Origin of the sequence: Wolbachia endosymbiont (group A) of Melieria omissa (assembly GCF_964031125.1) — a bacterium.
GTDB classification, from domain to species: domain Bacteria; phylum Pseudomonadota; class Alphaproteobacteria; order Rickettsiales; family Anaplasmataceae; genus Wolbachia; species Wolbachia pipientis.
On sequence record NZ_OZ035007.1, the window covers coordinates 692,056 to 749,726 of the forward strand.

Genomic DNA, 57,671 nt, shown 5'->3' on the forward strand with positions numbered 1-57,671 from the left:
ACTTCATAACATTTACTTGAATATCATCTTTACTGGTTTGATCTTTCTCACTTAGCTTCTGCTGAATTATCATGGTGGCACCGAAAATTATAGGTAAAATGCCTATAGAAATAGGAAAGTTATAATTAAACAACCCAAATAATGTAAAGATGTTCGTTGGGTCAGGAGCTGAAAGATCCTTAATCCATAAAAAAAAAGGAGCATGCCTCATCTCTATAGTAACAAATAATACTTTATATAGAGCAAAAAATACCGGTATTTGTATTAGCATGGGAAAAATGCTCGACATTGGATTTACGTTGTTTCTCTTAAACAATGCAATTGTCTCTTTATGCTGCTTTAAGCTGTCATTTTTATACAACTCTTTTATACGAGTTAATTCAGGCTGCAGGCTTTTTACCTTAAACATCGAAATATATGATCTATTAGATAAGGAAAGCATCAAAAGTTTGATTACTAAAGTCAGCAATAATATTGCTAAGCCAAAATTTTTTAAAACGAAGTTAAAATATTCAAGCAGTAAAAACACTGGTTTAGTTATAAAGTAAAGAACACCAAAATCTACAGCTTTATCAAACAGGGGTATATTGAGAGTGTCCTTATAAGAATCCAGTAAATTCAACTTTTTTGCTCCAGCAAAAAAATAATTCACATTAGAAACGCTTGCACCAGGAAGTATGCTCTTGTAAGGTTTGACAAAATCTACTTGGAATTTATCAGTATTATTAACGTTTGTGTGTTTAATGCTTACATTTATTTTATCAGATTTTTCAGGTATGATGGCTGTGAGCCAGTATTTATCAGCAAAACCAAACCAATTTTTTTCACTCGTGCTTGCTTTTATTAAATGTTTTTTGGAAATATCCTTATATGTCCACTCCTCTAGTTTATTATCAAATGCACCCAGTACTCCTTCATGGGATATCCAATAAGATTCGTTGATATTGTCACGTTTACGGTTAATTTTACCATAAGGAACCAAAACTACATTATCCTTTGTATTATTTTCAACAACTTGCTCAACTTTAAACATGTAATTATCGTCGAGGTTAATTTTCATTCTAAATAAAATGCCATTCTCATTGTCCCAAGATAAATTGACCTCTTTTTGATTAAGTTTATCTGCTCGCCAGACTGCTTTAGAATCTGGAACTTTAATCTTGTTACTCGGATCGAGCCACCCAAATTCTGCAAAATATACATCTTTTGATTCTGCAGGTGACAGTAACACCACTTGTGGAGAAGAAGAACTCGGTTCTAAGTGGTAATTAGTTAAAATTAAGTCATCAAACCTTGCACCTTTCAGAGAAATTGATCCTTTAATCATGTTATTGGTTAAACTAACCCTCTGTTCTCGAGTAGAATTAATAATTTCAGAACGATTTTGGTGTATTATAGGAGCAAGGTCGTTAAAAGATTCGATATGTTCAATATTTTCAATCAATGGCTGATTTTGGTTTGTACTAAAAAAATTATCATAAATAATACGCCAAGACACCATGATTAACATGGAAAGGATAGCTGCCAAAATTAAACTTTTTGCTTCTGACATGAAATTAAATCAAACATATCTTCTTAAAGTGTATACTAAATATTGTACTAAAACAATGAAATTTACTTATTTTTAATAATAACTTTTAACGCTGATCTTTAAAATTTATTTTAATAGCTTCAAATTTTAACAATATGAACGCGGTGAAAAATCTAGTTATTTGGTTGCTAATAATAGCCACTACTGCAATGCTTATTGATTCACAAAGGGACAAACTAAGCGACAGATTTCTCAGTACTTTTTTACCATATAAAGGAAGAATTCAAAATAGCGGTCAGAATAGTGGAAGTATTGAATTTACGAAGTCATATGATGGACACTTTTATATTCAGGCTCAAGTCAATGATCGCAATATAACGTTTTTGCTTGATACTGGAGCAACCGATATTGTTCTATCACAAAAAGACACATTACATGTTGGTATTAACTTACAAAATGTTCAGGATTTTAAAATATATGAAACTGCGAAAGGTCAAATAAAAGCTGGAGTGGTTCAAATACCTCAAGTTAAAATAGGAAATTTTTTGATTAATGATGTACAGGCAAGCGTTAACACTCATTCTATGTCTCATTCACTACTTGGAATGAGCTTTTTAAGGTATTTTCATTTCACTATAAGAGATAATAAGTTGATATTATACCGCGACTAAACACTTCTACAATCTACTTATCAAAGCTCTGTAGGTCAATATAGGAGCAGAAATAAATATTGCAGAACAAGTGCCAATCAAAATACCAAAAAAAATGATCAAGCTGAAGTCTCTCACTGCATCTGTGCAGATTAATACCAAAGGAAGAGCAGCAAGAAGGGTTGTACCAGAAGTTAATATAGTGCGAAATAATGTAGCGTTGATACTTGCATCTACTACCTCACTCATCCGCCCACTTTTACCACTCCTGCGATACTCTCGAATCCGATCATATATAATTACTGAGTTATTGATTGAATAACCAATGACAGTGAGGAGAGCTGCAACTGATGAAATATTAAACTCAATGCCAGTTAGGCTAATAAAACCAACAGTTAAAATCACGTCATGAATCAGTGCTGTTATTCCACTGAATCCACATTGCCAATTAAATCTAAACCAAACGTAAAAAAATATTCCAACAATCGCGATCAACATGGATAACATTCCTTCAAATATTTGTGTTGAGCTTATTTGTGGGCCAACATAGTCTATTTTACGATAGCTTATTGAGCTACCTAGCTTTTCTTCTAGTATGCTTTTTATCTTTTTGATTTTATCTTCATCTCCTTCATCTTTAAAACGCATGACTAAATTATCACCCGCTTTTGAACTCTGCACTGTAAAACCATTTTCTTTTAATGCATCGAGAATAGAGTGATTCTCATCTGAAGATTTTATCTCTATCAAAATTCCGCCTGCAAAGTCTATGCCTAAGTTCACTCCACGCAGTACAACAATGAGCATTGAAAAGATGATAAGAATAATGCTAACGAGTGCTGTCAAATTTCTATATTTACTAAACTTGATATTGAGGTTATCTGGAATGAGTCTAAGTGCCATGCTATTTACTTAAACTTGAATTTTATATACTTTTCAAAAAATTCACTAGTTTATTCTGTGATTGTTTGATTATGTCAATTTTTCCATCAGTTAATTCTTGTCTGTCAATTAAGTTCTATCTAGCTTGCATACTAACATTTTGAAGTACATTACAAAAGCGAAATACTGCCAATTTGGCCCATCATTTTATCTCTGCAAGCTTATCCCCCCCTTGCTATGTTAGCAACGCAACCTAAGCTAGGTTCCTTCATAGCAGTGTTAGGTACACCATACGCGTCAAGTTAAGGAAATAAAGGTATGAAAGAGATAGAATAATAAGGTATAAGTTCTCCCAGATATACTTTTAGTGAGAGAACCAATGAATAAAATAACTTGCTTATCAAAAAAGCTCAAAGAATTTTTTAATGAAAAAGCAGAGAAAATCTCAATTACAACAAGGTTTATAAAAAGAAAGAGAAAGCTAAAAGGTTCATCATTCGTAAAAGCCATGGTCTTGGGTAATATAGGAGTTGATAATTGTAGCGTAGAAACAATGTGTCAATTACTAAACGAGGACTCGATAGATATAACAAAACAAGGTTTGGATTTTAGATTTACTGAAGAAGCAGTGGAATTTATGAAAAGGATGTATAATGAATCTGTGATTCTCTTTAAAAATATCTTGCAAGTTGATTGCAAAATCTTACAGCAATTTAATAGTGTTAAATTATTGGACAGTAGCTATATTACTCTACCTAACAGTATGGAAGAGATGTATAAAGGTTATGGTACTAGCTACAGTGGCTATGAAAGCAATACTAAGTCTGGAATAAAGTTACAATTAGTTTTCGACTACATGAATCAGATAATAGACCAACTTAATTTAACGGAGGGGGTAAGATCAGACCAGGGATATAGGAAACATTTAAGTAATATATTAAGCAATGATTTGCTAATATCTGATCTCGGTTATTTTGTGCCAAGTTCTTTTAAACAAATCAATGAAATAGGAGCTTATTTCATAAGTCGTTATAAATCCGATACCAACATATATGATGTAGAAACAAATCAAAAAATGGAGTTATTAGAATGTTTAGAGGATAAGTTATTTTTAGAAAACGAGGTATTGTTAGGAAAAGAAGCAAAAATTAGAGTAAGAATTATATGTCAGAAACTAACTGAAGAACAGTCTATGGCCAGAAGAAGGAAAGCTAATAGATTAGCAAGATCGCAGGGATATACATCCTCTAAAAGAAATCAAAAATTGTTGAACTGGTCAATATTTATAACTAATGTTCCAGAAAATAAAATTAGTGCTGAGCAAGTATTAACGATTTACAGAGTAAGGTGGCAAATTGAGTTATTATTTAAATTGTATAAAAGCCATATCAGGCTTGATAAGCTAAAAGGAAAGCCATGCAGAGTATTATGTGAACTATATGCTAAATTGTGCGCAATTCTTATATTTCACGGCATAGTTGGTTGCACAGAAGTGAAAAAGAATACAGAACTTAGCTTAACAAAGGCATTTATTGAGCTAAAAAGGCGGGTTAGAGAGTTATTTTTAGTATTAACCAAAATTAATAGTTTAAAAGCATTTCTTAAAAAACTCACTATAACTTGGTCGCGATTTTCATTAAAAGACAAACGTAGAAGGGCTAGAGTATCCACTTTAACCTCTCTAAATTTGCTCACAATCTCTTAACTTGACGCGTATGATTATGTGAACTATATGCTAAATTGTGCGCAATTCTTATATTTCACGGCATAGTTGGTTGCACAGAAGTGAAAAAGAATACAGAACTTAGCTTAACAAAGGCATTTATTGAGCTAAAAAGGCGGGTTAGAGAGTTATTTTTAGTATTAACCAAAATTAATAGTTTAAAAGCATTTCTTAAAAAACTCACTATAACTTGGTCGCGATTTTCATTAAAAGACAAACGTAGAAGGGCTAGAGTATCCACTTTAACCTCTCTAAATTTGCTCACAATCTCTTAACTTGACGCGTATGGTTCACATAATACTCTGCATGGCTTTCCTTTTAGCTTATCAAGCCTGATATGGCTTTTATACAATTTAAATAATAACTCAATTTGCCACCTTACTCTGTAAATCGTTAATACTTGCTCAGCACTAATTTTATTTTCTGGAACATTAGTTATAAATATTGACCAGTTCAACAATTTTTGATTTCTTTTAGAGGATGTATATCCCTGCGATCTTGCTAATCTATTAGCTTTCCTTCTTCTGGCCATAGACTGTTCTTCAGTTAGTTTCTGACATATAATTCTTACTCTAATTTTTGCTTCTTTTCCTAACAATACCTCGTTTTCTAAAAATAACTTATCCTCTAAACATTCTAATAACTCCATTTTTTGATTTGTTTCTACATCATATATGTTGGTATCGGATTTATAACGACTTATGAAATAAGCTCCTATTTCATTGATTTGTTTAAAAGAACTTGGCACAAAATAACCGAGATCAGATATTAGCAAATCATTGCTTAATATATTACTTAAATGTTTCCTATATCCCTGGTCTGATCTTACCCCCTCCGTTAAATTAAGTTGGTCTATTATCTGATTCATGTAGTCGAAAACTAATTGTAACTTTATTCCAGACTTAGTATTGCTTTCATAGCCACTGTAGCTAGTACCATAACCTTTATACATCTCTTCCATACTGTTAGGTAGAGTAATATAGCTACTGTCCAATAATTTAACACTATTAAATTGCTGTAAGATTTTGCAATCAACTTGCAAGATATTTTTAAAGAGAATCACAGATTCATTATACATCCTTTTCATAAATTCCACTGCTTCTTCAGTAAATCTAAAATCCAAACCTTGTTTTGTTATATCTATCGAGTCCTCGTTTAGTAATTGACACATTGTTTCTACGCTACAATTATCAACTCCTATATTACCCAAGACCATGGCTTTTACGAATGATGAACCTTTTAGCTTTCTCTTTCTTTTTATAAACCTTGTTGTAATTGAGATTTTCTCTGCTTTTTCATTAAAAAATTCTTTGAGCTTTTTTGATAAGCAAGTTATTTTATTCATTGGTTCTCTCACTAAAAGTATATCTGGGAGAACTTATACCTTATTATTCTATCTCTTTCATACCTTTATTTCCTTAACTTGACGCGTATGATCATCACCACAGTCCGAACTGTCTTCTGAGTTCCCATCACTATCTGACCAATTGTTAACTTTCGGAAATTCTGAGCTTTTCTGTTCACCTTCAAAAGTCTGATTACTACCACCAGCGCCCTTTGTCAAATTTTCTTTACTTTCACAAGAACCATCTGAACCATAGCCCTCATTCCCTTTTGGATCTGAATCATCTGGATTACAATCAGAAGTTATTTCTGTATCTTCAGAAATCTGTTGATTATCACTTTCATCTAACAAACCACCATTTGTTGGATTACATACATTTTCTGTATATTTTTGATTATTTTGTGCTTCTATTTTCCTCTTCTTGTACAACGGTTCAAACTGATCAATTTCAATCGATCGTACTCGTTTCCTTGAAGGAAAGTCCTCTGGAATCTGATCCTCATCGTCAGAATTGTGACCTGAATCACAAATTACATGATCATTGCAGGTAGAATTATGCTCTACTGAATCAGTACTTTCAAAAATTTGTGGATTATTACTCACGTCTGGCAAATCACCTGATAAACCAGTCTGATGATTATTTTCACCTGCCCAACCATCAGTTGGTGTTGGAATGCATATTCCTGTATATCTTTGGCTATCAAGAGAATCATTAGTTAATTGTACTGCTGTATAAGTTGTCCGGTCATCCTCATCATCGGAACTAATACCTGAATCATGGCCATCACCTTCTTCAATCTTTTGAGTTTCTATATCGTGTTCATTTATTTCGCTCGACGAATCATAGTTGGAAGGGTTATACTGTTGATTAGGACGTTTAAAAATTTGATGCCAATCGCTGTAAGGCTCCTTAAAATCGAAAGCAGTGCGTATAGCTTTTTCCTTGTCTGATACCCCACCATTCATATTGTATAACCATTACTCACTAATCCCTTAGTGAATATCGTAATATATAGGTCTGTCAATAAAAAAATATAACTTTCTTTGGTTCTAACCTTTGCAAATCAGTATCTATAGCCCGGTAATTTCTCATATATTGCACTCTGGACCTAGGAGCGTTGTTAATAAATCCACGACAGCTAGACAACCTTCGCCCGTTTACTAAAAGGAAAAGCAGCAAAGAGCGAACCAAAAGCGATAAGAAAGGATCCAAGCCAGATTATAGACATTCCAGGTTTATAGTGCACTTTGGCTGCGATTTTGCTCTTACTCTTATCAATCTCTCCAATTACAACATAAATATCAGAAAATAAATTGTGGTAGATACTGCTTTCAACATTTTTCTGACCTTCCACAAGGTAAAATCTATATTCAGGGGTCATCTCACCTAATATCTTATTATTCAGCAAATTCCTGATATCCATTGTACCCCTCACTGCATGGAAATTTTTTTCTTTTATTAGCTCAATATTTCGTAAAGTAACTTTAAATTTATTGACTGTTATGCTATCCCCTATTTTTAAGTAATTTTCTTTTTTCTCCTGCCAACCAACCGAATATGCTATACCAAGCACTAGAATTGCCACTCCAGCATGAGCTGCCATCATTGCATAGTAGGATTTAGAAACTTTTCTTGCTAATAAAATTGATTCACCAAATGCTACCTTAAATAAACAAATTCTTTTACTGTATGCTTCTAAAACAAAGATTAATAATGCTATGGAGATAGTAATTGATAGCACAATTATTAGCTCCATGTGAAAAATAAACGGCAAAATAGCTGCAGCACTACAAAATGAAAATCTATATTCACGGAATATTGGCAATAGACTATTTCCCTGCCAACTGCAGTATTGCCCAATTATCGTGAGGGCTAGAATAGCCAGTGCAATAGGGTTAAATAAGGAATTATAGTATGGTGCTCCAACTGAAATTAATTCACCGGTTAAATATTCGAGCACTGTAGGGTATAAAGTGCCAACGAACACAATGAAAAAGGCAGTGATGAATAATAAATTGTTCATCAGCATCATCGTAAGGCGTGAAAAGAATCTTCTACCCTCTGTCACTTGAGTAGCAGGTTTCTTTTCAGATTCCAGTGTCAAGCATTGGAATGACATCGCAGACGTGTGATTTTTTCTCGTAAATACTACAAATATTACTAAGCTACTGACTGTAATTACACCAAGTAGAGCTAATATATATAGTCCATATCTTGGATCATCTGCAAACGTGTGCACTGAGGTAAGTATTCCTGAGCGGACTAGAAATGTTCCAGTCACACTCAATATAAAAGTTGTAAGCGTAAGTAAAATAGCAAAGTTCCTTAAAACATTGAAATTTCGCACCACGAGCAACAAATGTGTCAGCGCTACTGCAATTAGCCACGGCATCAAAGAAACGTTTTCCACTGGATCCCAAAACCAAAATCCACCCCACCCAAGTTCGCGATATGCCCACCAGCTACCTAAGCTGATGCCCAAAGTGAGCAGCGACCAAGAAATAAGTACCCAAGGCCTGACAATTTTAGCCCAAACATTTCCTTCAGTATTTAAAATTAATCCAGCTATAGAGAGCGAAAAAGGAACGCTAAATCCAAGGTACCCCAAATATAATATCGGTGGATGAATAGCAAGGCCTATATCCTGCAATATCGGATTAAAACCCAATCCATCTGTTTCAATGCCTGGCATTTTAGTGAAGGGGCTGGATTCAATTAAAGTGAACAGCAAAAAACAAAAGCAAATCAGCCCATGAGTGATAAGAGATATTTTTTTTAATTTACTACCATTAGTTCGTTCTGGTGTCATTCCAGTGCTTGACACTGGAATCCAGTTTTTATTACACTGCCATTTGATGTACTCATTTGCAATTAAATTGTCTGGATCCCAGTGTCTGGGCACTGGGATGACAGAAGAAGAGACTGGGATGACAGAAGAAGAGACTGGGATGACAGAGGGGGAAACTGGGATGACAGAAGGTATATAAATATCCATTAGTAATAAATACATGACAAGCACTAAGGTCCAAAGCAACATGGACCCTTCTTTGTTTCCCCAAACACCACAAATCTTGTAGATCAAAGGTTTTGTTGTGTGTGAGTGGTAGTATACGTTTTCAAGTGAAAAATCATTTGTAATGTGGCAGTAGATCAAAATAGCCATTGACACTGATACACAAAAAAATATGGCAGTGGTAATAAACCGACAAGAACTAAGCGGTAAAAACAAATATGTCAAAGACAATAAGCAGGCTAGCAATAGCAATATATTCCCAAGTTCAGGCATAAAAAATTATAGTTTTTATATAAACAATATTACTGATGACAAGTTAGAAGTTAAAGTGTTAATTGATGCTAGCATAATGCTCCCGTAGTTAGCTGTGCTAGTATTAATTAAAAATTAAATACTAAATCTTTATACTTTTATAGATAGCGTTAATATTGAGGTAACATTGTGGGTACAACTAAGATTAGTAAATTTCCATTCAATATAAAAGGTAAAGTGGCAAAACAACATGCCGAACCAATAATCGAAAAAAATCTCTATACTATTTTAGGATTCAAAGATATAGAAGATTTTGAAAATAAGACAAGTAAGCTTGTTAATAAAAAAGTTTGGCAATCATTTGTTGACTGCTTTGCAAAAGAAATAGATTATGCAGCAACCGAAAAAGTTGTAAAAAGCATCGTTTGTAACATTGCAAAGAGTGATCGCGGTGATGCTTTTACCAAAACTGAACATCTCATATTAAATGAAAAACAAGATAATAAAAAGAGAGAAAAAGCGATTAGAAAAGCTATTAGTATTTTGAGAAAAATCAATCCAGAAAAAGCCTTTAATGAACTTTCAGTAATAAAAAAACAAGCTGAAGATTTTTTACAAACCGATTTTTGTAAAGCACAGAGTAAATCACTTCAAGGATTTGCTCCCTCTGGTGGACAGCTCTTTGCGGAAACTCTGAAATATATAGAAACACTAGAAAGATTATCCGAAGTAAAAAAAGAAGGGCTAGTTAAAGATTTCTTGTTAAATCATGTTAGTTCATTGAATAAAAAGTATCCTAAATCACAAGGTAAAAGGGAAGATGCTATAACAATACTATCAAGTGATGAGTTGAAGAATTTTTACAATAAAGGTGTAGAAGAAGGAATATTACAACCAATGGCATCTTACAAAGAATGTAGAAACCTGTATGACAAAATGAACCAGATAAAAAATGAATCCAAAAGTATAATTAAAAGAGAAGAACGGGAAGAAAATTCGAAGAAAATAGATAAGTCGATAGTCAGCGCGATTAATGACATAAAAAAACATAGAGAAGCAATCCTTAACTGTAAAGACTTTCAAAGTTCTTACATAAAAGAGAAAAAAGAACATCCATTTAGAGGCAACGCATGTCAAAAAATGATTGATATATATCAAGAGAGAATTGTTGGATATCAGGAGAAAATTCGTCAAAACTTAAACCAAATAAAAGCGATATTAAAAAGTGCGCCGCAAGAAATGGATGAAGAATTAGAGGAAATAATCGATGGTATACATGAAGCAAAACAGTTCGATGAAGATTTTGATTCAGCTTTAATTTGTTTATCGAACATGCAGAATGAGCCAGATATTCAACTGGAAAATCCTCCAACAGAGCTAAGAGTTTCACACATTAACGTTAAAACTAAGCTAATTAGGTTATAAGGGCGGGATTTTTGGGATAATTTTAATTCAAGACAGCTCTTAGTCTGTGTTTTAATTTGGTTGTGTTTTATTAAAAAAACTTTAGATTTATTGCATAATTGATACTCAAATATAATGACTCAAACTTGGAATTTGTTGCAAACAGGGCAAAAGGAAGGCTATAAAATTGCGTATACTAATGCTCGTATTATCGACCCAGAAACTAAACTTGATATAAAAGGTTCGCTATTGACTGAAGGGGATAAAATTGTTGATTTTGGCGAATCATTATTTTCAACAAGTGGAGTTGATGAAACAATAGACTGTAAAGGGCTTGTTCTAATGCCAGGCCTTATTGACATTCACGTACATTTTCGTGAACCAGGCCAGGAACATAAAGAAACTATATATACAGGCAGCAAATCTGCAGCTGCGGGGGGAGTTACAACTGTAGTTTGTCAGCCAAACACTGTTCCAGCAATTGATAGCGTTATTTTGGCTAAATATTTGAAATATAGAGCACTTGAAACTTCACATGTAAACGTTGAATTTTACGCTAAAATCACCACTTCGGAAGAACACCTGACTGAAATGGCACTTTTAAAGGAAGCAGGTGCGGTTGGGTTCACCGATGATGGCATGCCAGTTATGAACCCAATGATTATGAGACAGGCGCTGCTTTATTCAAGTATGCTGAATGTTCCTATTGCTCAACATGCAGAAGATTTAAATTTATCAGCAGGTGGTGCAATCAACGAAGGTAAAATTTCTGAAGAATTGGGAGTAAAGGGGATCTTAAGTGCGTCAGAATCGGTTATGGTAAGTCGCGATATACTGCTCATGAAAGATATGGAGAATGTGCACTACCATATTCTACATGTCTCTTCAAAAGATTCACTTGATGCTATTAAACGTGCAAAAGATTTGGGATTAAATGTTACGTGCGAAGTAACCCCTCATCACTTCACTTTGACTGAAGATATAGTAAAACAACATGGGGCAATTGCAAAAATGAACCCGCCACTTCGCACTGAAGAAGATCGTTTAGCTATGGTTGAAGGTTTAAAGACAGGTGTGATTGATTGCATTGCAACCGATCATGCTCCGCATGATCGTAGTTCTAAAGATCTGCCACTTGAAAATGCTGCATTTGGTATTGTTGGTCTTGAAACAATGCTGCCCCTTTCACTTGAACTCTATCACAGTGGGCAAATGGGTCTACTTGATGTGCTCGCAAAATTGACATATAAGCCTGCAGATATAATACACATACCACGTGGTCGTATACAAAAAAACCTTGCTGCAGACTTAATTTTAGTTGACCTCAATCATGAATGGGAAATTAAAACTGACAACTTTGCTAGTAAATCAAAGAATTCTCCTTTCGATGGTCGCAAAGTAAAAGGACACGTAGTACGTACTGTTGTGTCCGGCAAAACTATATACTCGCAGAAGAGTTAGTTATCATATCTTATCTATTCCAATTTGTTATCACCAGAATGGGCTAAGTGCACCTAAATTTAAATTAAGAAATCTTACACTGTCTCCGAATAAACACATCCTCTTATCTTTCCCTAATCTGTAAAGTTATTTTGTCTATCAATCTGATTCCAAAACAGCAAAATTATTGTATAATGTTACTTTGAAGTTTTATTTTCAATGCACAAGTTTGCAATACTTTTTTCTATACTGCTTGCAATAGTTGCTTACTACCTAAACAATGAAATCATATTTGAAATAGCAAAGCTATTTAGTGATATCTTTATCAGCTTGCTCAAATTAATAAGCTTACCTCTGGTTTTTTTATCCATAGTTTCCACAATTTCCGGGCTCAAAGACTCAATTGAAATCAAAGTCTTAGTTAAGAAAACACTATTTTATACTCTGCTTACAACTATTATAGCTGCGTTTGTTGCATTATCGTTTTATTTGTTAATAGATCCAGCAAGAAAAAATTTCATAAGTAATACAATAGGGAGTATTAACAGCAATAACCACAGTTATTTTTCATATTTAAAATCACTCATTCCTTCTAATTTTGTGCAAGTTTTTCTTGAAAATAATATGATTGGTAGCATATTAATCGCTTTTTTGATGGGTGGAGCTATTGTTTCACTTTCAAAAGAAAAGCAGGATATATTACATCAAATATTCTCTGCACTTTTTGATACGCTACTTAAAATTGCTCAGGGGTTACTAAAATTCATTCCGCTTGCTGTGTGGTCCTTTATCACATGTTTTTTGCATGAATTAAAAGGCGGTAGTGAGTTCTACAATCTTTTATGGTATTTTGTTTGCATAATGTCTGCAAATTTTGTGCAGGCATTTCTGATTTTACCGCTATTTATGTGGTATAAAGGCATATCACCAATTCAAACGCTGAAAGGGGTTATGCCAGCACTCACACTTGCGTTTTTTTCTAAATCATCCAGTGCAACATTGCCAACAACTATAGAATGTGTGCAGAACAAGCTAAAGGTGCCAAAGAAATTATCGTCTTTTATTTTACCAATATGCACAACAATTAACATGAATGCATGTGCTGCATTTATACTAATCACTGTAATGTTTGTTGCAGAAATGAACGGATACGTATTTTCCTTAAGCGAAATGTTGATATGGATTTTTTTAGCTACAGGGGCTGCAATTGGTAACGCTGGAGTGCCGATGGGGTGCTATTTTATGGCAACCAGTTATCTCATGTCGATGAATGTTCCTCTGCATATTATGGGACTGATTTTGCCTATTTATACAATCATCGATATGTTTGAAACTGCAATAAATGTGTGGTCTGATGTTTGTATCACTCAGATAATTAATAAAGAATGTAATAGTGAAACTTAAAAAATGATATTAGACGAAAATAACCTAATAATAAAAGAATTTAAAGAAGCAGAAGCAATTTTGCATGGGCATTTTGTTTTATCATCCGGGCTGCATAGTGACACATACATACAGTGTGCGAAGATTTTTGAAAATCCAAGCAGAGCCATGAAAGTTTGCGCATTATTAGCAGATAAAATAAAAAAAGAATTAAATAGCTCCATAGATTTAATATTATCTCCTGCAATTGGTGGAATAATTGTGGGTTATGAGATTGGCAGGCAGCTTGGAATAAAGACAATGTTTTGCGAGCGCGTTAATGGTAAGTTTGAATTACGCCGTGGATTTAAGATCAAAAAGGGTGAGAAAATATTGCTCATTGAAGATGTAATAACCACAGGTAAATCTTCACTTGAAGCAGTGGAATGTGCAGAAGGAGAAGGAGGTAAAGTTGTTGCTGAAGCTTCTTTGATAAAGAGAAATAGTGAAACGAAACTGCCTTTTCCTGTCATATCTTTGATTGAACTGAACATCAAAAACTACAGCGAGGAAGAACTTCCAAGTGAATTAAAACAACTACCCATAACAAAACCTGGGAGTAGGGAATATTTAACAAAGTAATCCTATAATATCTTGGAAACACAGCATTTATACACAGCTTTAGTTATTTACTCCAAGTGTATTTTATGTATACTTATTACTAAATTAATTTTGAAATGATAGAAAATGAACGAATTTAAATCGATCCGAAATATAGCAATAATCGCACACGTTGACCACGGTAAAACTACTTTACTTGATAACATGTTAAAACAAAGTGGCACATTCCGCGAGAATCAAGAAGTTCAAGAACGAGTGATGGATAGTGGTGATCAAGAGCGTGAACGCGGAATTACAATACTTGCAAAATGTACATCAATAATGTGGGGCGATGAAAAGATCAATATTATTGACACGCCAGGGCACGCGGACTTTGGTGGGGAAGTGGAAAGGGTATTGTGCATGGCAGATGGTGTGTTGCTGCTGGTTGACGCTGCAGAAGGTCCCATGCCACAAACAAAATTTGTGCTCTCAAAAGCACTAAAAGCAAATTTGAAGCCAATTGTGATAATCAATAAGGTCGACCGACCAGACAGCAGAATTGATGAAGTATTAAATGAAATATATGAGTTATTTTTTAACCTTGATGCAACCAACGAGCAGCTAGATTTTCCAGTGTTGTATGCTTCAGGTAGAAATGGCTGGTGTGCTAAGGAGCTTTCTGATGAAAGAAAAGATTTAAGCCCATTATTTTCAACGGTTATAGATTATATAAAACCTCCTGTTTATAATCAAAATGCACCTTTTGCTATGTTGGTCACTCTACTTGAGTCTGATAAGTTTCTTGGCAGAATATTGACAGGAAAGGTTTATCAGGGCATTGCAAAAGTCAATTCAGATCTTAAGGTGCTTGACCTCGATGGCAAAGTAATTGAACGAGGAAGATTAACTAAGTTGCTCTCATTTTCTGGCTTGAAACGCATTCCAGTAGAACAAGCTGTGGCGGGAGACATAATTGCAATTGCAGGACTTGAGGAAGCTTCGGTTTCAGATACTATAGCAGCACCAGAAGTTACAACTGCAGTAAGCTCAACTCCAGTTGATCCGCCAACAATGGCGATTACTCTGAGCGTTAATGATTCACCTTTTGCTGGGCAAGAAGGTACAAAGCTTACTTCAACTGCTATAAAGGATCGTTTATATGCGGAAGCAGAAACAAATGTTGCAATTACTGTGACTTTGGCACCAAGCGGTGAAGCATTTGAAGTAGGTGGGCGTGGTGAGTTACAGCTTGGAGTGTTAATTGAAAATATGAGGAGAGAAGGTTTTGAGCTTTCGGTATCACGCCCTCGCGTGTTATTTAAAGAAGAAGGCGGTAAAAAACTTGAACCTATAGAGGAAGTAGTAATTGATGTAGATGATGAATATAGTGGAATCATCATGGAAAAACTCAGCTTCCGTAAAGGTGAAGTAACTGACATGAGACCTTCTGGTAATGGCAGGACAAGATTAACGTTTTTAGTGCCATCAAGAGGATTAATCGGTTATCAAGGAGAGTTTTTAACTGATTCTCGTGGCACAGGCATAATTAACCGTTTATTTCACAGTTATGCTCCACATAGAGGTCCAATTTCTGGAAGGCGCAATGGAGTTTTAATTTCTACAGATAAGGGTGAGGCTGTGGCATATGCAATTTTCAATTTGCAAGACAGGGGAATTATGTTTATTAAGCCACAGGATAAGGTATATTGTGGCATGGTTGTCGGCCAGCATAGCCGTGACAATGATTTGGAGATAAATGTGTTAAAGGGTAAGCAATTAACAAACGTAAGAGCTTCAGGTAGTGATGAAGCTATAAAGCTCACTCCACCAAAGATAATGACACTGGAGGATATGATAGCGTATATAGATGATGATGAATTGGTGGAAGTAACTCCAAAATCTATACGTTTACGCAAGAAATTCCTTGATCCAAATGAACGTAAGCGTGCAGGAAGGGCAAAGAATAAGGAGTAATCAGAGGTTGAACATTTGCGAAAAATAGTGTATAATTATTCGTCTCCTAATTGTATTTAATTATGGCCTTTTCGAAATTTCTCGATCCAAAAAACAATTTCGCGTTCAAGAGAATATTTGGCACTGAGAAAAATAAAGATATTCTCATTCACTTTCTCAATGATATATTGGGCTTCGCTGGCAAAGATGAAATAGAAGAAATAGAATTTCTCAGCACTATCATGGATGCTGAGATTGCCTCTAAAAAACAAAGTATTGTTGATGTTTTCTGTACTGATTCTGCTGGAACCCAGCTAATTATTGAAATGGTGCGACCTGAAAGTCTTCGGTCATATTGTTTAAAAGGAGAGGAATTCCTTCAGAAAGAAACTAAAAGAGTTCTAAAACTTATTAAACCAGATGTTTTGCCATCTGAGTCTACGCATCAGTGCGAATCGGGTAACCGGTTGGTGCCAAGCGATGCGGACAATGAACCTCCTCTTGAAAAAGAAGATGCTCAATCGTGAAAGGAGCATAAACTACAAGCATCATGTGGTTGGAGAGCTAGGCTTAGTGGTATGGTGAACGTAAGTGAAGCTTCATAAGTATCGTAACGATTAAAGAGCTAAAGATGCTGATAAGCTCCGACCAAAAGGTGATGTGACATTTTTCATTTCTGGATGTACGCAAATCACCGGTATAGAGAAGTCACCTAACCCACTGTTGTATGACAGAAGGAACAGGGTAAGCCTGTATTTCCGCCTATATGGCAAGCAAACCGCAAGGAACGCTGATGAAAATGCAGGTAAAGGATAATGGAGAAAGCGAATGCCATTTTGTAACGAAATGTATAGAATTTGTAACATTAATTCGCGTGAAAACGAGCAGATTTCCATTTGGTCCCTCGTGACAAGAAACTTTGTTAACCACTTGAGGTAGAGAAGCAGATGACCTTACCCACAGAAATGATGAAGAAATTAGGAATATTTTTTACAAAAAGGACAATACTAACAAAAGAACTTTATTCTATTTAAAATATAAAGTTACAATAAATTTTCCTGTCATCTCCAAATAAATTACATTAACTTAGTATTGTATATTGTTAATAACTTAAATAATACAACCATTTTCAGCAACAAAAACCAAAGGTCTTGAGATACAAGATATTTGTATGGTTACTATGATAGTTCCTTTTTTAAGAAAGTTTTAAATTTCATACTTAACAATAAGCAACTTTAGGTTTAAATTTATGAAATCAGTTGTTATATACATCAGCAGATACGAATTTAACTGGTGTTATGGACTTAAATAAATTTACCGAAAAAGCAAAAAGTCTAATTCAAAGTGCTCAGATGAAAGCGTTGGGAGCTGGGCATCAGATTTTTATGCCTGAGCATTTACTAAAAGTGATGCTTGAAGATGAATCAGGTTTAGTTCAGGATTTGATAAACGCTTGTGGTGGAAATGTGCAGAGTATTTCCGATGCTGTGGATAGTGCAATAAAAAAGTTGCCAGTAATTGAAGGTCCAGGAAGTGGTGGCCTTCAACTTTCAAGAGAAATAGCAAAAGTTTTTGAAGATTCAATTGGTATTGCAAAGAGAAATAAAGATTCATTTGTTGCTGTCGAGCGTTTACTGCAGGGCCTCACTGCACAAAAAGATGATACTGTAGGCAAAATTCTGGCAGAGAATGGTGTGACTCCACAAAAACTGAACTCAGTTGTTGCAGAAATGAGAAAGGGCAGCAGTGCGGACTCGCCAAACAGTGAGGAAAAATTAAATGCGGCAAAGAAATATACAAAAGATGTTACAGAGCTTGCTATGCAAGGAAAGCTTGATCCTGTAATTGGTCGTGATGAAGAGATTAGAAGAACTATGCAGGTATCACTGAGGCGGACAAAAAATAATCCAGTGCTGATCGGTGAACCTGGTGTTGGAAAAACTGCAATAGTTGAGGGGCTTGCAAATAGAATTGTTGCAAACGATGTACCACTTGGTTTGCATGATGCAAAGGTCTTAGCTTTGGATCTTGGAGCACTAATTGCTGGCACTAAGTTTAGAGGAGAATTTGAAGAAAGGTTAAAAGCAGTTATTAATGAGCTTTCGAGAGCGGAGGGAAAAGTTATCTTGTTTATAGATGAGCTTCATACTTTAGTTGAAGCAGGAGCAACAAGTGGTGCAATGGATGCCTCGAATCTGCTAAAGCCTGCTCTTGCGCGTGGAGAAATTCGCTGTATAGGAGCGACAACTTTAGATGAATATCGTCAGCATATAGAAAAAGATCCTGCACTTGCAAGGCGTTTCCAGCCCGTGTTTATTTCTCAACCAACTGAAACTGATACCATTTCAATACTCAGGGGTTTGAAGGAAAGATATGAGGTGCATCATGGTATAAGAATTACAGACGGTGCAATAATTGCTGCTGCAACGTTGTCCAATAGATATATAACAGATAGGTTTTTACCTGATAAAGCAATTGATTTGATTGATGAAGCAGCAAGTAGGGTGAGAATTGAAATGGATAGCAAGCCTGAAGTTATTGATGAACTTGAGAGAAAGGTTATACAGCTAAAGATTGAAGCAGAGGCTTTAAAAAAAGAAAGTGATGAAAATTCTAAACAGCGTTTAAAAAAGATAAATGAAGAGATCGAAAATCTAAACAGTAAATTTGCTGACTTGAACAGCAAATGGCAGATGGAAAAGAATAAAATAGCTAGAATACAAGAAACAGCCGAAAAATTAGATAACGCTAGAAAAGAGCTGGAATTGGCTCAGCGGAGTGGAAATTTAGGAAAAGCAGGAGAGCTGATGTATGGTGTGATCCCTCAGCTTGAGAATGAATTAAAAAATCAGGAAAAGGTTACTGATAGTTTCTTAAAGAAAGAAGTGACTGGAGATGATATTGCAAACATTGTTTCAAAGTGGACAGGAATTCCAGTTGATAATATGATGCATAGTGAAAAGGAAAAACTCCTTAACATGGAGAATGAAATAGGAAGAAGAGTAATAGGGCAGAAAGATGCAATAGAAGCGATAAGTAATGCAGTTAGGCGCTCCCGCTCTGGGGTGCAAGATACTAATCGACCTTTTGGTTCATTCTTATTCTTAGGCTCAACCGGGGTTGGTAAAACCGAACTTGCGAAAGCCTTAGCTGAATTTCTGTTTGACGATCAATCAGCGCTTCTGCGTTTTGATATGTCAGAATATATGGAAAAACATTCTGTTTCAAAGCTAATTGGCGCGCCTCCAGGGTATGTTGGCTATGAACAAGGTGGCAGATTAACTGAAGCGGTAAGAAGAAGGCCATATCAGGTTATTCTGTTTGATGAAATCGAGAAAGCAAATCCAGATATATTTAATCTATTGCTACAGATCTTGGATGAGGGGAGACTCACTGATAGTCATGGTAAATTAATTGATTTTCGCAACACCATACTGATTTTAACTTCTAACCTTGGCGCTGAGATAATGCTAAAAGGGAATGTTGATTCTGTAAGAAATGAAGTGATGCAAATAGTTAAATCAACATTTCGTCCAGAATTTTTAAACAGGCTGGATGAAATTATTATATTTCACAGTTTAACCAGAGATGACATCTATAAAATTATAGATGTTCAATTTTCTTATTTACAAAAAACACTTGCTAAGCGTAAACTGAGTATAAGTTTGTCGCAGGAAGCTAAAGAACTAATAGCACAAACTGGCTATGACCCTGAATATGGAGCAAGGCCCTTAAAAAGGGTTATACAAGAGTGTATTCAAAATAATTTAGCTAAATTAGTTTTATCAGGGGAAGTAGTAGAAAATGATGAGCTAATAGTGTACGCTCTTGATAATGAAATCTTAGTTAAAAAGGTTTAAGTTCACTGTGTATTTTTGTTAAAAAAAATGTGTATAGATCATAATGTTGACACTGAGTCTTTATTTAAGCTAGCTGATCAAGAAAATCAGCAAGATAAAGAAAAAATTAAAAAATTCATTAAGTATTTTTATAGTTTTGTTTATAAAAGCGACCTAAAAGCCAATGATAAGTTTTTGCTATATATTGTAAACGATGCTTACAATTTTGTTTCTCAAAAAGAGAAAGATGAAAGTAAGTTAGTAGTAAGCAATATAGATGATATACCAGGAATAGAAGGCGATTTTACCACGATTAAGATAACAAACGATGATATGCCATTTTTGGTTGATTCTGTTATTGCAACTATTAAATCGCACGATTTAACCATATGCTATTACAGCAACAGCATAATTAACATTAAAAGAAAAGATGGCCTAATAGACGAGATTTACTCTTTGGAAGAAAGCAATGGAGTCAAAGAGTCAGTCATATATGTAATTATCAAAGGTATAAGTGACAGCTTTGTTGATACATTAAAAGAATCTCTACAGAAAACGCTGAAAGCGGTTAATTGCGTTGTGAAAGATTGGCACTTAATGCTCAAGAAACTTGATGAGGCAAGTCTTTCTGTCATCCCAGCTGGGATCCAGGAAAAGGACACGTGGATTCCAGTGTCACGCACTGGAATGACACCAGACCGAAATCAAGAGCAAAAAGATTTTCTAGTTTGGTTAAAGAATAATAATTTTGTATTTCTAGGTTATCAAGAATATATTGCTGGTAAAGATGAAAAACTCGTCTGTGATGGCAAAAAGGACCTTGGCCTGATGAGAGTAGGTCAAAGTACGTTGATTCCTTCTGCAAACCTTGATTCCCTATACATATTGAGATCAGATCTAATCTCAATAGTCCATCGGCGTACATACATGAATTGTATAGGAGTAAAAGAATTTGATGACCAGGGTAATGTAGTAAAGGAACGGCGTTTTTTCGGGCTATTTACTTCTGTAGCGGAGGTCCAAGATATTCGAACTATTCCAATAATAAAAGATAAAGTTAAAGTTATAGAAAAAAATGCAGGATTTGTAACCGGGGGCCACAACAATAAAGCTTTGATTTCTATTTTGCAAGTGTTCTCTTGTGATGAATTATTCCAATCAAATGAAGACGAATTATTTAAAATTTGCATTTCGATCATGTCTCTTGCGATTAGGCCAAGGGTCAGATTATTTTTAAGAAGAGTCGGGGATTTTATTAGTTGCATAGTGCTGATACCGATGCGTTATGCTAGCGCTAGGCTAATGTTCAAGATACGTGACATATTGAAGGATGAGACAAGTGCAGGAAGTTCAGATATTTATAACAATCACATTATCAATGAATATGATTTGATGAAATTGCATGTAGTGCTAAAGACCAAAAATGCTAGCGTTCTTGATGATGAAGTTTTGCGTATCGAAAACAAATTAAGAAACATTACAGAAAAGTGGGAAGATCGTTTTATAGACAATTTATACAATACTTTTAGCACTGTTGAGGATATATTCATCCGTTATTGCAAGGCATTTCCAATAAGCTATCAAGAGAGTTTCGAACCTCATGACGCATATTACGATATGAAAAAATTGGAGATAGTGAGGAAGAAAGGAGTTAGCGAGGTCGATTTAAGACTTACTCGTGATAATCTTAATTATCAATTAAAGGTTTATACTCCAAACAATGGAGGCCTTGAATTATCGAAGATATTAAGGATCACTAAGAATTTGGGAGCTAAAATTCTATCTCATAATGGCTATTACATAGAAATTAACGGTGGAATATGGATACACCATTTTGTGTTGTCAAGAGTCGATGAATTAATAGACAACATTACTCTAAAAGAGCAATTTGAAATAACACTTGCGAAAGTGTTTAGCAAGGAAATTAAAAATGACTATTTCAATAGTTTGATCATTATTGCTGGGCTCAAGTGGAAGGAAGTGCTTCTGATTAGAGCGCTAAGTGCCTATCTAAAGCAGACGTCATTTAACTACAACCCAGAATATATCCAAAAGGTAGTCTCAGAGTATCCAAAAGTAGTAAAGTATTTGATACAACTATTTCATGCAAGATTTGATCCTAACATAGACATTGATAGAGCAGAAACTACAGACATTGTCAGAGAAAAAATTGAGGAACTTCTAAAAGAGATCAGCAATGTTTCACATGATTACGTTTTGCGCTCGATATTTAACTTGATAATGGCTATTTTAAGGACCAGTTATTATCAAGATAATAAACCCTACTTATCCATAAAATTTGACTCAAGTAAAGTGAATGGTTTGCCTGATCCTCGTCCGTATCGTGAATTATATATTTATTCAAACCTTTTTGAGGGAATACATCTAAGAGGAGGGAAATTAGCCCGTGGTGGCTTAAGGTGGTCGGATAGGACGGAAGATTTTCGCACTGAAGTTTTGGGGCTCATGAAAGCTCAGATGACAAAAAATGCGGTTATTGTCCCTGTTGGCGCAAAGGGTGGGTTTGTAATTAAGCAAGTTTATAAAGACAAAGATACTTTAAGAGAGAAAAGTGTTGAGTGCTATAAGAGTTTTATTAGAGGAATGCTTGATATTACTGATAACGTGGTTGATGGTGAAATAATTCCACCAGAGAATGTGATTAGGTATGATGAAGACGATCCATACTTGGTAGTTGCAGCAGATAAAGGCACTGCTTCATTTTCTGATTATGCCAACCAGATAGCCTCTGAATACAATTTTTGGCTTGGCGATGCATTTGCATCTGGTGGATCAGCAGGTTATGATCACAAAAAAATGGGTATTACAGCCAAAGGTGCATGGATTGCAGCACAGAGGCATTTTTGGAAAATGAATAAGGATATTTACCAGGATGCAACTGTTATTGGAATTGGGGATATGGCTGGCGACTTATTTGGAAATGGTATGCTGCTTTCAAAAAATATACATTTAATCGGCGCATTTAACCATATGCATATTTTTGTTGACCCAAACCCTGATGCAAAAAAGAGTTTCACAGAGCGTAAACGTCTCTTTGAGTTACCATTTTCAACTTGGATGGATTATAATAAAGATTTGATTTCTAAGGGTGGAGGAGTATTTGAGCGTAGCAGTAAGCAAGTAAACATTTCTCAAGAAATAAAAAAGTGCTTTGATATAACAGAAGATATGCTACCTCCAAGTGATTTGATTAGATATCTATTGAAAGCAAAAGTGGACTTCATATGGAATGGAGGAATCGGCACGTTTGTTAAGGCAAAGAGTGAAAATCATAGCATGGTCGGTGACAAAGCAAACGATGAGTTAAGAGTGAATGGTAAAGATATTAGAGCTTCTATGTTTATAGAGGGTGGAAATCTTGGTTGTACACAGTTTGGAAGAATAGAATATGCTGAAAAAGGTGGATATATCAATGCAGACTTTGTTGATAATTCAGCCGGAGTGATATGTTCGGACCTTGAAGTTAACATTAAGATTGTATTTGTTTCAGCTATGAAAGCAGGGGGTATTTCTTTAGAAAAAAGGAATGAAATACTGGCAAGTATGGTGGATGAAGTTGCATCCAAAGTGCTTGAGAACCACAACAAAATTGAAACAAAAGCATTACTTCTTGAGTGTTTGCAAGCTAAAGAGAGATTGGAGCAGCACCACAGGTTACTGCTCAGTTTAGAAAAATCTGGGCTGTTAAACCGAAGCGTAGAATTTCTTCCAACTGAAGAAGAGATAGCAAGGATGTTAACTGGTGCAGAAGGTTTCAGTTCTCCTCAGCTCTCTGTTCTAATGTCTTATGCTAGAACAGCAATAAAAAATGAAATTATACATTCCGATCTGTCTGAAAAAGATCTTATATCTCATGACTACTTGCTAGGTTATTTTCCTAAAAAGATGGTAACAAAGTTTAAGGATTTCATATTAAAACACCAACTTCGTAGAGAAATTATCTCTACTTGCATTGCAAATGATGTAGTGAATAGAATGGGCTGTATATTCATCAATAATTTGGCTGAGAACACTGGAATTAAGATACAAGAAGCGGTTAACATATATATTGTTGTTAACCACCTGTATGATTTAAACAGCCTGTGGCAGAAAATTGATGAATTGGATGGAAAAATTGATGTTAACTCATACTTACAAATAGTGAGGAACGTGCAGAAATTTATTGGCAGAGTATCATTTTGGCTAGTGAAAAATCTTGGCAAGCTTAGCTTTGTAGAATTGGATGATGTTACAAAATTTAAAGATGCAATTGAAACTTTAGGCCAGAACTTAACTGATGTTTTAGATGAACACCTATTAAAGATCTATAGCCATGGATCAACTTCTTTAGTAGAACTTAATATAAATAAAGATCTAGCAAAAAAAGTTGCTGATCTATGCGTTCTTGCTTATGCACTGGACATTATATCTGTTGCTGAACAGACATCTTTGTCCATTCTTGATGCTGGTAAAATATACTTTGAGTTAAAGTCGCTGTTAAGATTCGATCTGATTAGAACAATTGCCATCAAGATGAAAAGCCGCTCTTCTTATTGGGATCGCAGCTTAGTTAATGATTTATTGGACGATTTAAGCAATTACCATCACAAGCTAGCTGTTAAAGTCATAAAAGCTACTGATAACCCCGAAGATAAGGTTCAAACCTGGGCTTGTGATGATAAGGACTACATAGAACGTTATAATAGTTTTTTAGATGAGATGGTTGCTTCTAAACTTGATTTAAGCAAATTAATATTTATAATCAGAAGGATTAAAGTACTTGCTTCATAGGAAAATGTTCAATATAGGTCTTTCAGAAATTTTAGTTGTAGCTTTAGTGAGCATAATTGTTCTTGATAAAAATAAGGTACCTGTATTTATTGATTTTATTAAGACTATATATAGGTATTTTACAATTGTAAGGTTAAAAGCCAGAAGGTTATTGAAGGATGCCGGAATTGAAGACTTATATAAAGAGTGTAATACTGAGAAAGTAAATTACATAGTTGGTAAAAATGGTAAGCTTTATCCTACTTACGATATAGATAATACATCTAAAGATAATGACAGCGAAGATTCTGGTAGTAGATGATGTACTACCTAATGTCAAGCTTTTAGAAGCTCGACTAAAAGCAGAGTACTATACGGTTATCGTAGCTCATGATGGTGAAGAAGCTATAGATTTAGTAGCAAAGCAGCAGCCTGATATTATATTACTTGATATCATGATGCCAAAGATGAATGGCTTTGAAGTTTGTAAGGAGCTAAAGAGTGATCCCTTGACAACCCATATTCCAATAATTATGGTAACTGCGCTGCATGATACTCATGATAGAGTGCAAGGTATTAATGCTGGCGCGGATGATTTTCTGACTAAACCAATAAACGAAACTGCTTTATCTGCACGAATTAAGTCTCTCACACGCTTAAAGATGATTATCGATGAATTGCGTTTGAGAGGAGAAACTAACGCTGAGATTGGTGGAGTCGCAGGAAACAGTATTATGGATTATTCCAATCAGATTTTTGATGCTAACATACTTGTTATAGATGAGGATGTTCATCAAGCAGAGCAGATACATAATATATTAAAGCAACGCTTTAGGTCAATTAAAATACTGAGTGATCCAATGGAAGCATTGAAGGTTGGTATTGAGAATGGTTACGACCTGATCATTTCTGATATGCAATTTTCAAAAACTGACGGCTTGCGTTTGTGTTCTGAGTTTCGTAGTAAGGTGGAAACACGTTATACACCAATTCTGATTCTTTCTGAGGATTATGATAAAAACAATTTAGTAAAAGCACTTGATGTAGGTGCTAATGATTATTTAACAGTACCTTTGGATGAGGGTGAGCTAATAGCAAGGGTTAATTCGCAAGTAAAACGCAAAAGATATCAAGATGCCTTGAGAATGAATTTATTTAATAATGCGGAAATGTCTATAAAGGACCCATTAACTAACTGTTATAATAGAAGATATTTTGATGCACACTTAAGAAACATTGTTAAGGACTCTGTGGAAAAGGATAGAAGGTTGTCTCTTATGATACTTGATATAGACTATTTTAAGATAGTGAATGACAGTTTTGGGCATAGTGCTGGAGATGAACTTTTAAAGCAAATACAGAAAAGAATTTCTGAAAATATCAGAGTGACAGATTTACTAGCTAGGTTTGGTGGTGAGGAGTTTGTTGTTGTAATGCCAGATACCAATGTATCAGATGCGTATACTATTGCGGAGAGAATACGAAAAATTATTGCTAAAGAACCTTTTGTACTTGCGGATAAAAATACAACCCATAATGTAACTGTGAGCATTGGAATTGCAGAAATGCAAGGATCTGACTTTGATGATATTAAAAAATTTATAGTACGTGCCGACAAATATTTATATAAAGCAAAAAACAGTGGTAGAAATAGAGTGGTTACTGGCTATAGCTAAAGTGGCTTAAGTTTACCGACAACCGTCATTCCGCTACTCGTTAGCGGAATCTATGCTGAGATACCGCGCACAACTGTACGAACGTTGTAGTTTGGGAGCAATTCCCACCAGTGGGATGTCATCCCAGTGCCCAGACACTGGGATCCAGCTTCTATGCAACTTAATTAAAAACGTTTGTTTTAGCGTAAGACAACTACCTTTAGCTCATCAGCTCAGTTATAAGCAAAATTTCTGGATTCCAGTGTCAAGCACTGGAATGAATCGCGGTATGACGTGTTGCTTGGGTTAGCTATAGATTTCTGAAATGATTTCAAAAAAATGATAACTAAGATTAAAGCGACAACATGAGGTTTCTCAGCTCTGGAAATTTCACGTTTAACTGCAAAAATAGATACTTATTTAAAAAATATCCTGTGACTTTCAGTCCTAACTGAAATTCTTGGAATGAGTAGCTGTTTTGTAGGGTATTATTGTATACATCATGCAACATTTGTGGAAAAGGTAGGAGTTTATCTGCATAATAATCTCCTACTTTTTTTGACACTGCTCTACCAGTTTTTGGAGAAATAAATTGCAGATTTTCCTTAACACCTGTTACAGCGCATTTGGATAAGTCTAACTTGAATCCCAATTGCGTAAGAAGCAGAAGCTCTAAGTTAAGATAATGGCTTTGCCAAGACTGATTGTTGTGTTTAATTACATCGATGAAATATCGAAAATTGTCATACAGCACGGCACAGGGTTCACTTTCTGGAAGCACTTTTTCTAAAATAGAGGAGAAAGAAACAATAGTAATGCTTTTTAACCTATCTTGAAAGAAATGATGGAATGGAGATTCGATTAATTCGCACTTAAAAAAACCTAGATTTTCAGGTAACTTAGCACTCCATTCTGCATGTAATAGATTACTTATCTGAAACTTATAATTGCTATTGTTTGTTAGCTTAGTTAATCCCCTGCGCTTTCCATGATTTTTTGTAAACAGAGAAAGAATTAAGTTTTTATCGCCGTATTTTTTAGCAGCTATAATGATGCCTTCATCTTTCCATCTCATTTAGAGTGTATTGACCGTATGATATATAGGATAGTGCACCTAGAGCGTGTAATCCATAAAAATCACTTACTCCGTTACTGTTTGCTTCCAAAGTTTCAAGGCTATGAGAGAGTAAGTTATTGGCTGCCACTCTTCTTCCTGAGCCTGATGCATTTCATACTGAGCTTTTGGTTTGCTAAATAATTGTTTGAATGATTTTAGTAACATTACTTTTCCTCGTCTGAAATTTTGGATAATTCAGCTTCTAATTCTTCTATCGTCGGTAAAGCTGTTTTTATGTTCTCTGGTAGATTTTCAGTTATTCGATATTCTGCTAGCCCTATTGGCTTGTTCATGTCTCGGAGTGTATATTTAGCAAGTACATCGTCTTTAGATTTACATAAGATTAACCCTATAGAAGGTTGATCTGTCGAGTGCTTCAGTAAATCATCAACTGCAGAAAGATAAAAATTCATTTTACCAGCATATTCCGGCTTAAAATCCTTATCTTTTAGTTCAATCACTACGAAGCAACGTAACTTTAAATGATAGAATAATAAATCAATATAAAAGTCTTTATTACCAACATCTAAATGAAATTGTCTACCAACAAATGCAAATCCTTCACCGAGTTCTAACAGAAATTTTTCCATATGCCCTACGAGTCCTTTTTCTACTTCTCTTTCATGAGCATCCTTACCTATACTTAAAAAATCAAAAATATACGGATCTTTTAATGTGTAATGTGCTAGATCGGATTGTGGAGATGGTAATTTTTCTTTAAAATTAGTTATTGCTTTTCCTTGACGTTTATGTAGTCCAAGTTCTATCTGCATCACCATAATGTTACGTGACCAGCCATGTTCAATAGCTTTTTTTACATAAAATAATCTTATTTCATGACTTTCTATTTTTTCCAAAAGAGTGATATTGTGATACCAAGTTAATTGTGCAAGAGGCTCCTGCACAAATTCAACATCAGGATATTCTTCGGCAAACTTACGCATATACTTCAGATTTCTCATGCTAAAGCCTTTCATTTCTGGAAATGTACTTCTCAAATCCTTACTTAATTGATCAATTACCTTAGCTCCCCAGCCGTGTTCTCTTTGCCGTTTTAAGATTTCTGTTCCAATATAATGGTAGAGCAAGATAAGCTTACTATTTACTGCAAGCGCTGCCTTATAACGGCTTGTTGCAATACGATCTTTCAACTGCTCTAAAAATTCTGTATATTCTTTTGCTATAATTCTTGTCATAGGATTCCTTTTAATCCATTATACAATTCCTTTGTCTGTCGAGAAGACAATCTTTCTCTTGCCTGCAACTTTGAAGGGATTCCTTATTTACTTCAAACTTGTCCATCAACTAAAATATATTGACTTTACGTGCAATATTAGCTTTAAACCAGTAAAACAAGCTGCTTAACATATGCGTTTTTTCTATTCTAATTATATTCTTTTTTTGTCTTTATGTTGTTTTTTGCTTTTTTCGTTATCTTCAACAAAAGCCCAAACGAATGATACGTTAGCTGTTCCTATACCACAAAGGAAAAAAGAAATAGTTGAGCACACTGTTGTAGCACAACCGAGGCAAATTATCGAAATGCAAGAAGAATTCATTCCTGTTCCAAAAAGAAAAAAAAGTGTAGAGAAGAAACTAAGAAGGGATGTCAGAGAGGCAAAGAATGAAATAGGAAACGAAAAAAGCGTTGAGAGCAAAAAGGATGAATTAGTTGTAACAGAAATTATTAACTCTATAAGAGAAAAGCTCACAAAATGCTGGAGCATTCCTGAAAGCATAGCTTACAAAGAAAATTTTAATATAAAAATTAACTTATTGTTATCCAGTCAAGGCGAGATAATTATGGCGGATGTAGCAGACAGTGATTCCTATCGAAATAATCCACTTTTCAGGTCGATAGCAGATAATGCAATGCGTGCAGTATATAAATGTAGCCCATTGACCGGCTTGCCTACTCAGCACCACCACATTTGGCGTGAAGTAACACTAGATTTTATTCTATAGCTAAAGTAATTCTATAATTTAATAAGCCCACTGTATCCGTTCAGGATAGCAGCAAGGTAGTATAACCATAGAGTAAAAGTGAGTTTACAACAAATGGTGTCATCCCAGTGCTTGACACTGGGATGGCTTTGTTGCATAGCAACTGAAAAAATCTGGTGGCTACTGACAAAATTCATTATAAAATAGCCATTTAACCTTGAAAGAAAAAATATGCCACAAAAAATGAGGGTCAGTAACCATAGCGAATATAACAAATTTCTAGAAAAAAGAGGAAATATTTTTCATTATATCAACGAAGCCATAGAAAAGTGGTACGAGAATGGTCCAAAAATACCAGGTGGCAACAATATTTATAGCGATAAAGTTGTAATTTTGGTGCACATAATAACTTGTTTATTTAGAATAGGCCTGAGGCAAACAGTTGGGTTTATAGCAGGATACCTTGAGCAAATTGGGAAAAATCTGCAAGTTATCAGCTATTCACAATCATCAAGAAGGTTTAAGAAACTCAATATTAAGATCAATGATTGCAGAAAATAATATGGAAGATATCGAAATTGCTATAGACAGTACAGGAATTAGTATATACAACAACACTCCTGGTCATAGCAAAGAAAATAGCGAAGATAGAAAGTATCGCAGCTATGAACAGACAAGAAAATTGCATGTAATGTTGAATACAAACAGCAAAAAAGCCATAGCTGTAAAATACAGTAACGGCTGATCACTATGGAGCTTGTGATTTGCTAAAAGAAGTCGATTTTCAGTATGTCATAAAAGTACTATATGCAGATAGGGCATATGACAGAGAAAAGCTCTATAAGCTGTGTAATCAATATGGTATAAAAACGAAAATTCCTCCGAAAAACAACGCAGCAGAGCATCCAAAGTTAGACTATATGGCTGAGAGAAATGCTGCAATTAGACTAATAAAATCATGCAGCGAAGATGGAATGAAGAGGTGGAAAAGGCAAACAAACTACGGAAAAAGATCTTATATAGAAAGTTTTTTCTCGCGACTGAAACAAACATTCGGGTTTAGTTTTAGGAATAAATCTGAGACAAATAGAGAGAAGGAACTACTTGTTAAATGCTATTTGCTCAATAAGTTCACTGATATTGGTATGGCTAAATTTGAGATAGCTTCATAAATTTATTGTGCGTTACCTACTATCCGAAGAGCGATGCAACAAAGCCCACTGGGATCCAGTTTTCTTTACAAATTCACCAAAAGTGCTTCATTCTATAACGCAAAACCCATACTTACCAAACCCAATGCATTACTTGCAATTAAGTTTCCTGGATCCAAGTAGTCTGGGCACTGCCGTCATAAAGGAACTAGTGTCAGCTACTTTCATGACACCCTTCTGGTAGGCCCAAATCGCAATGTTCGTACAGTTATGGAATGAACCGCGGTATGACGCAGGAAGATCTGAGCAAACTTTCAATCAGAAACAGCCAAAGATCTCTCTAAGATGTCAGTTTCTTTTGTATCTTCAACTTTACCGTCCTGGTCGAATGAAATTTGCAGAGACTTACTACTATACTTCCTTTTTCCTAAAAAATTGGCTTGTTTAATTTTATATGAGACATAGTACCAAACATTGTCATCGAACTTTGATACTAATGTTGGTGATCCTAAAGTGTGAACCACTTTTTCTTTATCGTCACCTACTTTTATCTTGCTCCACAATTCAACACTAATGCCAGGAGCTCCGTGATTGTGAATAGTGTGAGTGCAGCTCACTGTAAATAATAAAATAAAAGATATTAATACTCGCATTTCTGTTGATAAATTACTTGAAGCTATAATACACTAATAAATTATCTGCCGTCAAATTTCAAAAAAGTTAAATTGACTGATTCTCAATATCACTTAATATAATATTTACTTTAGAAAATAATAGGTGTCTTATGTCATTGTTAGAAGCAGATCCAATATACAAACCTTTTAATTACCCTTGGGCGTATGATGCGTGGCTGCAGCAACAAAGAATCCATTGGATACCTGAGGAAGTTCCGCTTGCTGATGACGTAAAGGATTGGAAAACTAAACTTTCAAGTGTAGAAAAAAATCTACTAACCCAGATCTTTAGATTTTTTACTCAGGCAGACATTGAAGTAAATAACTGCTACATGAGGCATTATTCAAATATATTTAAGCCAACGGAAATATGCATGATGCTTGCAAGCTTTTCCAATATGGAAACTATACACATTGCAGCTTATTCTTATCTTTTAGACACAATTGGCATGCCAGAAAGCGAGTATCAAGCATTCTTAAAGTATGATGCTATGAGAAAGAAGTATGAATACATGTTAGAATTCGAGGAAAGCAAAAAACACGATAAAAAACATGTAGCTAAAACTCTAGCGGTGTTTGGTGCATTTACCGAGGGGTTGCAGTTATTCGCATCATTTGCAATTTTGCTCAATTTTCAACGCTTTGGAAAAATGAAAGGCATGGGACAAATAATTGCCTGGTCAGCCCGTGATGAAACTTTGCACACCAATTCAATTATCATGTTGTTTAATACATTTATTAAAGAGAATAATGAAATTTGGGACGACGAGTTTAAAGAGGAATTATATTCTGCATGCCGCACTATTGTTGAGCTTGAGGATGAGTTTATAAAGCTTGCTTTTAATTTCGGAGACGTTGAAGGACTATCTGCAGAAGAAGTGCGCAATTACATACGCTACGTAGCAAACAGACGGTTAATGCAATTAGGTCTTGAGTCCATATATGATGTTAATGATAATCCTATTCCGTGGCTTGATGAAATACTAAATGGCGTGGAACATACGAATTTCTTTGAAAATAGAGTAACAGAGTATAGCCGTGCAGCAACTCAAGGCACATGGGAGGAGGCTTTTACTGAAAACGACACGAATAATAAGTGAGTGCTAATTTCACTCTTCTTTGTCATTCCAGTGTCAGCTACTTTCATTACGTCATTTGCTGTGCAGTTTAGACAGTTTTGCTTTACTTAACAACTAACTTACCATATATATGTCCATAGGACATTGGTATATAAGAACGTGCTACAACTATTAATCTTACTCACGGTCATCACTTCAGTTGCATTCTTTGGTCATTTAGTTCCAATGGAAGCAAAAACCTTCTTGTACTCAACGAGCCTGAGTATAAAAGAGGTTTTGCTATTTATAATGCCTTTTATTATTTTTGCGTTAATCTTTAGCAGTGTTAACAATCTTAAGCAGTCAGCTATAAAGTTCATATTGTTACTTATTATAATGATCTTCTTGTCAAATCTGGCTTCAAGTTTAATAGCTTATTCTGTTGGGCATTTTATCATACAAAACACTCATTCAATACAAGATATAACGTATGAAGAAACAATTGTTCCCTTATGGTCGTTTAGGCTGCCTGCATTGCTTTCTAATTTTTATGCCCTTGCCTGTGGATTTGTGTCCAGCATAGTAGTGTCCACACTGCTACCCAAGAAAAGCAAAGAGCTTTCGAACAAAATGTTAGATTTAACTCTCTTTCTTTTGAAGACGTTTTTGACGCCGATTATTCCAATATTTGTACTTGGGCTTGCTTTAAAAATGCAGCATGATCAAGTTTTATCTATAATATTTAAGGATTACTCAATAATTTTCATTATTATAGCATCTGCAACCTACCTTTATGTTTTCCTCTTATATGGAGCAGCAAATTCATTCAAGATCACAAGCTGGATAGCTAGTATAGGCAATATGATACCGGCATTTATTACTGCAATGAGCACAATGTCTAGTAATGCAACTATGCCACTTACTCTTGAAGGAAGCAAAAAAAATGTAAAGCAACCTGACATAGCATCGTCTGTTGTACCAATAACTGCTAGCTTTCATTTAGTAGGTGATTGCTTTTTTATCATAATATTATCAATGATAATTGCCTCCGGTTATTCATTGTTCACAATAGATTATGTAACTTTTCTTCTCTATTTTTTGTTATTTAAGTTTGCTATCGTGGCAGTGCCGGCAGGAGGAATTATGGTAATGCTACCTATTCTTGAGAAATATCTCAAATTCTCTCCAGAAATGCTTTCGTTAATTACAGCATTGTATATAGTGTTTGATCCAATAATCACTTCAGCAAATGTTATGGGTAATGGTGCCTTTACTATAATATTTTCAAAACTCTATGATAAGCTTAAGTAATGTCTATTTTAGCGATTGATACTGTAGGTATTGGTAGTTCAATAGCAATAGTTGATTATGATGGTAACTGTTTTGTAGAGCACAATTCCACCAGCAATAGTCATGCAGAATCATTTTTTCAAATACTAAGTACTTTATTTGATAAGCACAACTATAATTATGATAAAATAGATCATTTGGCGGTAGTAGTTGGACCAGGAAGTTTCACTGGAATTAGAGTTGGTATATCAGCTGCACAAGGTATAAATCTTGCTACAAATAAGCCGTTATACGGGGTTAGTGCGCTGGAAGTTCAAGCCTACGCAATATCTTTGCTTTGTGCAAATAGCAAAAAAAATATCAGAGCTATAATCAAAAATGCTCAAGGGTTTTATACACAGTTATTTGATTTCAATTTATTGCCGCTGTCTGGTCCAACTGCAGCATGTGACCCTGGTTACGCTACAAGCAGTACACATATGGATTGCAATTTAAATGCTAGCCATGCAGGGCTATTAGTTCATTATAGACTGAAGAACAAGCAAAAATTAAATGAAGTTGAAGCTCTATATTTAAATGAGCCTCAGTATATGAAATTGCTATAGACTATTTTTTTGCATACACGCAATTTGGCTAAGCTTGTGCATCTGGTTTACTATCTCTTGAGCTACTTCTTTTATACTCATATTTGAATTTTCTATCTCTATAGCACTCGGTGGTGTAAATAAATTGTTAATCCTACATTGCTCTATCATGCTATTTAGATTAATCACCTTCCTATTTTTTCTTTGCCTTTTTAATGCAATACGCTTTTGTAATGTCGGTAGATCACACCTAAGTACCACAGGAAGGATTTCTGTGTTCATTTTTTTACTAAGCCTTACTATTGAATCATACATCCTCATGTTCTGGTCATTATTTTCCATCAACTCATCAATAAATATGTAATTTTTTGAGTGAATCGGATAATTTTCTATTACCTGAAGCATAATTTGCATAATGCCATATATTCTATCTTGAACTTCTTTAGGTATTTGATCACGTTCAAAGACACCATCGTATATAGAGCAAGCTTGAACATTGTTATAGAACTTGCTATTTACAATTAATGCGTCTATCATATTAGATAATTCTATTGCTGTGGAAAGTTTACCACTTCCCGAAAGACCAGAGAGATATATGAAAAATCCTGCTGGCTGTTTTTTTGTGTTAATATTTACCATATTATTTTCAATCTTGAAACTTACATTTATAATAACATAAAAATGAAGCTTTAAAACATATGAAATATTATATAGAAAATTATTTTTGTAGTTAAGATATTATGTAATTTAAAAACATAAATTCTGTATATAAACTCTATAATAACGATAACTATTTTTAAGCAAGCTACAACACAAAAGTGTTTGGTATTCAGAAAGCAAGACAGAGTGGCATAGACTTATTAGTTTACTACAAGTCTCTTTTCGCGTATAAACCTTCAGAAGATTCTAACAGAGGATTGTGTTGTTAACAAAGAGCAGAGTAAAAAGGGATCTAGTCTATGCCTATCAGATTTTGTCCTACCTTAAGTTCGATGATCATACATATACTCACCTTTCAGTGCGTTCTGAAGATCAAAAGTCGTTTTATATTTATCCGTTTGGTATGCGTTTTGATGAAGTAGATGAACGTTCGTTAATGAAAGTATCATTTGATGGAGATGTAATTGAAGGCAAAGAATATCAATATAATAGAACTGGCTATATAATTCATGGTTTTGTTTATCAAGCAAGGAAAGATATTCAAGCAATTTTTCACTTGCATACACCTTCTATTGTAGCGGTTTCTTCTCTCAAAGATGGGCTGCTTCCTATAAGTCAATGGGCACTGCACTTTTACAATAAAATCTCTTACCATAATTATAATTCCCTAGCACTTAGCGATACAGAAGGAAAGAGGTTAATAGCTGATCTGAAAGAAAATTTTGTCATGTTAATGCGTAATCATGGATCTATAACGTGTGGTCGGACTATACAAGAAGCAATGTTCTACACATATCATTTAGAACGAGCGTGCAAAACTCAATGTTTAACGTTAGCAATGAATAAGGAGTTATCAATTCCAAGTGAAGAAATTTGCTCAAAAGCTGTAAAGGATCTCCTATCTTTTGAAAGCAATCTTGGTGAGAGGGATTGGCACGCATGGGTTAGACTAATTAAAAGTAAGTTGTAAGAGACTTTCGCACTACTATCTGTCATCCAAGTAGTGACCTTACCCAGAAAAAGTAGAGAGAAAGTTAAGACGTTTTTGGAGTAAAATAAAACGTTTTTTCAAAATATGACAAATAGAAGAGAATATACAGCAGAATTCAAATTAGAAGCTGTTAAGCTGGTTAAAGAAACAGGTCAAGCAAGTACAAAAATAGCAAAAGATCTAGGTATAGATGGTAGTATGTTAAGTAAGAAAATATGATGGAAAAATGTCTGGAGCATACGCATTTCCAGGCAAAGGCTCCTTATGACAAAGAAAGATTTGATCTAAAAAAAGAGCTAATAAGAGAAAGAGACATCTTAAAAAAAGCCCTGGGCAAAGAAAAAGAGTAAAGTATTCTTTTATATAGAAATTGCTATAAAACACAGGAACTATGTAGGGTTTTGTACTGGTGGTATGGGTTGCTAAGGAAAAAAGCAGTAAAGAATTAGCAAAAGAAGGGCTTCTAGCAGATATTCAAAAAATACATCAAGCTTCTAAATGCAGATATGGAGCCCCTAAAATTCACGCTGAATTAAAAGCTTTAGGCAAAAATTAAAACAGTACAAAGTGTTATGCAAGAAAATGGCATTAAAGCCAAGTTTAGACGAAGGTTCAAAAATAAAAAACAGCAAATAAGCAACCGAGTTGTGGCTCCGAACACATTGGATCAAAATTTTACTACTGATCAGCCAAATAAAGTTTGGGATTACCTACATAAAAACTAAAGAAGGTTGTTGGCGGCAATAATTGACCTATATTCACGCATGGTGGTTAATGAGTAACATGATAATTAGTTATAGATTCTTTATTGATGGCCGTTGATAAACGCAAACCCGATAAAAATCTGCTGTTACATAGCGATCAAGGGTCACAGTATACCTCTCAAAATTACCAATTTCTATTGAATACAAAAAACATCATTTCCAGCATGAGCCATAAGGGCTGTTGTTACGATAACTCTGTTGCAGAAAAGTTCACTTAAAAGGGAGCTGCTTATTGATACTTCTCGCTCAACAAACCAGAACTGCCATATTTGAATACATAGAAATCTTTTATAACAAATAACGTAGACATTCTACTATTATAGCACTTCTCGCAATAGTCCGAATAGGATAAGATATGTGCTTATGCCTATGGTAGAGCAGTAGCATATTATGATCTGTTCGGATTATTGTAAAAAGAGCTATAACTATTGCATTCCTGCACAATTTATTCTCATGATAAAAACGTCTTAACTTTCTCTCTACTTTTTCTGGGTAAGGTCAATTTGGGTCTGCACCATTTTTGAGTAATAGTTTTACTTCTTGTGCATTACCATCTTCTACAGCTAGGAATAATTGTTCTTCCTGTGTTTTTACGCGTGTTTCCACATTAGATATAAAAAATAACAATACTAAACATGCAATACCAATAATGCTAATATATTTTATAATTTTTCTCATAAGATATTTTACAATGCTTCTAATAATATTAGATATCATCTATAAAATTAAAAAATCCATGAAAGGGGATGAAAATATGTAAAAAAGTATTATTGATTAATTAAAAACAGATTTTGATTTGATAATACTAATAAAATCGATTTATCTTAAATTTACGTTGATTTTTACCTGTTATTTTTTGTAGTTTATCCAACGTAAATTCCAGGTAAAACAAAGTCGTTATCTCCAACCGTTACAACCAACTCTCCTTCTTTAATTTTTATTTGATTAGGTGTATGGTCCCATACCATCACACTCTGGGATCATACACCTAAAGTACTCCGACACTGGGATGACACCCCGGGGTTTCTGGGATGACAAAAAAGAGCCCCCTGAGCAAAAATCTTATAGCCACTTGAATGATAATTGACTTTTTGCCTAAAATAACTAAGAAAGAAACTTCTCATCAAGATAACTTAAATATATACTAATTCTCTTATTTTTAAACGATTTCTCATCATGAATTGCACGATCAAAAACCTGAATTTGACTTGTTATAATGCTACAATTATTATTTGCAACTTCTAATACGCCACTATCAATTACAACCTTCTTTTCTGTTTGGTTACTCATTTTAACAGTAATCATACCAGGCAATAAATAAATTAAGTAAGGAGCATGGTGAGCTAAAATCATAAGCTCCCCTTCGAGCCCAGTTACTGAAAGAGAAACCACTCCACTGAATGAAATTTGATCATCAGGAGAGAAAAATTGCACTTTAAAAGTATTCATAATCTTTAACTTTTATTTAGCTTCAGCTTGTATTAATTCAGCCTTTTTTATTGCTTCATCTATATTCCCCACCATATAAAAAGCAGCCTCTGGTAAGTGATCATATTTGCCTTCAACAATCCCTTTAAAACTGGAAACAGTATCAGAAAGTGAAACAAATTTACCAGGCATGCCAGTAAATATTTCTGCAACGTGAAAAGGTTGAGAAAGAAATTTCTGAATCTTACGAGCCCTATCAACAATAATTTTATCTTCATCAGATAGCTCATCCATACCAAGTATTGCGATAATATCTTGCAGTGATTTATAAGTTTGCAATATACGTTTCACCTCAGAAGCTACATTATAATGTTCTTCACCAATGATTTCAGCAGATAAAGACTGAGAGGTTGAATCAAGTGGATCAACAGCAGGGTATATTCCCATTTCAGCTATTTGCCTTGACAACACTGTGGTTGCATCAAGGTGAGAGAATGTAGTTGCTGGGGCTGGATCAGTCAAATCGTCCGCAGGAACATATATAGCTTGCACAGAAGTAATAGAGCCAGAAGTTGTTGAAGCTATTCTTTCTTGCATTGCACCCATATCAGTTGCAAGGGTTGGCTGATAACCAACAGCTGACGGTATTCTTCCAAGTAAAGCAGAAATTTCAGAACCAGCTTGTGTAAATCTAAAGATATTATCCACAAAAAATAGAACATCTTGATTTTCCTTATCACGGAAATATTCTGCCATAGTAAGTGCTGTTAAAGCAACTCTAGCCCTTGCTCCAGGAGGCTCATTCATCTGACCATAAACCAAAACAGCTTGAGATTTTTCATGCTCATTTATATTTATTACATTTGAAGTGATCATCTCGTGATAAAGATCGTTACCTTCACGCGTTCTCTCCCCTACCCCGGCAAACACAGAAAATCCTTTATGAGCTTTTGCTATATTATTAATTAATTCCATTATTAGGACTGTTTTACCAACACCGGCTCCACCAAATAAGCCAATTTTTCCTCCTTTAAGATAAGGTGCAAGAAGATCTATAACTTTTATTCCCGTAACTAAAACTTCTTCCTGTATTCTCTGTTCAGTAAAACTTGGAGGTGCTCTGTGTATAGGCTCTAAGTTATACTTTCCCTTCAGTGGACCACACTCATCTATAAGCTCTCCAACAACATTAAAAATCCTTCCTAAAGTTGAACGCCCAATTGGCACCGATATTGGTGCACCTGTATCAACAAATTCATCCCCCCTTGACATGCCATCTGTGCTATCCATAGCAATACAACGAACTATATTGTCACCTATATGCTGCGAAACTTCTAAAACCAGCTCCTTATCCTTATATTTTAGTTTGCTTTTTAAAGCATTAAATATTTTAGGCAATTCACCTTCAAATTTTATATCAACAACTGCTTGAGTTACCTTAATCGCTCTACCTATATTCATCTCTTTATTTTTATCACCTAACACTATAATTCCATAAAAGAACTTCTAAAGAAAATAAATTTTATATTATTAATAGAAATTTTGCAACATTAAAACGCTTACTAGTTACGCTTCATTACAAACAATGCAAATGCATTTAATAGCCAAGTAATAATAAACAATACTAAACTAAGCGCATAAGCAGCAAGAGTTTGTACACTATTGAAATCCTGATCTCCGGTAAGTAATGTAGCGATCTGCACGGTAATGGTAGTAACTGAATTAAGAGGGTTAAAAGTCAAATTTGCGTTGATTCCCACAGCCATTAGCACAATCATTGTTTCACCTATCACTCTTGAAATTGACAATAAAATTGCACTTAAAATTGTAGGCATTGCATAAGGTATTGTTATATGCCATATAGTTTCCGCTGGAGTTGCACCAAGTGCCATGAAGCCATAACGCAAGCTTTTTGGAACAGATCTTATGGCATCTTCGAGTAAAGAAATAATAAAAGGAAGAATCATTATCCCAATCGATAAACCGGCAACTAAGGCACTTTCTGAGTGTATACTTAAACCAAAAAAATTTGCTACCTGCTTTATAAAGAAAGACAAAAACACAACCGCGAAATATCCATATACAACCGTAGGAATAGCAGACAAAACTTGCAAAGTTGTATTAACAATATAACGCACTTTCTCACTCGCATATTCACTAATATATATTGCAGAAAATAAACCAAGCGGAACGACAACTAACATTGCTATAATAGTTATAAGTAATGTACCAACTAAAAGCGGCGCTATACCAAAACATCCTATCTTCTCTTCATTGATAGTGACTACATTGTGGCCCCATTTCAAGCAAAACAAGAATTCTGAAATAGCTACTTTATTAAAAAAACTAATGGATTGAATAAAAATAGACAGCATTATAAATAAAGTGATAAAAAATGATATGGCCAAAGCCACAAATAACGAAAGTTTTATTATCTTATTTCTTTTATTTTTAAAGATAAAAGCAAGCATGAAAAAAAGTAACGCTATAGAAATAAAAGTTACAAAACAATTATTATAGAATACTAACAACCAAGTTAGCATCCATACACAACTAAGATATAGATAAGATTTAACCTTATTTACTTCTTGAAACCTACTAAAACAAAATAAAAGGATTAGTAAGACAGGTATGACTATCACCGAATTCATTCTTCCATGCATCAAATTTTATTCTACGAAAATGTCATACAAGTTCACCATTATTTGACAATAAAGTAAAACAATTTAAAATAAATAATTATATTAATATAAAAACAATGAAGAGAACATTTCAACCAAAAAATTTGATAAGAAAGCGCAGACACGGATTTCGTTCACGTATGGCAACAAGAGCTGGAAGAAAAATCCTTAATAGGCGCCGTTCATTAGGGTGTAACAAATTATGCGCATAGTAAGTATAAAAAAAAAGATTTTTCTTCTGCTTTCAAAAATAAGTTAGCACTCAACAGTCTTTTTTATCGTGGGCTTTATATATCACTGTACGCTATAAAAGAAAGAGAACCTGAAAAGTACATTCATACTATTAGAGTAGGTCTGGCTATCAGTAAAAAAACCGGAAAAGCAGCAAAAAGAAATAAAATAAAAAGGCAACTACGAATGCTTGCTAAAATTAGCATTTTAAATATAAGTAATATAGGGCACTACTACATAATACTAACTCATAGAAACATTATGCAAGCAAGTTATAAAAATTTACAAAAAGATCTAACTATTTGCTTAAAAAAGATAAAATAAAAAAAATCTCAATTAAGGTATTTACAACTATATTTTTTATGATAATATAGGTAAAATTTTTAAAAATAGTTAATGGGTGTGGTGAATGGTAGAGCATATAAAAGAGGTAAATAACACAGGCTTTGGTCAGATGTATCAATTCTTATTTCTTCCTAAAGGAACAGGAACAGATTGGAGGTCAGCATTTCGCCAACAAGAAGAATTATTTAAAAAAGTGGGAGGTAATGTAATATTACCAGAAATCAGTAATTCTCCTTCAAAAGGGAATCAATTAGGGGAAGTAGGAACAATGCTAAATAATGTAGAAAATGACCAAGAACATATAAGAAAAAAAAGATATCGTAGTTAAAGTAAAAACTTAAAGAATAGTAACAAAACAAGAAAGTTAAAATATAAGTATACCTACTGTCTAATTAACAAAGAAATTTTTATAAACTTGGCGGCGACCTACTCTCCCTTTTCAAGTACCATCAGCGCTAAAAAGTTTCACTTCCGAGTTCGAGATGAGATCGGGTGGTTCATTTTTGCTATAGCCACCAAGTCAATAAAAATTTCTAACTTAACAATTTTAACTTAATATTTAACACTGCATACACACATATAGAAAGCAAATAAATCAATCAGGCTATTAGTACTAGTTAGCTTCACATGTTACCATGCTTCCACACCTAGCCTATCAACGTGGTAGTCTTCCACGGCCTTAATTGGGAAATCTTTTTGAAGAGGGTTTCTTGCTTATATGCTTTCAGCAATTATCCCATCTATACATAGCCACCCAGCGATGCTATTGGCATAACAGCTGGTACACCAGAGGTATATCCATCTCGGTCCTCTCGTACTAGAGTCAGACCTTCTCAAATTTCCTTCACCCACGGCAGATAGAAACCGAACTGTCTCACGACGTTCTAAACCCAACTCACGTATCACTTTAATCGGCGAACAGCCGAACCCTTGGGACCTTCTTCAGCCCCAGGATGTGATGAGTCGACATCGAGGTGCCAAACGGTGTCGTCGCTATGAACGCTCGAACACCATCAGCCTGTTATCCCCGGCGTACCTTTTATCCGTTGAGCGATGACCCTTCCATACAGAATCACCGGATCACTATGACCGACTTTCGTCTCTGCTTGGCCTGTCAGCCTCGCAGTCAGGCAAGCTTATGCCATTATACTATCAAGCTGATTTCCGACCAGCTCTAGCTTACCTTCGCACGCCTCCGTTACTTTTTAGGAGGCGACCGCCCCAGTCAAACTACCCACCATACAATGTCCTAGTTCCAGATAATGAAACATAGTTAGATATCAAAAGTGTAAAGGGTGGTATCTCAAGGTTGACTCCATTATAGCTAGCGCCATAACTTCAAAGTCTCCCACCTATCCTGCACATCACACTTTTAATAGCAATGTAAAGCTATAGTAAAGGTGCACGGGGTCTCTTCGTCTAACCGCGGGTACCCCGCATCTGCACGGGGAATTCAATTTCGCTGAAGTGATGTTGGAGACAGTGGAGAAATCGTTACGCCATTCGTGCGGGTCGGAACTTACCCGACAAGGAATTTCGCTACCTTAGGACCGTCAGTGTTACGGCCGCCGTTTACTGGGGCTTCAATTCGGAGCTTGCACCCTTCCTATTAACCTTCCAGCACCGGGCAGGCGTCAGACCCTATACTTCCACTTACGTGTTTGCAGAGTCCTGTGTTTTTAGTAAACAGTCGCTACTCCCTATTTTGTGCCACCTACTCATAGTTGCCTAAAAGCAGGTTACCCTTCTTCCGAAGTTACAGGTATAATTTGCCGAGTTCCTTCAACATCATTCTTTCAACACCTTAGTATACTCTACTCATCCACCAGTGTCGGTTTGCGGTACGGCCTCATAAATATAAGTGCTATTTCCTGGAGCTTCTTTTAAGCATAGATCAATCCAATAAGATCTATACAAATACGAAACCCGTCACACTTAAGAGGTTTAGGAATATTAACCTAATTGCCATCGACTACTCCTTTACGGACTCGCCTTAGGAACCGACTAACCCTACGCAGATTAACTTAACGTAGGAACCCTTAGATTTTTGGTGAGAGTGTTTTTCACACTCTTTTACGCTACTTATGTCAGCATTCTCACTTCCGATATCTCCAGCAGTTTTCACAAACCACCTTCACAGACTTACGGAACGCTCCGCTACCGCGCCTATTGATCGAAATCAATAAGCACTCACATCTTCGGTATACAGCTTTAGCCCCGGTACATTTTCGGCGCAGAAAAACTTATTTAGACAAGTGAGCTGTTACGCTTTCTTTAAAGGATGGCTGCTTCCAAGCCAACCTCCTAGCTGTAATGGTTTTTCTACTTCCTTCCCCACTTAGCTGTAATTTTGGGACCTTAGATAGTGATCTGGGTTGTTTCCCTCTTCACCACGGACTTAGCACCCGTAGTGTGCCTGCTGTATAATTAATTGTTGGTATTCGGAGTTTAGTTAGATTTGGTAAGACGGTGAATCCCCCTAGTCTATCCAGTGCTCTACCCCCAACAACATACATACAACGCTCTACCTAAATAGATTTCGCGGAGAACCAGCTATTTCCAAGTTTGATTGGCCTTTCACCCCTAATCACAACTCATCCAATAATGTTGCAACATTAACTGGTTCGATCCTCCAGTGTGTTTTACCACACCTTCAATCTGGTCATGACTAGATCACTTGGTTTCGGGTCTAATCCATAAAACTAAAACGCCCTATTCAGACTTGCTTTCGCTACGCCTACACCTAACGGCTTAAGCTTGCTTCATAGATTAACTCGCTGACCCATTATGCAAAAGGTACGCTGTCACTCTAAATATCAATAAATTGATATAGAGCTCCAACTGTTTGTAAGCACTTGATTTCAGATTCTATTTCACTCCCCTCCCGGGGTTCTTTTCACCTTTCCCTCACGGTACTTGTTCACTATCGGTCGTTAAGGAGTATTTAGGCTTGGAGGATGGTCCCCCCATATTCAAACAGGATTTCACGTGCCCCGCTCTACTCAAGGATTTAAAAACTTTCTACTTATACAGGACTATCACCTTCTATGGTTACTATTTCCAGAGTATTCTAATTCTTATTCTTAAATCACTAGCCTTTTCCGCTTTCGCTCGTCACTACTAACAGAATCTCGGTTGATTTCTTTTCCTTTGGCTACTTAGATATTTCAGTTCACCAAGTTTGCTTTACATACTTAGTACGTAATAACTAGCTAAACTAGTTGGGTTTCCCCATTCGGAAATCTGCGGATCAAAATTTGTTGACAATTCCCCACAGCTTATCGCAGCCTGCCACGTCCTTCATCGCCTCTTAACGCCAAGGCATCCATCAAGTGCTCTTAATAATTTATTTATCCGACTATATGCAGAATATGCAGAGTTAAATATTATTAAAATTGAATTGAGATTAAATTAATCTCTACCATAAAACTTGTCAAACATCTAAAAACTAAATTAATCTTTTATATGTTATAACCTAATAAATAATATGTCAACGCCTTTTTGCACAAAACATTTACTTATATTATCAACAACAATATACTAGCAATCCTAAACAGTATAATCTGAGAAATATGTGGTAAACTTATATATACAGTAAAAATTAATAAAAAAGATATTTTGTAAGATAAAATGTGTTAAAATCAATTGCCTAAAAATGATAATAAACATTCGGAGTATTTCTAACGTATGAAAAGTAATCTCTCTTTTATAAAAAACGTTGCTTTAAATTGTATGTCTAAGCTCATTGGCGTATTAAATATTAAGAAAGTAAAACACTTCATTGTGAATAAATATAATACTCTTCATAAAGAAATGACAGTGCTTCTTAAAAAATCTAAGAACCTGTTAAACACCAACATTGAAATCGGTTTATATCACTTTTATAAAGGTAGCATATCAGATGCAAAGTTACGATTTTGGTTAATTAGCATATTTTACCCCCATTTACCTATAGTCTGGTATAACATCGGAAGGTGTCATTTTGCGGTAGGGAATACTAACAAAGCTTATAATTATTTAACAAGGGCACTAAAATTAGATAATGACCACGAGGAGGCGTCTTACTATATAAAAAAAATGACAAACTCAGCGCCTATTAGAGAATTGCCAAAAAACCTCATAAGACAATATTTTGATTACACAGGTGAATATTTTGTTGAGCATTGGTTGATTGCCAAACAATATAGAGGGCATGAACTTGTACACATGATAATTACAAAAATCTTCAACAACTCCACTTCTGAGCTCAATATACTCGACCTTGGTTGTGGAACTGGAATATGTGGTCATTTCTTGAAAATAAATAGTATTGGAAACCATATAACAGGAATTGACATTTCAAGTAGAATGCTAAATATCGCAAGAGGATGCTTTATAAAAGGTAAGCCTGTTTACAATGAATTAATACATATGGAAATGAAAGAGTTTCTTAAACAAGAGAAAAACCAGCAGTATGATGTAATTATCTTTGCTGAAGTGCTACATTATCTACATGACTTTCAAGAAGAGTTGGAATTAGCAAAAAGATCTACGAGCAAAAAAGGAGTTATTGTATGTTTAATAAGAAGAAAGGAAGGTGAAGGTATTGACTTTGTAAATAAAGGAGACTATTTTCGTCACTCAGAAAGTTATGTTCAACATGTTGCAAAAGAAATAAATATGCAAATAAGTTATATGAGTTACTGTAAAATATATGGCAGTCAGGTTGACGGTATCTTGTTTGCATTACAGCATCAACAAGAAAATCCGAAAAACCTAACTTAAAAATCGCTCAAAATGACTTTTAAGTATCTACATATAATAAAAGAATAAAAGGAACTTTATGAATAACATTACCATTAATTACGCAAAGGACAGCAAATTAACCGACTTTGGAAAAGCAGTTCTATCAGACAGGTATTTAATAGAAAATGAAAGTTATCAAGACCTCTTTGCACGTATTGCTAATTACTATTCTAATAATAAAGAACATGCGCAGCGTCTTTATGACTACATGAGCAACTTGTGGTTCATGCCTTCAACACCAATACTCAGCAATGGTGGCACTAAGAGAGGGTTACCTATCTCTTGCTTTCTTAATGAAACCGAAGACAGCTTGCAGGGAATAGTTGATCTATGGAACGAAAATGTTTGGCTTGCTGCACGTGGAGGAGGCATAGGTAGTTATTGGGGAAATTTACGCTCAATAGGCGAAAGCGTAAAGGGTAGCGGCAAAACATCAGGAATTGTTCCATTTATTGTAGTGCAAAATGCTCTAACGCTTGCAATTAGTCAGGGATCCCTAAGGCGAGGAAGTTCAGCAGTCTACCTTCCTGTATCTCATCCGGAGATAGAAGAGTTTCTAGATTTACGCAAGCCAACAGGCGGTGACCCAAATCGCAAAGCGTTAAATATACATCATGCTGTAATAGTAACAGATAAATTTATGCAGGCTGTTGAGAATGATCAAGAATGGAATTTAATAAGCCCTCACAACAATAAGGTTATTTCAACTGTAAAAGCGCGGGATATATGGATCAAAATATTAACAGCAAGAGTTGAAACTGGAGAACCTTACATTATTTTCCTTGATGCAACAAATAACAATAAGCCAGAATCTTACAAAAAGCTCAACTTAGACATCAAGATGTCAAATCTATGCAGTGAAATAACTTTAACCACAGGTTATGATCACCTGAATAAGTCACGCACTGCTGTGTGTTGTCTATCATCCGTAAACCTTGAGTACTACGAAGAATGGAAAGACAATAAACTCTTCATAGAAGATATAATGCGCTTTCTTGATAATGTATTGGAAGATTTCATAAATAAAGCACCGAATGAAATGCAGCGAGCAAAATATTCTGCAGCCAGAGAACGCAGTATTGGTCTTGGTGTGATGGGCTTTCACTCATTTTTACAAAGCAAAATGGTTCCTTTTGAATCAGTAACAGCACAACAATGGAATAAAAAAATATTTAAGTATTTACGCGAGCAAGCAGATATAGTTTCTAAAAAATTAGCAGAAGAAAAGGGAGCATGTTCTGATGCCAAAGAAGTTGATCTAATGGAAAGGTTTACACACAAACTCGCTATTGCTCCTACTGCCTCGATCTCCATTATTGCAGGTAATACCTCCCCTGGAATAGAACCATACGCAGCAAACGTATTCATACAAAAGACACTTACAGGCTCATTTGTAGTGCGAAATAAATTCTTGCAAAAACTATTAGCAGAAAAAAATCAAGACAATGATAAAATATGGTCTTCAATTTCAACAAACGAGGGTTCCGTTCAGCATTTAGATTTTCTTAGTGAGCATGAAAAATTGACATTTAAAACAGCGTACGAGCTTGACCAAAGATGGATTATAGAACATGCAAGTGATAGAACTTCGTATATTTGTCAATCTCAATCAGTAAATCTGTTCTTACCTGCCAACGTACATAAACGTTACTTGCACAAAATACACATGCTTGCTTGGAAAAAAGGATTGAAGAGCTTATATTACTGCAGATCACAATCAATGCAGAGAGCCGATAAGGTCTCGCATGACATATTCAAAAAAAGTGAAATATTGCAACAAAAAACAGATATTGACTACGATGAATGTCTGTCATGCCAATAGCGGCCTTACTCAAAAAAAGTAGAGAGAAAGTTAAGCAAATGGGTAAATAGACTTCTTGCATAACCATATAACGCACTTTTATTGGGAATAGAAACGAAAAAACTTTCTTGACAAACTCCGCCAGCTCCCTTATCATAAAACTGAAGCTATTTATTTATCTTCGCAATCTGTGCAGGTTAATGACAAAAAACTTAGGGTATTTGGCGTCTCATGTTTAATTTTTCGCACTACGTGCATCGCATGTCTTTAAAAATTTTTAGGTTTTTACCTATATAAGCCGAAACGCGCTTACAAAGCGTTTAAGACAGCAAAAAACGTCAAATTGACAAGGGAGAATTTGAATGCTAGCTACTACGGGGTTTCTTTGCCTTTTTTCCTGCTTAGTAAATTTCTTAAACACTTGCGGTGTAGGTTAGTTGCAAGTTAAAAGCAGCTAAAGCGCTCTTAATCAAGCGTTTTAGAATAAAAAAAACGCCGATATTTTAGTACATAGTAAATAGCCAACCACCATGGGGCTTCTTTTGCCTTTTTTTTCACTTGGTAAATTTCTTAAACATTTATGGCTAAACGACAATCGTCATCCCGCTACTTGTTAGCAGGATCTATTGCCGAGATACCGCGAATGAATCGCGGTATGACGGTTCGCGGTGGCATGACGATAAAGTTTATACCTCGTCATCCCGCTGCTTGTTAGCGGGATCTCTTGTTAGCGGCTGAGATACCGCGAATGAATCGCGGTATGACGGTTCGCGGTGGCATGACGATAAAGTTTATACCTCGTCATCCCGCTGCTTGTTAGCGGGATCTCTTGTTAGCGGCTGAGATACCGCGAATGAATCGCGGTATGACGGTTCGCGGTGGTATGACGGTTCGTGGCAGCATGAAGATAATCCCGCTACTTGTTAGCGGCTGAGATACTGCGGCGGTATGACGTAGATTGCTGTCATTCCGCTACTAGTTAGCGCCGCAGCGGTATGGTGTAGGAAAATTAGCTATATAGCTAACTTGTACCACGCGTTAAAGCTTTTAAACAGGTCTTGGTTTACTTACTCCATTATTTTCTTTATTATCAGATATCATTTTAAATAATATGGAGGAGCAAATTGTCAGCAATTGCCATTATTGATTTTGGTTCACAGTTTACACAGCTTATCGCAAGACAAGTAAGAGGAATGGGTGTTTATTGTGAGATATTTCCAAGCAACATCAGTTTTGAAACAATATCAAAATTCAATGGGTTTATTCTCTCTGGAGGACCACAATCTGTAAATGATGATTGTTCTGAAACAAGTAGAGTAGTACATGAAATTATAAAACTTAATGAGGCAACAAGCGTTCCTATACTTGGAATATGCTATGGACAGCAACTCATTTGTCATTATTTTGGAGCAAAAGTAAAAGAGAGTTTCAAACAGGAGTTTGGTAGAACTAAAATCAAGATACTAAAAGAATCCCCCATTGTAAAGGATACCTGGGATGTTAATTCTGAAGTGGATGTATTAATGAACCATGCGGACAGTGTTGATACTATACCACAGGGATTTACTGTTATCGCATCAGGTGTGATAAATCAAACAATTGCAATGATTGTCAACGAACAGCGGAAGATTTACTGTACTCAGTTCCATCCTGAGGTTAAGCCCACAACAAATGGCAGTAAATTGCTCTCTAACTTCTTGGATATTGCAAATTGCAAAAGAGACTGGACAATGAAGTCGTTTATTGAGGAGCAAAAGGAAAAAATCAAAAATGTAGTAGGAGAGAAAAAAGTAATCGCTGCAGTAAGTGGTGGGGTTGATTCAAGCGTTGCAGCGGCTCTCACACATAAAGCTATAGGAAAACAATCGAACTGTATTTTTATCGATACTGGGTTGTTACGCAAGAACCAAACCATCGCTATGTTGAAAGAGATTCCGATAAATTACGTTGATAAATCAAATTTATTTTTGAGTAGGTTGAAGGGAATAACTGATCCAGAAGAAAAGCGAAAAATTATCGGTAACACTTTTATTGAAGTGTTTGAAGAAGAAGCAAAAAAAATAGGTGATGTGGATTTTTTGATGCAAGGTACCATCTACTCTGATGTAGTTGAGTCAGGGCATGCCTCAAACAACACTAGTACAATTAAGTCTCACCATAATGTTGGTGGGTTGCCAGAAAAGATGAACCTGAAGCTAGTGGAGCCTTTACGCTACCTCTTTAAAGATGAGGTAAGGCTACTTGGAAAAGAAATTGGGCTTTCAGATGAGATAATATTTCAACATCCATTTCCTGGACCTGGACTTGCAGTGAGGATTATAAGTGAAGTCGATGAAGAAAAGGTGCGAATATTGCAAGAAGTAGATGAAATATATATTAATACGATGAAAAATTACGATCTATATGATAAGATATGGCAAGCTTTTGCTGTATTATTACCAATAAAAACTGTAGGCGTTATGGGAGATGGTCGTACGTATGGATATGTTTGTGCTTTAAGGGCTGTAACATCATCTGATGGTATGACAGCCGATGCATTTCCATTTGAAGATAAGGATCAACACTTGCTAGTATTTTGGGATTTTTTACGCAATGTCGGCAGTATAATTGTTAATAATGTTCCCGGAGTAAATAGAGTTGTTTATGATATCACTTCTAAACCACCCGCAACTATTGAGTGGGAGTAAATCAAAAAGATCCCGCTGCTTGTTAGCTGGATCTAGAGATACCGCGAATGAATCGCGGTATGACAGTTCGCGGCAACATGACGACAACCTCGTCATCCCGCTGCTTGTTAGCGGCTGAGATAACGCGAATGAATCGCGGTATGACGGTTAATTTTCTTTATTTTGCTTATAATTTCCACAAGCAGTGCAAACATAAATGAAGAATACAAATATCCTTTTGGTAATTCTATATGAAATCCATGAAGTATGAGGTACACACCGACAAGTAAAATAAATAAAATGGCGATTATTTTTAACCCTGGGTTAGATTTGATTAACTGGGCGGTATAACTTGATAAAAACAGCATTGCTAGCATGGAAAATGTAAATGCTGTAGCAATTATTACCATGTTATAAGTTAGTGCTATAGCAGTTAATATCGAATCAACCGAAAAAACTAAATCTATTAATATAATTTGTAGCACAACTAAAAAAAATTTTGATTTAACGTTTGCTTTCTTTTTATTTTTCTTACATACAAAGATGTCATCCCGTAACTCCATAGAGCTCTTAACAATAAGGAATAATCCCCCTGCGATCATAAGTAAATCCCTTGCTGATGCAGTGTGAAATATAGGTTTTTGCATTGATAATATAGATGATGTAAAAAATAGTATTACAAAACGCATTAATAGTGCTAATCCAAGGCCCATAAGGCGCACTCTTTCTCTCAGCGCATTTGGTACCTTATCTATTGCTAGAGAAATAAAGATTAAATTGTCTACACTAAGTATAGTTTCAAGTAGTGTAAGTGTCAGTAAAGTCCAAGCATCAGTTAGCATTTTTGTTTCAAATTCGGTTCTTCTTACTCTACAATAGATGTGTAAAAATTAAGTGACTTCACTCAGAAGTTTTATAGCAGTTCTCCAGAAAAACAGGATATATAAAGTTCAGCAGCTTCTTCTATTTTCGTTTTTGAGCAAAATCAATAATAAGAGAGTTTCTTATTTTCATGCACGCAAATAAGATAAAGCCTTATTTTCATTTTTGACTTTATTTGAAAATAATATATACTATAAAAATAGTGTGCTCGGTTGAATGAATGTATATTAAAGGATCACCATCAGGCAAAGTATTCGCTGGTTATCAGGCATTTATACCAAGCCCCTTGCCACCAAAATTTGAATGGGACAATGATTTAGTTAATAGTCTTTAAACCCTTACTTTACTATAAGGAAAGTGGTTGAAAACTTAGGTGTCGTATTTACAACAGCCCAAAGAGCAATCGTAAAGCTTGAAGATTTAGGCATCGTTTCACAAACTTCTCAAGGAAAGAGAGATCGGGTTTATTGTGCAACTGATATTTTGAATATTCTAGAAGAACCAACTAAGATTACAGAGAACTTCGATAGCACATTGTAGCTATTGTGATGAATAAATTCAGCAAACAGCAAGCTTAAAGAGTCTGATCCAATGGACATGCTGAACAAAAAGTAAGGAGCTCCTTTTGGAGGATTATATTAACTTATTAATTAATTGCTTGACTTTTAGCAGGATTTATTATATTATTTATTAATGAGTAATGCAATCAAACCAAGGAGGATAGCATGATAAATAATTTGGATTCAATAATTCTTGGAATAAAAGATGGTGAAAAGGCGATTGAAGATTTAAGGGTTGTTCTTAAAAAAAGAAAAGAAGAAGTTATTACTACACAGACATTTAATTACGCTTTACGATGCCCAAAAACTACAAAGGAAGCGATAGTACACGAAATTCTGCTTCATTTTATACAAAATCCTGGCGAGCAATCACTAGAACAAGTGATACAATGCTTAGATAGAGCAATACAATCTGGGATATATGCAAAAAACAACCCAATAAGAAATCTAGATGAAGAATTTCGTACTCATATAAACTTTAAAGATGAAGAGGGAAATACATTACTACATCATGCAGTTATAGGTAATAAAATTGAAGAAATAACCACCCTTCTTGTTACATATAGTGCAAATCCTTTGATACAAAACGCGGATAATAAAATTCCTTCAGATTTAGCTCAAGGAAAAACAAAAGAAGTGCTTATTAAAAGTATGAAAAAACAAGCTCATACGAAAAAAGAAAGCGCTATGATAGGCAGTTTAGTGCCTGGCATAATGATTGGTGGTTTTCTTGGTGTTGTACTTGGAGCTGGTGTGTATGTTGCAGTAAGTCTTTCTGGTGGTATGATACTAGGTGTAATGATAGCATCTGTTCTTGTTGCTAGTATAGCTGTTGGGCTGGCCATGTATAGCTCTTTTTACAATAATCCGAACAGATCATAATATGCTACTGCTCTACCATAGCCATAAGCACATATCTTATCCTATTCGGACTATTGCGAGAAGTGCTATATTTTTTGAGTCAAGACTATGAACAGGCTAAAGCGATAGAAAAAACTATTAGCACTGTTAGCTCTGTTAGCTCTGAAATATCTGTTGGTGCTGCAAATGGTAAAAATGATAAAGAAGGGCAACAACTTACATAGAAAAAGCTATAGTATTTTTCAAACTAAATAATAAACCTTGTAATTAGGATATTCTGGATTCCAGCGTCACGCGCTGGAATGACAACTGCGTTTTTTGTTTTTTTGTCATCAAATACTCCTACTCTTTATGTCATCCAAGTGTCCTGACTACTTGGATCCAAGAAATTTAATTGTTTTAAATTTTTCCCTCTATACACCTATTTAAAATTTATGTTATCCACATGTGCAATATAATCTATAATAACGTTTATCAATACAATATATTAAAAAATATTATGAGCTTCGTAAAAGAAAAAAACACCCCTGTGATGGAGCAGTATTTGAACCTGAAAGCTCAATACAAGGATCATCTGCTATTTTATAGGCTAGGAGATTTTTATGAGTTGTTTTTCGATGATGCTATTAAAGCTGCGAAATTGCTGAATATAGTGCTCACTAAGAGAGGTAATTCGTGTGGGCAAGAAATACCAATGTGTGGAGTGCCAGCACACAGTAGTGAGTCTTACCTGCACAAGCTAATAGATTTAGGATTCAAAGTAGCAATCTGTGACCAATTAGAAACTGCTGATGAAGCAAAAAAGAGGGGCTATAAATCCATAGTAAAACGTGATGTAGTGCAAGTTGTAACTCCAGGTACAATTATAGAAGATTCACTACTGGAGGATAAAAGCAATAATTATCTCGCATCCATAGTTGAACAAAATGACGAATATGCTATTAGTTGGCTTGAATTATCGACGGGAAAATTTTTTCACACTTTAACGAGTTTGAAAGCTCTAGATAGTGATTTATTGCGTATATCACCAAGAGAATTATTAATTTCTGAAAAATTCATTGAGGACGAAAAAATTAGATCGATTTTAAAAAATTATAAAATATCAATTACACAACACGTACAGAGTTTTTTTGAGTATAGTAAATCTCACAGAACGTTATGCGAGTTTTATAAAATCAGGGAACTTGGGAGTATAGGAAATTTCAGCAAAGTAGAAATCATGGCGTGCGGTGCACTGCTTGAATATGTCAGAGTAACACAAAGGGGCTCCATTCCAAGGCTTGAATTCCCGAAAACCTATAAGCAACAAAATTTCATGCTTATTGATGCTTCAGCAAGGAGAAATCTTGAGTTATTCTCAACTCAATTTGGTGAAAAGAAAGGTTCACTAATTTCAGTTATTGATCACACAGTTACAGCTTCTGGTGGACGCCTGCTCAAACAAATGCTCGCTTCACCACTTGCTTGCTCCAAGGCAATCAATTTGAGGCTCAGCACCGCTCAATTTTTTGTAAATAATCATGATTCACGCAAAAAAATACGAGAGATATTATCTAACATTCCAGATATTGAAAGGTCTTTATCGCGCTTAATACTAGGGCGTGGTTCACCAAAGGATATGAACCTATTAAAAATAGGCCTAGGAAAAACTTTAGAGTTGTCTGAGTTTCTGTCTACCTTGCATAATTATTGTTTAAGTGAAAAATCAGAAATTAACTCTCAGATGTCATTCCAGTGCTTGACCGGAGAAAAGGAACCAGTGTCTACTACTCAGGTGATAAGTAGTGACGAGAGTGAACTCAGCACAATACATAAGAGCCTTGGCAATCATAAAGACCTATTTGAACTGTTAAATAGTGCTATACTCGATAATAACCTCAGTTCCGTGAAAGAAGGAGGATTTATTCACTCAAAATACAACTCAGAATTATCTGAGTTATCCTACATATTAAATAATAGTAATAAACTAATAACCAAACTCCGTGAATCTTATCGCGACCTAACTGGCATTGCCGCACTCAAAATATTACACAACAACATACTTGGTTATTACGTTGAAGTGTCGGCAAATCACAAAATAACTTCGGATATATTTATTCATAGGCAAAGCTTAGCAAATAGCATGCGCTACACTACTAATGAATTGAAAGAACTAGAAAATAAAATTCTTACGGCACGTGATGCTGCAATCGGCTTAGAAATGAAAATTTTTAGTGAACTGTGTAGTGAAGTTGCTAAAGAGTCTGAAAAAATTGCTCTTGCTGCAAATGCTTTGGCAAAACTTGATATTAGAACCGCATTTGCAGAGCTTGCAGTGCAAAATAATTACGTAAAACCCATTATTGATGACAGCAAAAAGTTCAATATCTGTAGCGGAAGACATCCAGTGGTTGAAGTTAACGATAAATTCATTGCAAATAGCATCAATTTAGCTGGTATACATCTAATTACTGGTCCTAATATGGCTGGAAAAAGCACTTTCTTGAGGCAAAACGCTCTCATTGCAATTTTAGCTCACATGGGGTCATTTGTGCCAGCAGAGAGTGCACATATTGGAGTGATTGACAAGATATTCAGCAGGGTTGGCGCAACGGATAATATAACAGCTGGTTATTCTACCTTCATGGTAGAGATGATCGAAACAGCAACGATAGTAAATCAGGCAACGGACCGTTCCTTGGTGATACTTGATGAAATTGGTAGGGGCACAGGGGTGTATGATGGATTATCTATTGCACAGGCGGTGATTGAACATATTCACAATGTAAATAAGTGCCGCGCCATTTTTGCAACTCATTATCATGAATTAACTAAAGTAAGCAAATACTTGAAGAACGTGAAATGTTTTTGTGTAAAAATAAGAGAGTGGAACGGAGAGGTTATCTTTCTACATGAAGTAATTGAAGGCATTGCAGATGAGTCATATGGAATACATGTAGCAAAACTTGCTGGTTTTCCTGATTCTGTTTTAAATAGAGCAAGTGAAGTGTTTGAGGAGCTGAAGGCTTGAATCATTATTATAAGTGAAGAATTACCTATACAATCGTGGTAGTAGCTATAGAAACGAAAAACTTACTTGACACCCTTCGCCAGCGCCCTTATCATGATAGTGAAGCTATTGTATTTGCTTTCGCCAATCTGCAGATTAAAAGGTAAGGATTACTTAATGTATCGGCGTCTTATGTTCAATTTTTTGCAGTATATAGATACTGTATGTCTTTACAAAACTTCATCTACATCTAGATTTTTATCTAAATAAGCTGAACGCGCTTATAAAGCGTTACAAGACATCAAAAAATGCCAATACTCGACAGAGATAGTAAAAGACTAGCTAACTCGGGGATTCTTTGTCTTTTTTTCTGCTTAGTAAATTTCTTAAACATTTGCAGCGTAAGTTAGTTGCAATTAAAAGCAGCTTAATCTTGCTTGTCAAGCGTTTAAAACATAAAAAACGCCAATATTTTAAAGCGGATAATAACCCCAGGGCTTCTTTTGCCTTTTTTTTTATTCGGTAAATTTCTTAATATTTATAGCTAAACGACAATCGTCATCCCGCAGCGGGATCTAGAGATACCGCGGCGGTATGACGTAGGACTGCTGTCATCCCAGTGCTCCTTTTTTTGTCATCCCAGTCTGGGATCTATTTTGCATGTAACTCCAATTGTGTTTTGGCATAAAACGCGACGCGTATTAGACTTATTTGCAAGCAAAGCTTGCTAGATCCAAGTAGTCAGGGCACTGGGATGACAGGAGAAGGAAGCACTGGGATTGGGATGGAAAAGGCTATTTGTGTGATGCCAATGAGTGATAGAAAGTTCTGCAAGAAGTCATTAATTGCAAAAATTTAATATAAGTGGTAAAGTAGAACCACTGAATAAAAAACGTATGTTAATTAATACAACGTCGGAGCTGGAGGACATATGTGAGGGGTTGATAGCAAAAAAGCCAAAATTTATAGCAGTTGACACGGAGTTCATTAGAAATAATTTAATCTACTACCCAAAATTATCGTTAATTCAAATTTCTTACGGAGAGAAGAGTTTTATTGTAGACGCATTAGTGCCAGAAATTGATTTATCATTCATTAAGAAAATAATGCTAAATCAGGGGATAACCAAAGTGTTTCATAGCTGCCGGCAGGATATAGAATCCTTACTCACTGTGTTTAAATGTATTCCCACTCCCATTTTTGATACCCAAGTTGCTGCTATGTTTTGTCATTATTATCATGACTTTATTGGTTACTCAAAAGTAGTGGAGCAATATCAAGGAATAGCACTGGATAAAATTAAAGCTAAAAATTCAGATTGGTTAAGGCGTCCGTTGTCCGAAGATCAGTTAGATTATGCAGTAAACGACGTGGTACACCTATATGACCTATACCAAATATTGTGCAATAAACTTGAAGAAAATAATAGGATGGGTTGGTTTCAAGAGGAGATGGAATCAATAGTTGATATAAATAAGTATTTACATAGCCCAAAAGATGCATGGAAGAGGATTAAATTTAATTATGAAGTAAATCCAAGATTGATACTAACTGTTAAAGCAGTTAGTGAGTGGCAAGAAACCTTAGCACAGCGCTATAATATGAACCGTAATAAAATAATCAATAATGCTGTAATAGCTGGTTTTATTGAAAAAAATATAGAGCATGTTGATGAGATTTTAGATGATCTCAAGAGGAATGCAAAAAATATAAAAGATGCGGATTTACTAGAGTTTGTGAATATTTTTAATGAAAATGAGAGAAATTGGATGCAGCAAAACAACAC

At 35.1% G+C, this 57,671-nt stretch carries 41 protein-coding genes, 2 rRNA genes and 6 pseudogenes (2 of these 49 only partly in view); 32 read left to right on the top strand and 17 right to left on the bottom strand.

The window, feature by feature from the left end:
• Positions 1–1,552, bottom strand: partial view of a membrane protein insertase YidC gene (gene yidC / locus ACQH2Q_RS03175; RefSeq protein ID WP_264723739.1) — the 5' portion only. The gene continues 158 nt to the left of window position 1, outside the view; the window shows 1,552 of its 1,710 coding nt (coding positions 1–1,552); its start codon is at positions 1,550–1,552; its stop codon lies off the left edge, out of view.
• A 134-nt stretch (positions 1,553–1,686) separates the two neighbouring features.
• Here yidC and ACQH2Q_RS03180 point away from each other — a divergent pair, with 134 nt between their 5' ends.
• Positions 1,687–2,202: a TIGR02281 family clan AA aspartic protease gene (locus ACQH2Q_RS03180; RefSeq protein WP_425383354.1), complete on the top strand. Its 516-nt coding sequence runs from the start codon at positions 1,687–1,689 to the stop codon at positions 2,200–2,202.
• Positions 2,203–2,208: 6 nt separating this feature from the next.
• Here the strand turns inward: ACQH2Q_RS03180 and secF are convergent, their stop codons facing one another.
• Positions 2,209–3,084, bottom strand: a complete 876-nt coding sequence (gene secF, locus ACQH2Q_RS03185; RefSeq protein WP_264339180.1) for a protein translocase subunit SecF — start codon at positions 3,082–3,084, stop codon at positions 2,209–2,211.
• Between the two features lie 358 nt (positions 3,085–3,442).
• Here secF and ACQH2Q_RS03190 point away from each other — a divergent pair, with 358 nt between their 5' ends.
• Positions 3,443–4,768 (top strand): IS4 family transposase, encoded by a 1,326-nt coding sequence (locus tag ACQH2Q_RS03190; RefSeq protein ID WP_264339118.1) that lies wholly within the window; start codon positions 3,443–3,445, stop codon positions 4,766–4,768.
• A 14-nt stretch (positions 4,769–4,782) separates the two neighbouring features.
• Positions 4,783–5,061 (top strand): annotated as a pseudogene (locus ACQH2Q_RS03195) (IS4 family transposase); the annotation flags it as partial.
• Positions 5,062–5,066: 5 nt separating this feature from the next.
• Here ACQH2Q_RS03195 and ACQH2Q_RS03200 read toward each other — a convergent pair.
• From ACQH2Q_RS03200 to ACQH2Q_RS03210, 3 genes and pseudogenes are all read right to left on the bottom strand, one after another.
• A pseudogene (locus ACQH2Q_RS03200) lies at positions 5,067–6,131 on the bottom strand (IS4-like element ISWen1 family transposase); the annotation flags it as partial.
• Between the two features lie 57 nt (positions 6,132–6,188).
• Complete coding sequence (locus ACQH2Q_RS03205; protein ID WP_425383355.1) at positions 6,189–7,097, bottom strand: hypothetical protein; 909 nt, start codon at positions 7,095–7,097, stop codon at positions 6,189–6,191.
• A 173-nt stretch (positions 7,098–7,270) separates the two neighbouring features.
• Positions 7,271–9,397, bottom strand: a complete 2,127-nt coding sequence (locus tag ACQH2Q_RS03210) for a cytochrome c-type biogenesis CcmF C-terminal domain-containing protein (protein ID WP_425383356.1) — start codon at positions 9,395–9,397, stop codon at positions 7,271–7,273.
• On the opposite strand from ACQH2Q_RS03210, the gene ACQH2Q_RS03215 reads away from it, so the two are divergent.
• The 11 genes and pseudogenes from ACQH2Q_RS03215 (at position 9,318) to ACQH2Q_RS03265 (ending at position 26,444) form a co-directional block, all read left to right on the top strand.
• The gene (locus tag ACQH2Q_RS03215; protein ID WP_022626229.1) at positions 9,318–9,506 is read left to right on the top strand and encodes a hypothetical protein; all 189 of its coding nucleotides are present in this window, start codon (positions 9,318–9,320) and stop codon (positions 9,504–9,506) included. The two genes, ACQH2Q_RS03210 and ACQH2Q_RS03215, sit on opposite strands and share 80 nt — an antisense overlap.
• Positions 9,507–9,586: 80 nt before the next feature.
• Positions 9,587–10,822, top strand: a complete 1,236-nt coding sequence (locus ACQH2Q_RS03220; RefSeq protein WP_265023825.1) for a hypothetical protein — start codon at positions 9,587–9,589, stop codon at positions 10,820–10,822.
• Between the two features lie 114 nt (positions 10,823–10,936).
• The gene (locus ACQH2Q_RS03225) at positions 10,937–12,262 is read left to right on the top strand and encodes a dihydroorotase (RefSeq protein WP_264339174.1); all 1,326 of its coding nucleotides are present in this window, start codon (positions 10,937–10,939) and stop codon (positions 12,260–12,262) included.
• Positions 12,263–12,460: 198 nt separating this feature from the next.
• Positions 12,461–13,645, top strand: a complete 1,185-nt coding sequence (locus ACQH2Q_RS03230; protein WP_155968759.1) for a dicarboxylate/amino acid:cation symporter — start codon at positions 12,461–12,463, stop codon at positions 13,643–13,645.
• A gap of 3 nt (positions 13,646–13,648) precedes the next feature.
• Positions 13,649–14,245, top strand: coding sequence for an orotate phosphoribosyltransferase (gene pyrE / locus ACQH2Q_RS03235; RefSeq protein WP_006279657.1), 597 nt, complete (start codon positions 13,649–13,651; stop codon positions 14,243–14,245).
• 105 nt (positions 14,246–14,350) lie between these two features.
• Positions 14,351–16,180, top strand: coding sequence for a translational GTPase TypA (gene typA / locus ACQH2Q_RS03240; protein WP_265023827.1), 1,830 nt, complete (start codon positions 14,351–14,353; stop codon positions 16,178–16,180).
• 62 nt (positions 16,181–16,242) lie between these two features.
• Positions 16,243–16,488, top strand: a pseudogene (locus ACQH2Q_RS03245) (PD-(D/E)XK nuclease family transposase); the annotation flags it as partial.
• A gap of 969 nt (positions 16,489–17,457) precedes the next feature.
• Positions 17,458–20,019, top strand: coding sequence for an ATP-dependent chaperone ClpB (gene clpB / locus ACQH2Q_RS03250; protein WP_264339172.1), 2,562 nt, complete (start codon positions 17,458–17,460; stop codon positions 20,017–20,019).
• Between the two features lie 27 nt (positions 20,020–20,046).
• The gene (locus ACQH2Q_RS03255) at positions 20,047–24,789 is read left to right on the top strand and encodes an NAD-glutamate dehydrogenase (RefSeq protein ID WP_425383615.1); all 4,743 of its coding nucleotides are present in this window, start codon (positions 20,047–20,049) and stop codon (positions 24,787–24,789) included.
• Positions 24,790–24,793: 4 nt separating this feature from the next.
• Positions 24,794–25,090: a Sec-independent protein translocase subunit TatB gene (gene tatB, locus ACQH2Q_RS03260; RefSeq protein WP_010082258.1), complete on the top strand. Its 297-nt coding sequence runs from the start codon at positions 24,794–24,796 to the stop codon at positions 25,088–25,090.
• A complete protein-coding gene (locus tag ACQH2Q_RS03265; RefSeq protein WP_425383357.1) occupies positions 25,062–26,444 on the top strand; it encodes a PleD family two-component system response regulator in 1,383 nt (460 codons plus the stop codon). Before tatB ends, ACQH2Q_RS03265 begins: the two co-directional genes overlap by 29 nt.
• Before the next feature lie 331 nt (positions 26,445–26,775).
• Here ACQH2Q_RS03265 and recO read toward each other — a convergent pair whose 3' ends face one another.
• The 3 genes from recO to ACQH2Q_RS03280 all read right to left on the bottom strand — a co-directional run bounded on the left by recO (position 26,776) and on the right by ACQH2Q_RS03280 (position 28,736).
• A complete protein-coding gene (recO, locus tag ACQH2Q_RS03270) occupies positions 26,776–27,498 on the bottom strand; it encodes a DNA repair protein RecO (RefSeq protein ID WP_141456877.1) in 723 nt (240 codons plus the stop codon).
• A 66-nt stretch (positions 27,499–27,564) separates the two neighbouring features.
• Entirely contained in the window at positions 27,565–27,705 is a 141-nt protein-coding gene (locus ACQH2Q_RS03275) for a hypothetical protein (protein WP_007548500.1), read from the bottom strand.
• Positions 27,705–28,736, bottom strand: coding sequence for a PDDEXK nuclease domain-containing protein (locus ACQH2Q_RS03280; protein WP_341817697.1), 1,032 nt, complete (start codon positions 28,734–28,736; stop codon positions 27,705–27,707). Before ACQH2Q_RS03280 ends, ACQH2Q_RS03275 begins: the two co-directional genes overlap by 1 nt.
• 172 nt (positions 28,737–28,908) lie before the next feature.
• Here ACQH2Q_RS03280 and ACQH2Q_RS03285 point away from each other — a divergent pair, with 172 nt between their 5' ends.
• Together ACQH2Q_RS03285 and ACQH2Q_RS03290 are read left to right on the top strand one after the other, a co-directional pair.
• Positions 28,909–29,505, top strand: coding sequence for a hypothetical protein (locus ACQH2Q_RS03285; protein WP_425383358.1), 597 nt, complete (start codon positions 28,909–28,911; stop codon positions 29,503–29,505).
• Positions 29,506–29,715: 210 nt separating this feature from the next.
• Positions 29,716–30,656: pseudogene (locus ACQH2Q_RS03290) on the top strand (IS5 family transposase).
• A gap of 293 nt (positions 30,657–30,949) precedes the next feature.
• Here the strand turns inward: ACQH2Q_RS03290 and ACQH2Q_RS03295 are convergent.
• Positions 30,950–31,288 carry an outer membrane protein assembly factor BamE gene (locus ACQH2Q_RS03295; RefSeq protein WP_006279908.1) on the bottom strand — a complete coding sequence of 113 codons (339 nt, stop codon included), beginning with the start codon at positions 31,286–31,288 and terminating at the stop codon, positions 30,950–30,952.
• 131 nt (positions 31,289–31,419) lie between these two features.
• Here ACQH2Q_RS03295 and ACQH2Q_RS03300 point away from each other — a divergent pair, with 131 nt between their 5' ends.
• From ACQH2Q_RS03300 to tsaB, 3 genes are all read left to right on the top strand, one after another.
• On the top strand, positions 31,420–32,409 hold the full coding sequence (locus ACQH2Q_RS03300) for a ribonucleotide-diphosphate reductase subunit beta (RefSeq protein WP_155969016.1): 990 nt from the start codon (positions 31,420–31,422) through the stop codon (positions 32,407–32,409).
• Positions 32,410–32,547: 138 nt separating this feature from the next.
• Positions 32,548–33,678 (top strand): dicarboxylate/amino acid:cation symporter, encoded by a 1,131-nt coding sequence (locus tag ACQH2Q_RS03305; RefSeq protein WP_264339318.1) that lies wholly within the window; start codon positions 32,548–32,550, stop codon positions 33,676–33,678.
• Entirely contained in the window at positions 33,678–34,262 is a 585-nt protein-coding gene (gene tsaB, locus ACQH2Q_RS03310) for a tRNA (adenosine(37)-N6)-threonylcarbamoyltransferase complex dimerization subunit type 1 TsaB (protein ID WP_155969018.1), read from the top strand. Before ACQH2Q_RS03305 ends, tsaB begins: the two co-directional genes overlap by 1 nt.
• Here tsaB and ACQH2Q_RS03315 read toward each other — a convergent pair.
• Complete coding sequence (locus ACQH2Q_RS03315; protein ID WP_155969020.1) at positions 34,257–34,880, bottom strand: AAA family ATPase; 624 nt, start codon at positions 34,878–34,880, stop codon at positions 34,257–34,259. The two genes, tsaB and ACQH2Q_RS03315, sit on opposite strands and share 6 nt — an antisense overlap.
• A gap of 280 nt (positions 34,881–35,160) precedes the next feature.
• Between ACQH2Q_RS03315 and ACQH2Q_RS03320 the strand changes: the two genes are divergently transcribed.
• Together ACQH2Q_RS03320 and ACQH2Q_RS03325 are read left to right on the top strand one after the other, a co-directional pair.
• A complete protein-coding gene (locus ACQH2Q_RS03320) occupies positions 35,161–35,871 on the top strand; it encodes a class II aldolase/adducin family protein (protein ID WP_155969022.1) in 711 nt (236 codons plus the stop codon).
• A gap of 105 nt (positions 35,872–35,976) precedes the next feature.
• Positions 35,977–36,957, top strand: a pseudogene (locus ACQH2Q_RS03325) (IS3 family transposase).
• Positions 36,958–37,154: 197 nt separating this feature from the next.
• Here ACQH2Q_RS03325 and ACQH2Q_RS03330 read toward each other — a convergent pair.
• From ACQH2Q_RS03330 to pstC, 4 genes are all read right to left on the bottom strand, one after another.
• Entirely contained in the window at positions 37,155–37,373 is a 219-nt protein-coding gene (locus ACQH2Q_RS03330; RefSeq protein WP_007549659.1) for an ankyrin repeat domain-containing protein, read from the bottom strand.
• 387 nt (positions 37,374–37,760) lie between these two features.
• A complete protein-coding gene (locus ACQH2Q_RS03335; protein WP_006279902.1) occupies positions 37,761–38,105 on the bottom strand; it encodes a F0F1 ATP synthase subunit epsilon in 345 nt (114 codons plus the stop codon).
• Positions 38,106–38,117: 12 nt separating this feature from the next.
• Complete coding sequence (atpD, locus tag ACQH2Q_RS03340; RefSeq protein WP_264339588.1) at positions 38,118–39,545, bottom strand: F0F1 ATP synthase subunit beta; 1,428 nt, start codon at positions 39,543–39,545, stop codon at positions 38,118–38,120.
• A gap of 101 nt (positions 39,546–39,646) precedes the next feature.
• Positions 39,647–40,735, bottom strand: a complete 1,089-nt coding sequence (pstC, locus tag ACQH2Q_RS03345; protein WP_038199744.1) for a phosphate ABC transporter permease subunit PstC — start codon at positions 40,733–40,735, stop codon at positions 39,647–39,649.
• 107 nt (positions 40,736–40,842) lie between these two features.
• Here pstC and rpmH point away from each other — a divergent pair, with 107 nt between their 5' ends.
• From rpmH to ACQH2Q_RS03360, 3 genes and pseudogenes are all read left to right on the top strand, one after another.
• The gene (gene rpmH, locus ACQH2Q_RS03350; RefSeq protein ID WP_006279898.1) at positions 40,843–40,977 is read left to right on the top strand and encodes a 50S ribosomal protein L34; all 135 of its coding nucleotides are present in this window, start codon (positions 40,843–40,845) and stop codon (positions 40,975–40,977) included.
• 67 nt (positions 40,978–41,044) lie between these two features.
• Positions 41,045–41,320 (top strand): annotated as a pseudogene (rnpA, locus tag ACQH2Q_RS03355) (ribonuclease P protein component); the annotation flags it as partial.
• Positions 41,321–41,405: 85 nt separating this feature from the next.
• Positions 41,406–41,669, top strand: a complete 264-nt coding sequence (locus ACQH2Q_RS03360) for a hypothetical protein (protein ID WP_077188558.1) — start codon at positions 41,406–41,408, stop codon at positions 41,667–41,669.
• A gap of 85 nt (positions 41,670–41,754) precedes the next feature.
• Here ACQH2Q_RS03360 and rrf read toward each other — a convergent pair.
• Together rrf and ACQH2Q_RS03370 are read right to left on the bottom strand one after the other, a co-directional pair.
• Positions 41,755–41,861, bottom strand: a 5S ribosomal RNA gene (gene rrf, locus ACQH2Q_RS03365).
• Positions 41,862–41,927: 66 nt separating this feature from the next.
• Positions 41,928–44,693 (bottom strand): 23S ribosomal RNA (locus ACQH2Q_RS03370).
• A 335-nt stretch (positions 44,694–45,028) separates the two neighbouring features.
• On the opposite strand from ACQH2Q_RS03370, the gene ACQH2Q_RS03375 reads away from it, so the two are divergent.
• The 3 genes from ACQH2Q_RS03375 to guaA all read left to right on the top strand — a co-directional run bounded on the left by ACQH2Q_RS03375 (position 45,029) and on the right by guaA (position 50,614).
• Positions 45,029–46,105: a methyltransferase domain-containing protein gene (locus ACQH2Q_RS03375; protein ID WP_425383359.1), complete on the top strand. Its 1,077-nt coding sequence runs from the start codon at positions 45,029–45,031 to the stop codon at positions 46,103–46,105.
• A gap of 58 nt (positions 46,106–46,163) precedes the next feature.
• A complete protein-coding gene (locus ACQH2Q_RS03380; RefSeq protein ID WP_425383360.1) occupies positions 46,164–47,948 on the top strand; it encodes a ribonucleoside-diphosphate reductase subunit alpha in 1,785 nt (594 codons plus the stop codon).
• Between the two features lie 1,103 nt (positions 47,949–49,051).
• Positions 49,052–50,614 (top strand): glutamine-hydrolyzing GMP synthase, encoded by a 1,563-nt coding sequence (gene guaA, locus ACQH2Q_RS03385; RefSeq protein WP_425383361.1) that lies wholly within the window; start codon positions 49,052–49,054, stop codon positions 50,612–50,614.
• Positions 50,615–50,721: 107 nt separating this feature from the next.
• Here guaA and ACQH2Q_RS03390 read toward each other — a convergent pair whose 3' ends face one another.
• The gene (locus ACQH2Q_RS03390) at positions 50,722–51,435 is read right to left on the bottom strand and encodes a TerC family protein (RefSeq protein WP_264339310.1); all 714 of its coding nucleotides are present in this window, start codon (positions 51,433–51,435) and stop codon (positions 50,722–50,724) included.
• A 397-nt stretch (positions 51,436–51,832) separates the two neighbouring features.
• Here ACQH2Q_RS03390 and ACQH2Q_RS03395 point away from each other — a divergent pair, with 397 nt between their 5' ends.
• The 5 genes from ACQH2Q_RS03395 to ACQH2Q_RS03415 all read left to right on the top strand — a co-directional run.
• Complete coding sequence (locus tag ACQH2Q_RS03395) at positions 51,833–52,015, top strand: hypothetical protein (protein WP_006279522.1); 183 nt, start codon at positions 51,833–51,835, stop codon at positions 52,013–52,015.
• A gap of 185 nt (positions 52,016–52,200) precedes the next feature.
• Positions 52,201–52,917 (top strand): ankyrin repeat domain-containing protein, encoded by a 717-nt coding sequence (locus ACQH2Q_RS03400; protein WP_425383362.1) that lies wholly within the window; start codon positions 52,201–52,203, stop codon positions 52,915–52,917.
• A gap of 74 nt (positions 52,918–52,991) precedes the next feature.
• Complete coding sequence (locus tag ACQH2Q_RS03405; protein WP_425383363.1) at positions 52,992–53,120, top strand: hypothetical protein; 129 nt, start codon at positions 52,992–52,994, stop codon at positions 53,118–53,120.
• A 275-nt stretch (positions 53,121–53,395) separates the two neighbouring features.
• Positions 53,396–55,906 (top strand): DNA mismatch repair protein MutS, encoded by a 2,511-nt coding sequence (gene mutS / locus ACQH2Q_RS03410; protein WP_425383616.1) that lies wholly within the window; start codon positions 53,396–53,398, stop codon positions 55,904–55,906.
• A gap of 875 nt (positions 55,907–56,781) precedes the next feature.
• On the top strand, positions 56,782–57,671 hold the 5' portion of the coding sequence (locus ACQH2Q_RS03415; RefSeq protein WP_264339586.1) for a ribonuclease D. The gene runs 289 nt beyond the window's last position; the window shows 890 of its 1,179 coding nt (coding positions 1–890); it begins with the start codon at positions 56,782–56,784; its stop codon lies off the right edge, out of view.

What these genes read in the sequence shown, in the direction of transcription:
- ACQH2Q_RS03400 (WP_425383362.1), top strand. Translation starts at nt 52,201, where the DNA reads ATGATAAATAATTTGGATTCAATAATTCTTGGAATAAAAGATGGTGAA.
- ACQH2Q_RS03230 (WP_155968759.1), top strand. Translation starts at nt 12,461, where the DNA reads ATGCACAAGTTTGCAATACTTTTTTCTATACTGCTTGCAATAGTTGCT.
- secF (WP_264339180.1), bottom strand. Translation starts at nt 3,084, where the DNA reads ATGGCACTTAGACTCATTCCAGATAACCTCAATATCAAGTTTAGTAAA.
- ACQH2Q_RS03390 (WP_264339310.1), bottom strand. Translation starts at nt 51,435, where the DNA reads ATGCTAACTGATGCTTGGACTTTACTGACACTTACACTACTTGAAACT.
- tatB (WP_010082258.1), top strand. Translation starts at nt 24,794, where the DNA reads ATGTTCAATATAGGTCTTTCAGAAATTTTAGTTGTAGCTTTAGTGAGC.
- ACQH2Q_RS03335 (WP_006279902.1), bottom strand. Translation starts at nt 38,105, where the DNA reads ATGAATACTTTTAAAGTGCAATTTTTCTCTCCTGATGATCAAATTTCA.
- pstC (WP_038199744.1), bottom strand. Translation starts at nt 40,735, where the DNA reads ATGAATTCGGTGATAGTCATACCTGTCTTACTAATCCTTTTATTTTGT.
- ACQH2Q_RS03190 (WP_264339118.1), top strand. Translation starts at nt 3,443, where the DNA reads ATGAATAAAATAACTTGCTTATCAAAAAAGCTCAAAGAATTTTTTAAT.
- ACQH2Q_RS03285 (WP_425383358.1), top strand. Translation starts at nt 28,909, where the DNA reads ATGCGTTTTTTCTATTCTAATTATATTCTTTTTTTGTCTTTATGTTGT.
- pyrE (WP_006279657.1), top strand. Translation starts at nt 13,649, where the DNA reads ATGATATTAGACGAAAATAACCTAATAATAAAAGAATTTAAAGAAGCA.
- ACQH2Q_RS03360 (WP_077188558.1), top strand. Translation starts at nt 41,406, where the DNA reads ATGGTAGAGCATATAAAAGAGGTAAATAACACAGGCTTTGGTCAGATG.
- mutS (WP_425383616.1), top strand. Translation starts at nt 53,396, where the DNA reads ATGAGCTTCGTAAAAGAAAAAAACACCCCTGTGATGGAGCAGTATTTG.
- ACQH2Q_RS03330 (WP_007549659.1), bottom strand. Translation starts at nt 37,373, where the DNA reads ATGATATCTAATATTATTAGAAGCATTGTAAAATATCTTATGAGAAAA.
- ACQH2Q_RS03295 (WP_006279908.1), bottom strand. Translation starts at nt 31,288, where the DNA reads ATGCGAGTATTAATATCTTTTATTTTATTATTTACAGTGAGCTGCACT.
- ACQH2Q_RS03280 (WP_341817697.1), bottom strand. Translation starts at nt 28,736, where the DNA reads ATGACAAGAATTATAGCAAAAGAATATACAGAATTTTTAGAGCAGTTG.
- recO (WP_141456877.1), bottom strand. Translation starts at nt 27,498, where the DNA reads ATGAGATGGAAAGATGAAGGCATCATTATAGCTGCTAAAAAATACGGC.
- ACQH2Q_RS03275 (WP_007548500.1), bottom strand. Translation starts at nt 27,705, where the DNA reads ATGTTACTAAAATCATTCAAACAATTATTTAGCAAACCAAAAGCTCAG.
- ACQH2Q_RS03300 (WP_155969016.1), top strand. Translation starts at nt 31,420, where the DNA reads ATGTCATTGTTAGAAGCAGATCCAATATACAAACCTTTTAATTACCCT.
- ACQH2Q_RS03380 (WP_425383360.1), top strand. Translation starts at nt 46,164, where the DNA reads ATGAATAACATTACCATTAATTACGCAAAGGACAGCAAATTAACCGAC.
- ACQH2Q_RS03255 (WP_425383615.1), top strand. Translation starts at nt 20,047, where the DNA reads ATGTGTATAGATCATAATGTTGACACTGAGTCTTTATTTAAGCTAGCT.
- atpD (WP_264339588.1), bottom strand. Translation starts at nt 39,545, where the DNA reads ATGAATATAGGTAGAGCGATTAAGGTAACTCAAGCAGTTGTTGATATA.
- ACQH2Q_RS03180 (WP_425383354.1), top strand. Translation starts at nt 1,687, where the DNA reads ATGAACGCGGTGAAAAATCTAGTTATTTGGTTGCTAATAATAGCCACT.
- ACQH2Q_RS03375 (WP_425383359.1), top strand. Translation starts at nt 45,029, where the DNA reads ATGAAAAGTAATCTCTCTTTTATAAAAAACGTTGCTTTAAATTGTATG.
- ACQH2Q_RS03265 (WP_425383357.1), top strand. Translation starts at nt 25,062, where the DNA reads ATGACAGCGAAGATTCTGGTAGTAGATGATGTACTACCTAATGTCAAG.
- ACQH2Q_RS03215 (WP_022626229.1), top strand. Translation starts at nt 9,318, where the DNA reads ATGGCAGTGGTAATAAACCGACAAGAACTAAGCGGTAAAAACAAATAT.
- rpmH (WP_006279898.1), top strand. Translation starts at nt 40,843, where the DNA reads ATGAAGAGAACATTTCAACCAAAAAATTTGATAAGAAAGCGCAGACAC.
- ACQH2Q_RS03225 (WP_264339174.1), top strand. Translation starts at nt 10,937, where the DNA reads ATGACTCAAACTTGGAATTTGTTGCAAACAGGGCAAAAGGAAGGCTAT.
- clpB (WP_264339172.1), top strand. Translation starts at nt 17,458, where the DNA reads ATGGACTTAAATAAATTTACCGAAAAAGCAAAAAGTCTAATTCAAAGT.
- tsaB (WP_155969018.1), top strand. Translation starts at nt 33,678, where the DNA reads ATGTCTATTTTAGCGATTGATACTGTAGGTATTGGTAGTTCAATAGCA.
- ACQH2Q_RS03315 (WP_155969020.1), bottom strand. Translation starts at nt 34,880, where the DNA reads ATGGTAAATATTAACACAAAAAAACAGCCAGCAGGATTTTTCATATAT.
- ACQH2Q_RS03205 (WP_425383355.1), bottom strand. Translation starts at nt 7,097, where the DNA reads ATGAATGGTGGGGTATCAGACAAGGAAAAAGCTATACGCACTGCTTTC.
- typA (WP_265023827.1), top strand. Translation starts at nt 14,351, where the DNA reads ATGAACGAATTTAAATCGATCCGAAATATAGCAATAATCGCACACGTT.